Source organism: Halorubrum distributum JCM 13561 (assembly GCF_000337395.1).
GTDB classification, from domain to species: Archaea; Halobacteriota; Halobacteria; order Halobacteriales; family Haloferacaceae; genus Halorubrum; species Halorubrum distributum.
On the sequence record NZ_AOJF01000030.1, the window covers coordinates 112454 to 168268 of the forward strand.

Here is a 55815-nt window from a genome sequence, read left to right on the forward strand (position 1 = left end):
CGGGACCGGTCTCCGTGCCGGCCCACCGGAAGCTCACGAGCCCCTCCGCGCCGCCGAGGACGAGCTGCGGATACCCCCAGTCGCCGTCGACGAAGAAGAAGTCGGACTCGAATATCACCCACCGGTACGCGCCGAGGTTGTACGTCGACGGGTCCGGGAAGATGCCGCTCGTGTTGAACAGCCGTGACCCCTCCGCGAGCGACGCGGTCGTGATCCAGAACAGCGGGAACAGCAGCACGAGCACCATCGCGAGGCCGAACAGCGTCATCAGGACGCTTTTCGCAACGTCCCACGTGCTGCGTTTCCCCGTGCGGACGTCGTATATCGCCCGCTGGACCATCACGACGAACCGCTTGGGCGCGGTGACGAGCGCGACGAGCTTCGCGCGGACCATGCCGACCACGGAGGCGACCAGCGCGGTCGCGGACGCGGCCAGCCCGGCCGCGGAGTCTCGGGAGCTCATTCGTCACCCACCCCCTCGGCGAGGCCGCCGTAGCGCACGGCGGCGTACATGAACAGCCCGACGAACCCGATCCCGACGATCAAGATTGCGGCCGACAGGCCGAACTGGTTGAACGTGATCGCCTCGCGGTAGCCGTACACGATGATCAGCTCGTTCTGTCTCGACGGCCCTCCCTGGTTGAACACCCACGGGATCAGGAACTGCTGGAACGACGTCGCGGCCGTGAGGATCGACGCGAACAGCACCGGCCCCTTGATCGCGGGCAGCGTCACGGTGCGGAACCGCTGGAGCGCGCCCGCCCCGTCGACCATTGCCGCCTCGTGGAGCGACTTGGGCACGTCCTGAAGCGCGCTCACGATGATGATCACCATGAACGGGTACGCCAGCCACACCTCCGTGGTGACGTACGCGAAGAACGCCTCCCAGCGGCCGCTGAGGAACCCGATCGGCACGTCGAACAGCAGGGCCTGCGGGGCCGACAGCGACGACATGAACTCGTTGTACCGGCCAAGGATGGTGTTGAACACGCCGTAGCGCGCGTCGCTGAACATCCCGCGCCAGACGGTGATCGTGAAGATGCCGGGGAACCCCAGCGGGACGATCACCGCCGCGCGCATGTAGCGCTTGCCGGCGACCCGAACGTGGTTCAGCAGGAGGGCGATCCCCACGGCGAGGAACACCTTGACGACGAGCGAGACGGCGACGAACAGCCACGTCACACCCATCGACGTGCGGAACTGCGGGTCGCTGATCAGTTGGGCGTAGTTCGCCAGCCCGATCAGCTCGGCGCCGCCGCCGATCACCGACCCGGCGAACGTGGCGTCGGTGAGCGAGATATAGAAGAGATAGAAGATGGGGTACAGCATGAAACTCGAGAAGAGGATGACGCCGGGCGCGACGAGGAGCAGCCCCCAGTCGCGACTGGAGAACGGCAGCGCCGACCGGAGGCGCGCCAGTCCGCTCACGCCGGTTCCGGGTTGCGAAGAGGCCATCGCTCCGAGGAGTGCCTACAGCGCCTCCCGGATCTCGGAGGCGGCCTGATCGAGCGCGGCGTCGCTGTCCTGCTCGTCGTTGAAGACGCGCTCCAGCGCCTCCGTCACGGGCGTCCAGACGCTGTCCATGTCCGGATGCGTCGGGATCGGGACGCCGTGGTCGACCTGCCGGGCGAACGCCTGGACCTCCGAGGAGAGGTCGCCGTTGCCCACGACGTCGGCCAACACCGGGATGTACCCCTGTTCCTCGGCGTTGGTCTGGATGATCTCCTCGTTGGTGGTGTACCACTCGGCGAGGCCGGTCGCGGCGTCGACCGTGGACTGGTCCGCGTCGGCCAGCATCGACGAGAAGTAGAACAGCTGGATGCCCGAGTAGGTGCGCGGGTTGTTCCCGTCGACTGTCGGCAGCGTCGTGACGCCGAGGTTCTCGATCGAGTCTTGGAGGTTCCCGAGCTCCCACGGCCCGTTGATCGCGAACGGCGCGAGGCCGTCCGCGAACGCGACGATCTGCGACTCGTAGCCCGGGTCGGCCGGGACGTACTGCGACACCGTTTCGAGGGCGTCCATCCCGCGCTTACACGCGTCGCTGTCGACGCCGACTTCGAGGTTCTGCTCGTCGAAGATGTTCCCGCCGTACGCCTGGAGGAACCCGCTGACGAAGTACGGGTCGGTCACGGGGTACGAGAGGCCGTACTGGCCGTTCTCGGGGTCGTGGTGCTCCTCCATGACCGAGACCATCTCCTCTAAGGTCTCCGGCGGCTCGTCGACCATATCCTCGTTGTAGAACAGCGTGACGGTCTCGGAGGCGAACGGGAGCCCGTAGAGGCCGTCGTTGAACTGTGCCGCCTCGCGCGCGGCCTGCGTGTAGCTGTCGAGCGAGACGTCGACGTCGTCGCTCGCGTCGTAGAGGAACGGCGGGTCCTCGCGGACCGCGAACCGGCCGACCCAGTCGTGCGCCCAGATCCACGAGTCGGGGCCGTCGCCGGCCGGGATCGCGGTTTCGAGCTGCTGATCGAGCTCGCCGCCGGGCGCCTCCTTGTTGATCGTGTTGCCCGTCTCCGACTCGTACTGGTCGATGTAGTCGGTAATGGCCTCGTCCTCGGCGTCGGAGAGGTCCGTCCACAGCCGCGCGGAGCCGGAGTTCCCGCCGTCGGAGCCGTCGCTTCCGTCCGACCCGTCGGACCCGTCCGACCCGTCACTGCCGTCGCCGCCGTCGCCGCCGGTGCTGATACAGCCCGCGAGGCCCGCGAGCGCAGTCGTTCCCCCCATCGCCTTGAGCAGCGTTCTACGTTTCTCGTTCATGTGTCCAGAACAAATGATGAATTATATTTTCATACATTTAGTGTTTGGGGTACGTCCCGATCGATCCGGATCGATCCCTGTCGACTGTGACGATCGACGATCGACTCGATCGCCGGGAATGGCCAATATTTGAGAAGAGATTGTTCACCATATATCAGAAAAACAGCAAAGAACTCATATGCCAGCGGACCGGTCTTCAGGGAAATGGCACGCGTCACGCTCGACACGCTCCGGAAGGAGTTCGACCGAGGAACGATCGTCGCCGTCGACGACCTCGACTTGGAGATCGACGACGGCGAGTTCGTGACCGTGGTCGGGCCGTCGGGCTGCGGGAAGACGACCACGCTCCGGATGGTCGCGGGGCTCGAAGAGCCGACGTCCGGCACCGTCAGCTTCGACGACGAGGACGTCACCGACATCCACGCGAAGGAGCGTCCCGTCGCGATGGTGTTCCAGAACTACGCCTTATACCCGCACAAGACGGTCCGCGAGAACATGGCGTTCGGGCTCAAGATGAGCACCGACATGACGACCGAGGAGCGCCACGAGCGCGTCCGCGAGATGGCGGAGATGATGGGCATCGCGGACCTCCTCGACGACAAGCCCGACGAGCTCTCCGGCGGGCAGAAGCAGCGCGTCGCGCTCGGCCGCGCCATCGCGCGCGAGCCCGAGGTGTTCCTCTTCGACGAGCCGCTCTCGAACCTCGACGCGAAGCTCCGCACGGAGATGCGCGCGGAGATCCAGAAGCTCCAGAAGGAGTTCGGCGTCACCGCGATGTACGTCACCCACGACCAGGAGGAGGCGATGACGATGGGCGACCGCCTCGCCATCCTGAACGACGGCGAGCTCCAGCAGGTCGGCGCGCCCACCGAGGTGTACCAGAACCCCGTGAACAAGTTCGTCGCCGGCTTCATCGGCTCGCCGTCGATGAACTTCCTCGACGTCGACGTGGAGACGGACGGGACCTCGGCGACGATCCGCGACGAGTCCTCGGGGCTCGCGTTCACACTCAGCCGCGACTACGTCGCGGGCCACGACCTCGAAAGCGGTCCGTACACGCTCGGGATCCGCCCCGAGAACATCGGGATCGTCGAGGATCCGACCGGCGAGGAGACGCTGACCGCGACCGTCGAAGTCGTCGAGCCGATCGGCTCCGACAACTACGTCCACCTCGACGTGAACGACGACTTCCTCGCGCGGGCGCCCGCGAACGTCCAGCCCGAGGCGGGCGACGAGGTCGGCGTCGTCTTCGAGGAGACGGACCTCCACCTGTTCGACGTGGAGACCGGCGAGGACGTGTTCCTCACCGACGAGGAGATCGCGGCCGCGGTCGCTTAAGAAGAGTCGATTTTCGGAGCGGGCGTTGGCGTGTGAACCGATTGTTCGTACTTTCTCTCTGATTCGGAGAGTGCGAACGCTGCTACTCGATCGGAAACCGCTGTTACCGCGGAGAACGCCCCCAAATCCCAGTCGCTCACTTATAAATGGTTGCTGGCGGATCGGCGGCTGACACCGCCAAAGCCCCAGCCGCTCGCTTATAAATGACTGACCGCTGAACGGCGGCAAACTACTCCAAAGCCCCAGCCGCGAGGACTCGCGCGGCTCGCTGCGCTCCTCGCTCAGTCGCTGGCGCTCCTTCGCTGCGGTGCTTGCGTCGCCGTGCTTCGTCCTCGCAGCTGCCCCTTTGAGTCCCACCCGACCGCGACCGCACCTCTCACCTCCCCAGCCTCGTCGGGCGCGTCCATCGGGCTCCCTTCGGTCGCCCTCGGCGCGCCCGACTCCCTCGCGCGTGCTCCTCGCGCCCGCTGGGCGCTCGGAGGCACGCGCCACCGCAGTTTGGTTTATAAATGGCGTATTCGTTGGGCTAGTCCGTCTCGCGTCGCCGCGGTCGACAACGGCTTGAAGTGCGCGCTCGTCAGACGGAGCGTACGAATGGAGCCGCCAGACATCGAGCGGTTGGACGAGCGGACCGTCCAGCGGATCGCGGCCGGCGAGGTCGTCGAGCGGCCCGCGAGCGTCGTGAAGGAGCTGGTCGAGAACAGCCTCGACGCGGGCGCGAGCCGCGTGGCGGTGTCGGTCGAGTCGGGCGGCACCGAGGGGATCCGCGTCCGCGACGACGGCGTCGGGATCCCCGAAGACCAGCTGGAGGCGGCCGTCGCGGAGCACGCCACCTCGAAGATCGGCGACATCGAGGACCTCGACCGCGGCGTCGCCACGCTCGGCTTCCGCGGCGAGGCGCTGTACACCGTCGGCGCCGTCTCGCGACTGACGGTGCGCTCGCGCCCCCCGGACGCCGAGGCGGGCGCGGAGATCACCGTCGAGGGCGGCGAGGTCGGTGAGGTCCGCCCCGCCGGCTGTCCGGCGGGCACGACCGTCGAGGTCGACGACCTCTTTTATAACACGCCCGCTCGCGAGAAGTTCCTCAAGCGGACCGCCACCGAGTTCGACCACGTGAACACCGTGGTGACGAGCTACGCGCTGGCGAACCCCGACGTCGCGGTCTCGCTGGAACACGACGGCCGCGAGACGTTCGCCACCGAGGGGAACGGCGACCTCCGCTCGGCCGTCCTCGCCGTCTACGGCCGCGAGGTGGCCGAGTCGATGATCGACGTGGAGTGGACGCCCGAAGATGGACTGGGAGGCGAAGAGACCGACGCCCCCGTCAGGCGGGTCTCCGGGCTCGTCTCGCACCCCGAGACGGCGCGCTCGACCCGCGACTACCTCTCGACGTACGTCAACGGCCGGTACGTCACCGCGAGCGCGCTCCGCGAGGCGACGCTCGACGCCTACGGCGGCCAGCTGGCGCCCGACCGCTACCCGTTCGCCGTCCTCTTCGTCGAGGTCCCGGCCGGCGACGTCGACGTGAACGTCCACCCGCGCAAGCTGGAGGTCCGCTTCGACGAGGAGCCGGCGGTCCGCTCGGCCGTCGAGGACGCGGTCGAGTCGGCCCTGCTCGACCACGGCCTGATCCGCTCGACGGCGCCCCGCGGCCAGTCGGCGCCCGACGAGACCGCGGTCGACCCCGAGACCCCCGACGTCGAGGCCGTCGGGGGCGCGAACACCGGCCACGAGCGCGCCGCGCGCGAGGGGCGCGAGCACGCGAGCGCAGACGCCGAGGCCGACACTAACGCGGCCCAGACCGACCCCGACACCGACGACCCCGCGGCGCCGACCGAACTGGACCCCTCGGACGACGCGGCGTGGGCGGTCGACGACGTGGGCGGCGAGGACGGAACTGCGAACGGATCGACCGCCGGACAGACGGAGCGGGGACTCGGCGACGCGGCCGACGACGCCCGCCCCTCGCCGCGGAGCTGGCAGGACGACGCCGCGGGACGAGACCTCGAGCCGCCGACGGGGGGCGACGAGGCCCCGAGCGGAGCCGACGAGGCCGCGGAGACGGTGGCCGACGCGGTCGACCGCGACGCCGACGCCTCGGACGCGGACACGCCACCCCGAACGCCCGCAGTCGACGAAGGACCGGACCGCGGCGACGGGTCCGTCGAGGAGGACGCGTCGGTCGCGAGCGAGGACGCCACGCGCCCGACCGCCCGAACGCGCCCCGCGACCCGGCAGCGAACCCTCGACGGCGACGGGACGGAGAGCGAGCGCGGGTTCGACTCGCTGCCCTCGCTGCGGGTGCTCGGACAGCTCCACGAGACGTACGTGGTCGCGGAGGCGCCCGACGGACTCGTGCTGATCGACCAGCACGCGGCCGACGAGCGGGTGAACTACGAGCGGCTGAAGGCGGCGTTCGCGGACGGCGCGGACGCGCAGGCGCTCGCGGAGCCGGTCCGCATCGAGCTGACCGCGCGCGAGGCGGCGCTGTTCGAGGAGTTCGTCGACGACCTGTCTGAGATCGGGTTCCGGGCCGAGCGCGCGGGCGACCGCGAGGTCGCGGTGACGGCGGTCCCCGCGGTCTTCGACGCCGCGCTCGACCCCGACCTCCTGCGCGACGTGCTCTCCGCGCTGGTCGACGACGCCGCCGCGGGCGACGAGCCGGTCGCGGACGTCGTCGACGAGCTGCTCGCCGACCTCGCGTGTTACCCCTCCGTCACCGGGAACACCTCGCTGACCGAGGGGCGGGTCGTCGACCTCCTCGACCGGCTCGACGCCTGCGAGAACCCCTACGCCTGCCCACACGGGCGCCCGGTCGTCATTCGGCTCGACCGCGACGAGATCGGATCGCGGTTCGAGCGCGACTACCCCGGTCACGGGGGCCGGCGAGCGGAGTGAGTCGGCGGGGAAGGCCTCCCTCTCCGTCGACCGCAGAGAGGTACGTTTTAGGCGACTCCGGTGGACCCACGCGTATGGAACGCGTAGCGATCGTCGGCGCGTCGATGACCCAATTCGGGCAGCGCGACGCCTGGGTGCGGGAGCTGCTGGCGGAGGCGGGCGCGGCCGCGCTCGACGACGCCGGCGTCGACGGCGACGACCTCGATCACCTGTACGTCTCGAACATGGCCAGCGGCGAGTTCGAGGGCCAGACCGGCGTCCCGAACGCGCTCGCCCACGACCTCGCGGCCCAGCCGGCCTACACGGCCCGTATCGACCAGACCTCCTCGTCGGGCGGCGCCGGCGTGTACGCCGCGTGGCAGTCGGTCGCCTCCGGCGCGAGCGACCTCACGATGCTCGTCGGCGGCGAGAAGATGACCCACCGGACGACGTCGGAGGCGACCGACGTGATCGCGTCGCTCACGCACCCGGTCGAGTACAAGCAGGGCGTGACGCTCCCCTCGTTCGCGGGGCTCACCGCGCGGCTGTACCTCGACGAGTACGACGCGCCCCGCGAGAGCCTCGGGAAGGTCGCGGTGAAGAACCACAAGAACGGCGTGGACAACCCCCACGCGCAGTTCCAAAAAGAGGTGGACCTGGACACCGTCCTCGACTCGCCGATCGTCGCCGACCCGCTCCGGCTGTACGACTTCTGTCCGATCACGGACGGCTCCGCCGCGCTCGTGTTCTGCCCGGAGTCCGTCGCCGAGGAGTACGCGCCCGACGGCAGCTACGCCGTGATATCGGGCATCGGCGGCGCGACCGACACCCACGTCGTCCACGAGCGCGCGGACCCGACGACGATGGGCGGGGTCGTCGACTCCTCCGATATCGCCTACGAGATGGCCGGCATCGGCCCGGACGACGTCGACGTGGCGGAGCTCCACGACATGTTCACCATCCTCGAGTTCCTCCAGAGCGAGGACCTCGGCTTCTTCGAGAAGGGCGAGGGGTGGAAGGCGGTCGAGGAGGGCGTCACCGACCGCGACGGCGAGCTCCCGATCAACACCTCCGGCGGCCTCAAGTCGAAGGGCCACCCGCTCGGGGCGAGCGGCGTCGCGCAGGTGTACGAGATATTCAAGCAGGTCACCGGCGACGCCGGGCCGCGACAGGTCGAGGCCGACACGGGGCTCGCCTGCAACGTCGGCGGGTTCGGGAACTGCGTGACAACGGCGATTCTGGAGGGCAACCAATGAGCGAGAACACTCAGACGGACGAACCGACCTTCGAAGCGGCGGAGTACGCGGACGGGGCCGTCACGTACCCGCCCCACACCGTGAGCCCGAACGGCGCCGAGCGCGTCGGGACGGTCGACCTCCGGGAGTACGAAGGGGAGATCCTCACGTGGACGACCTCGACGGCGACGCCGCCGGGCGTCCGCGAGCCGAACACCCTCGCGATCGTCGAGTTCGACCTGGGCGACGAGTACGACGGCCCCGCGGTCCGCGCGCTCGGACAGATCGCCGAGCGCGAGGACGGCACCGGGGAGACCTTCGATGTCGACATCGGCGACCGCGTCGAACCGGTCTACGCCGACGAGCTCCGCGAGCCGGGCGCCGGGATCCGCGAACCGGAGAGCCAGGAGTGGGACGGGTTCCGGTTCCGGCCGCTCTGAGAGGCCGGCGAGGCCGAGCGCTCAGGCTGTCGCGGGCTGCTCTTCCAACGGGACCTCGGCGCACTCGATCTCGAACCTCGCGCCGCCCTCGTCGCTTTCCGAGACCGTGATCTGCCACCCGTGCGCCCTGACGATGTCCCTGACGATCGCGAGCCCGAACCCGGTCCCCTCGCGGTTGGTCGTGTACCCCTGTTCGAGCACTTGGCCGCGCTTGTCCTCGGGGATCCCCGTGCCGGTGTCCTCGACGTAGAACCCGAACGTCTCGGACAGCGGCCCGACCCGAACGGTCAGACCCGTCGTCTCGTTGTGTTCGACGCTGTTTCGATACAGGTTCTCGAAAACGTTGAGCAGCCGGTCTTTGTCTGCGTCGAGGGTGAGCGACGTGTCGCCGACGAGGTCGGCCTCGGCGGTGTCGACGTTCTGCCATGCCGTGCGAGAGATGTCCTCGAGCCGCACCTCGGTGGTCTCGGTGATCACCTCGCCCGACCGAGCCAGCGTGAGGGCGTCGCTGATGATCGCCTCCATCCGTTCGAGCTGCCGCTGAACCGTCTCGATGGAGTCTTCCTGCTCGCTTCCGGCGTCCGATGCGAGCATGTCGACATGACCGGTCGCGACGTTCAGCGGGTTTCGGAGGTCGTGCGAGACGATGCTGGCGAACTGATCGAGCCGCTCGTTCTGCCGCTCAAGCTTTCGCCTCTGCCGCTCTTTTTCGGTGACGTCGCGGGAGTTCAGCACGATGCCCTCCACGAATTGGTCTTTGAGCAGGTTCCGCGCCCGTACTTCGAGGACCCGCCACTCTCCGTCGGCGTGCCGGAACCGAACCCTGTAGGAGCTGGTGTAGCCGTACTCGGTGGCGTGGGCGGAGAGTTCGGCGCGGAGCTCGTCTTGGTCGTTGGGATGGACGTTCTCGATGACGTTCGCACCGATCAACGCCGTCGGGCCGTAGCCGAGAATCTCTTCAACCGACTGGCTGACGTGCGTGATGTCTCCGCTCTTGTCGATCACCGCGATGATGTCCGAAGACTGTTGGATGAGTCGTTCGAACCGCTTTTCGGTGATGTGTCGCGCTGTGACGTCGCGGTAGATCAACAGCGACCCGATCGTCGCTCCGCTCCGGTCGGTCAGCGTCGTTCGGTTGATGTCGAAGAATCGAAGCGACCCGTCGCGCTCGACGGTCACGTCCGAGTCGGCGTCGTCGGTGCTCTCGTGGAACGAGTCGTACAGCGGAACCACCTCGGCCGCCGGTCGGCCGACTGGCTCACCCACTCCCTCGCCGAGAAGTTCCATACCGGCCACGTTCACGTCGACGACGCGATCGTCGACGTCGACGACGTACACCGGGTCGACCATCTCGTCGACGAGGGTATGCCTCGCGACGGGAGCCAGGTCGAGGAAGCCGAATCCGAAGAGCGCGACGGCGAACACGACGCCGGTAACCGTGTTGGCGAACGCCGTCGGGTCGAAGGCCGACGACAGGTTACCGCTGTACAAGAGGAGGAAACTGCCGATAACCGGAATGATTCCGCCGGAGAGCATCAGCAGGACCTGCGTGCGGTATTGCCCGCCGCGCCTGATCCCGAAAACGAGCAGCAACGAGTACGTGGTGAGTATCAGGGTGTAGGTGTACGCCAGCGTCAACCAAAACAGCGGCCCGTTTGCCCGGTCGACGGCGGCCAGCGGAGCGGCGCTGCTGAACCCGCGAACGGTCCAGAGCAGGTCGTGTGCCGGTGCGGTCGCGACGAGTGCGAAGACGGCGGCCGGCCACGCGAGCAGGAGTGCCCAGCGGCGGCGAGTGAGGAGTGACTCCCGGCCGGTGTATATCAGTCCGAATCGGAGTTGGGTCGGCCCGAGTCCGAGGATCCCGGCGAATTTGACGACCGTCCCGACCTGATACAGCGAGAGCGTCGTGCTCCCGGCGCGGATTCCGGTGCCCAGCGAGTAGAGAGACACGCAGATCATCACCAGCGAGAACGCGACCGCGCCGCGCACCTCTCTGCGTCGGACCGCGACGGCGGCGATACCGAGGTTCAGCCCAGAGATGCCGAACAGGGCCCAAGAGACGATACCGGGTGATAACCACATACGAGGACGAATCCACACTCGACAGATAAACCTATGGACATATTTTCAGGCGTGGTAATAGGACTCGATCTGATGTGCGTTCGACTACCTCCGCAGGTCGAAATAATCGCCACACACAGCCAAGAACGGTGTTTCACCGCACACTCTCGCGGCTGTCGAAATCCGATTCGACGTTCTTGCCTCGTGAGAATCACCAAGATTCCCGGTGAAAGTACCGCCTATGCGCCTGTCGACGACGAGCGGGAGAGCGGGCCGAGGCAGCGCGTGCGAGCGACGAACGCGCACGTTATCGATCCGCCGCGGGCTAAGCGGGCCGTGGCCGACGGCGACGCCTCACACTCGTCGGTAGTCCCCGAGCCGCGTTCCGTCGAGCAGGTACGCGTCCCCGGACGGGAGCGCCGCCGGGAGGAACGGCGCGAGGAACGACTGCCCCTCGACGTTTACCCACGTCCCGCCGGAGCGTTCGTTGAACGCGGGGAAGACGACGAGTTCGGACGGATCTGGACCGTCCCCCTCGTTTCCGCCGTCCTCCACGAACGCCGCGGGATCGAGTACCCCACGGAGCCACGCGCGCTCGACGCGCGAGCCGCCGACCGCGTCCTCAAGTCGTACTTGGGGGTGCTCGTGGCCCATACACACCACGTCGGCGTCGAGGAGTGCGGGATCCGGCCACGTGTGGCCGTGGCAGACGGCGACGGAATCCCCGAGCACGCCGCCGCCCGCTCCGATCACGTCGAGGTCGTCCGCGAACGTCTCCGCGACGCCCGCGTCGTGGTTCCCCTCGACGAGCGTCATCGGGACGCGGTCGGTGACGGCGCGGATCAGCGTTTCCAGCTCCTCGCGCTCGTCGCCGTCGGGGGCGCCGATCCGGTGCGCGAGGTCGCCGAGGACGACGAGCCGGTCGGCGTCGGTCTCGGCAATCAGCCGGCAGAGGCGTTCGCGCCGCGCGTCGGCCCGGGAGTCCAGTTCGACGCCGCGCTCGTAGCGCAGGCCGACCTCGATGCCGGCGTGGACGTCCGCGACGAGCAGCGCGTGCTCGGCGCCGAGGTCCGCCACGGCCGCCGGCTCGCCGACGACCGGCTCGACGGTGACCGGCTCGCCCCGCGCCATCAGATCGGCTTGAGCAGCCCGTCGCCGGGCTCGTAACACTGCCCGCTCATCAGCGCGTCCTGGATGGCGTCCTCGACCGCGCCCGGCTCGACGCCGTGCTCGTCCGCGACGCGCTCGACGACCGCCTCGCGGGGCGCGCCGTCGCCGTCGTCGAGGTCGTCCATCGCCGCGACCGCCGCGGCCTCGAGGTCGACGTCCTCGGCGTCGGTGTCGGTATCGGTCTCCCCATCGTCGGCGGTCATGGAGTCCGCCTCGTCGCTTTCAGCACCGGGCGCGGCCGCCTCCTCCGCGGCCGCGGCGGGGTCCTCGGCCTCCTCGGCCAGCTCCTCCGGGTCGGGCACGTCGATGTCGGCCTCGCCGGGCTCGTCGACCTCGGTCCCGGTCGCGAAGTCGGTGCCGAACTCGGACTCGATCTCCTCGCGCTCCTCCTCGTCGAGCTGGTACATGTCGTCGGCGTCCGCGTCCGGATCGAGGTCCGCGGTCGCGTCCGCGTCGCCGTCGGCGTCGAACTCCGCGGATGCGTCTTCCCCGTCGCCGGCGTCGAAGTCACCGAGTCCGCCCTCGTCGGTCGCGGCGTCGCCCTCGTCGGTCGCGGCGTCGCCCTCGTCGGTCGCGGCGTTGCCCTCGTCGGTCGTCCCGGTGGAGTCGCTCGCATCGTCACCGAGCGGGTCTGAGTCGGCGGTCGGAGTCGACTCCGACTCGGTCGAGTCGTCGAGCGACGAGTCGGTATCGGTTGTCGACGGGTCGGAGCCCGTGGTCGAGTCGGAGCCCGTGGTCGGTTCCGACTCCGTGGTCGATTCCGACTCCGCGGTCGGTTCGGCATCGGTCTCCTCGGGGGACGCTTCCGGCTCGGAGCCGGCGTCCTCGCCCGCGACCTCCTTGCTTTCGGCCGTCGCGGACGGCTCGGCGATCGTCACGTCGGTTTCGGGGAGCGGCCCGATCGCGGTCGCGTCCCCCTCGTCGGGGGCGATCTCGAGGGCGCGGACCTCGTCGCGGTCGCCCGCGATCATCTCGAGGGCGTCGACCGCGAGCCGGCGGACCGCCTCGGCGTACGCCGCGGTCGTCCCGTAGTGGTCGAGCGCCTTCGGGATCCCGGCGGCCAGCGGGGCCGGGGCGCCCCCGGCCTCCAGCGCCGCGCGGAGGTCGTCGCCGCGCAGGTCGGCGTCGAGCGCCTTCGCGAACACCGCGAGCCGGTCGAGCGTCGCCTCCGCGGCGGAGACGACCCACCGGTCGCGGGTGTCGGCGTCGACCTCGTTGAGGCTCTCCGGGCGGACGGAGGTGAACACGCGGTCGGAGTCCTCGGGCTCGAAGGTGCGCGCCTTCCCGGTGAGCGCGACGAACGCCGGCGGCTCGGCGCGTTCGAGGAAGGTCTGCGCCTCCGGCTGGTACTGCCCGGCGTAGGTGACGAAGGCGCCCGAGGGATCGACGACGCGACCGCGGCGCGTCTCGTCGTTGACGCGCTCGACCTCGGTGAGCACGCCGGCGGTGAACAGGCGGTTCACGCGAGCGCCGGTCGGCGTGACGACGTAGTTCGGGGCGCGCTCCTCGTCGCTCTCGGAGTAGGAGAGGGACGCGTCGTCGAACTCGGCGGCGAACACCCGGTAGGCGACCTCCCGGGCGCCCGGCCCGTCGTCGCTCATTCGCCCACCTCCGCGAGCGCGGCGCGGGCGTGGTCGGCCGGGTCGTCGTCCGCGAGCTCGAACTCGACGGCGTCGAGGGTCGCGCCGTAGTCGTCGACCGAGAGGTTCCCGCGGACGCGGTAGGCGCGCCCGACGAGCGTGTCGGCGATGTCGTCGGCGACGACCTGCTTGTCCATCGCGTCCTTCGCGGCGGCGAGGGCGTCGTCGAGGCCGCCGCCGTACACCTCGGCGGTGAGCTCGTCGTCGAGGACGACCGTCACCGTGTCGGTACCGTCGTCGAGGATGGCCTTCACGCGCAGGTCGTCCTCGCCGTCCACGTCGCCGTGGCTCCGGCACTGGCCGTTCTGGACGACGCGGCCGCACTCCGGACAGCGCTCGATGAGCCCGGAGCCGTCCCGGACCTCCAGCACGTTCCCGACGACCTCGACGTCGAACATCCCGCCGGAGCCGACCGCGTCGGCGACCGAGAGGCGGGGGGCGTCCTCCGCGACCTCGACGGGGTCGGGGAGCGGCGTCACCGTCGAGAACTCGGTGAGGTTGATCGAGGGGACGCCGCGGAACTCCCGGACGTACACGTCCTCGATCCGGAGGTCTGCGCCGGCCTCGATCTCTGAGCGGGGCTGCCAGTCGGTGAAGGGGAGCTTCGCCGTCTCGTCGCCGACGACCCCTTCGAGGATCTCCGTCTCGCCGTCGCGCCCCGAGATGGTCTTCTCGTCGACCTCCAGCACGCGGACCTCCACGTTGCGGCCGCGGTCGCCGGCCGCGATGTCGACGAGGCTCCGGTCGCCGCCGACCTCGCGGTCGACCTCGACCTCCTCGTCGGCGATGGCGACCGTCGTCGAGTCGTTGAGGTTGAGCTCCGGCGCCCCCTCCCACTCGCGGACGCCGGCGTTGCCGATCGTCAGCGAGTCGCCCGGCTCGAAGCCGAAGTCCTGCCAGGCGGTGTAGGAGATGACGCCCGTCTCGTCGGCGATCTCTCCCTCGCGGATCGTCAGGTCGTCGCCCTGGTAGCGGATCGTGCGCGTCCCCTGCGTCAGCACGCGGACGGTGACCGTCACGCCGTCGTGGTCGGTCGTGATCTCGCCGACGTCGACCGCGTCGGGCGTGGGGGACGACCCGCCGCCACCGCCGCCGTGCTTCCGGCGGACGCTCTGTTTGGCCTCGTCGATCGGGACGCTGTACTCCAGTAGGTTCTCCAGGTCGGCTTTGACCTCCTCTTTGTCGACGCCGAGGTCGGAGGCGAGCTCCTCGGCATGGCTGTTGACGTCCATCGAAGCGAGGTTCGGCGCCGCCGCACAAAAGGATTCACCACCGACGGGGGGCCAGCGGCGAGATTCCCGTCGGCCCGCGGCGCAACTCCCGCCGCGCCGCCGGCACAGCTAAACCGCTCCCGGTCGCAGGGGCCCACATGGACGACACCGACATCGATGTCGACGCGCGGATCGCCGAGGACCGCACGGTCATCGACGTGACGGGCACGCGGGACGTCGCCGTCGTCGTGCGGTCGGAAGGCGGCGAGCGGATCTACCTCCCGCCCGAGGGGTTCGACGACCCGGTCTCCGGGTCGCCGTACACCTCGCCGTACCAGGGCGCCGGCGCGGGCGGCGAGGAGAGTCCGTACGGCGGCGCGACCGGCAGCACGCGCGGCGTGATGGAGACCGCGGACGGCTTCCGGGTCACGCACCCGGAGCCGGTGACGGAGTTCGACGTGTTCCGGGGCGCCGGGGACTGAACGGGGGAGAGGGAACGGCTGCGGGAGCTACGCGACGTCTTCGTACACGGCGAGCGTGTCCTCGGCGACGTCGCCCCACTCGCGGCGCTCGTACTGCGGCGGCTCCTCGCGGTCGAGCGCCTCGATGAGGCCGTCGACGATCGACTCGGAGTCCGTCTCGACCTCGACGAGGCAGCCGTCGGGGAGCACCTCGGCGACGCCGGACCGGGTCGCGACCACCTGCGTCCCCGCCTCGAGCGCCTCCGTGATCGTGATCCCGAACGGCTCCGCGTAGGAGGGCGAGACGAACGCGTCGGAGGCGGCGTAGTAGTCGCCCAGCTCGGCCTCGGGGACGTAGCCGGCGAACTCGACGCGGTCGTCGATGCCGAGCAGCTCCGCGAACCGCTTCAGCTGGTCGGTCTGGTGGCCCGACCCGCCGACGACGAGCGTCACGTCGCGGCCGCGCAGCTTCTTGGTCGCGTACAGGAGGTGGGAGATCCCCTTCTGGTCGGTGTGGCGGCCGACGAAGAACAGCATCTCGCCGTCGATGTCCAGGTCCGCGCGCACGTCCTTCCCGGAGAACTTCGGCGTCGAGAAGCCGTTGTACACGACCCGCGAGTCGGCGTCGTACAGCTCCCGGATGTCCTCGCGGACGATCTCGCTGACCGCGATGTTCGTGTCGGCGGCATTCGCGAGCCGGCGCTCGGTCTCGACCTCGCGGCTCGGCGGGTCGATGTTGCGGTCGCTCGCCAGCGAGTGGAACGAGGAGACCCACGTGGCGTCGGACTCGCGGGCGGCGGCGCGGCCGGGGCCGTACCCGAACCAGTCGTGCGTGTGGATCACGTCGTGGTCGGGCGCGAGTTCGACGAAGCGGTCGGAGAGCTGCCCGACGCGCGCCGCGACGTCGCCCTCCCCGGTCTCGACGGGTTCGAGCCCCGGCTCGTCGTCGGGCGCGAACTCCGCGGGCAACACCAGCGTCACGTCGACGCCGAGGTCGTCGCGCAGCCCGGTGAACAGTTCCCCTACGTGGACGTCGAGCCCGCCGGTGATGTTCGGCGGGAACCCCCACCCCAGCATGAGTACGCTCGGCGGCATACACCCCCGTTTCGGGAGTCGGCACTTAGGTATGCCCCTCGTGGCGTCCGGCGGAGCGAGGCGGAAGGGGGTGGAGGGGGTCGGAGAGAGTCGGGCGGAGAAGAGAGTGGAGGGGGTCGGAGAGAGTCGGGCGGAGAAGAGAGTGGAGGGGGTCGGAGAGAGCCGGGCGGAGAAGGGAGTGGAGGGGATCGGAGAGAGTCGGGCGGAGAAGGGAGTCGGACCGCGGTCGGACCGCGCCCGCGGTCAGGCCGCGCGGACCGCGTCGCGCAGCGCGTCGGTGCGCTCGGTGATGGAGCCGGCGGCGTCCGCGAGCACGTCGAGCGGGTCGCCCTCCTCGGCCTTGACGGTGAGGACGGGCTCGGTCTGGCCCCCGGACTGCTCGGGGTTCATGTCGTAGGTCGCGGCCGCGACGTCGTCCGACTCCAGCAGGGCGCCCTTCAGCACGTTCATGAACGTGTGGTCCTCGCCCGCGATCTCGATGTGGAGTTCCGTGTCGGTCTTCTCGATGACCCGCAGTTCCATACCCGAGAGGTCGGGCGAGCGGCGTTTCAAGCTTTCGTCTCCCGAATATCGACGGATGCGGACGGATCGCACGCGACCCGAAAGCGTATGTCGCCCGCTCCGGTGGCGGCCGTATGGAGATCCGACGGTTACCGACCGACGAGGACGCCCTCCGCCGCTACGCCGCCGAGCTGTGGCTTCCCTACCACCGCGACCTCGCGGCCGCTGTTGAGAGCCACGCGCCCGCCGACCGGCCCGACGAGGAGCTGATCGCCGCGGAGGCGGCGTTCCGGATCGACCTGCTCCGCGAGAACGCGGACCGCCGCCTGTGGGTCGTCGCGGTCGACCCGGAGGTCGGTCCGGGCGGCGTCGATTCCGAGACCGCCGATCCCGAGCGCCTCGACCCCGAGGAGCCCGCGCCCGCCGGCGCTCCCGACCCGGACCGCGACCTCGTCGCGTTCGTCTCGACGAGCGTCGACGAGTGTCCGGAGGTGTTCGATCGTCCGGACCGGCTCGTCGTCGGGGACATCTACGTGGACGAGTCGTACCGCGGGAGTGGGTTGGCGGACCGGTTGATCGAGCGCGCGGCGGCCGACGCGCGCGAGCAGGACTGCGGCGAACTCCGCCTCGACGTGGACGTCGACAACGAGCGCGCGGCGGCGTTCTACGAGAAACGGGGGTTCGAGCCGTACCGGGAGCAGCTGACGCGAGAGGTGGAGTGAGTGGACGGTTTATAAGTCGTTGTTCGCGGCTCGGCGTCGAACGCCTCCAACGTCTCAGCCGCTCGCCTATAAATGGATGCTGGCAGATCGACGACGAACACCGCCAAAGCCCCAGTCGCGAGGCGGGCCCACGCTCGCTGCGGTCCTCAGTCACTCGCTCCGCTCGTTCCTTGCGGTCCTTGCGTCGCCTGGGCCCGCCTCGCGACTGCCCCTTCGAGTCCCGCCCCGAACCGCACAGCACCGCAGCCTCACGCCTCCCCAGCCTCGTCGNCTCCCTCGCACGCGCTCCTCGCGCCTTTAAAAGGCGCTCGGAGGCGCGCGCCACCGCACAGCGGTCAGGAGTTGTACTTATAAATAGAGCCACCGACGGCGCCCCCGTTCACGACGACCTGCCCGCGCGCCGGCGCGGCCGCTACGCGGTCGATAAAACGCAAAACGGGCGCGTCGCTCGGACGAGTCGTTACTCGTCGGCGTCGACCGCGACTTCGTCGGCGTCGACGTCGACGGACGCCTCCTCCTCGGCGGCGACCTCGCGCGGCCTCGCTTCGAGGGTCAGCTTCTGGACCTCGACGCGGCGGAGCGGGTAGATCTCCTTCGCGTCGCCGTAGATGGCCGACGAGAGGTTCCCGTCGACGATCGCGTCGACGAACGCCTCGAAGGTCCGCTCCTCGGCGGCGGCGTGGACCTTGTCGATCATCACGCGGCGGATCGCCTTCTCCTGCGAGCGGTCCGCCTTCTTCGTCGTCAGCGCGACGGGCTGGACGCGGATCCGGTAGTCGTCCGTCGTCAGGACCGTGATCGACGCCTCGACCTTCGAGGCGCCGCGGCGGACGAGCGAGCGCAGGTAGTCCCGCGTCAGCTCGTACTTGATGAACTCGGTGTACGCCGAGTCGCTGCCGACGTCGGTGATCTTGAAGGTTAGCTTCGTGTTGTTCGCGTTGGAGTCGCCCGTCAGCTCGTCGAGCGTCGTCGTGATCGTACGGCCGACGACCTGCTGGGGCTCCTCGGCGAGGGTCTCGCCGAGCTCCTGTCGGTCGAACTGTTCGGGCGCCAGCACGGTGTACCAGCGCTTCTGTTCTCTGCTCTTGGATACGGATCGTTCGCTCATGTGTCGGGTTGTGTGTCGGTGTCGGTCGTCTGCGGTTCGTCTGTGGAGTCGAGGGTGTCGGTGGAGTCAGCGTCTGCGGCGAGATGCGACCGAGCGCGGTCGATCACGCGGTCGGCGACGCGCAGGTTCACGAGGTGGTCGTCCAGCGTCGACTGGAGTCCCCCCGTCGTCGGTCGCGCGACGGTACAGGCGACGACGTCGCCGTCGACGCGCGTGCGCATCGAGTCGGTCTCGTCCGGCCCGAGCGCGGCCGCGACTGTCGCGGCGTCGGCGTGCGTCGTCCGGACCGTCGCGGTCCGTTTCGCGTCGCCGGCGGTCGGCGCGGCGTCGTCGACCATCTCAGATCGCCTCCCTGAGCGCGGCCAGCGCCGCGGTGATGTCGCCGTCGTCGACCGAAACGTGACCTCGCATCGGCGTCCCCCAGCCGTCGCCGCCGACCTCGCCGGCGGCGGTCCGGCAGGCGTCGCCGAGTCCGACCGGGCCGGCGGCCGCGTCGCCCGCTGCGCGGCCACCGCCGGTCGCGGCGGCCACCAGCCGGCCCGCGCTCTCGTCGAGCGCGACCGCGACCGGCTCCGGCGACCGGAAGTCCCGGACGAGCCGGGCGACCGTCGGCAGGACCGCCTCCGAGGCGTCGACGCGGGCGACGACGCAGCCGTCGTACCGGCCGACGGTCGCGGCGTCGAGCGCGCGGTGAGCCGCCAGGCCGTGGCGGCGCCACGCGTCGAGCGCGGCCGTCCGGAGCGACGCGTCGGGGTCGCTCGCGAGCGCGAGCGCGACGCCCGTCCCGGGCGCCTCCCGGGCGAGCGCGTCGAGCACGTCGGCGTAGCCGCCGACCGTCTCGAACGGGCCGTCCGTCGCGTACGGGCGGAGCGCGCGCTCGACCGCCGAGGCCGCGCGCTCGCTCGCGTCGTCGCCGTCGACCGCGTCGACCGCGACCAGCGACGCGAGGCGTCGGTGATCGTCCGAGTCGGGGTCCGCCGGCAGTCCCAGCGGGGCGAGCGCGTCGCGCGCCGCCTCGGGGTCGCCGGAGTACCGCGTCGACGCGAGCGTCGAGGCCGCGAGGGCCTCGGCCCGCGAGGGCGCGGCCTCGGCGTCGTCGCCGCCCGAAACGGGAAGCGCGACGCCGGGGCGCCGCTCGACGCTGTCGGCCCGCTCCGCGGCGTCGAGCGCGTCCCCGGAGCCGTCGGCGCCCGGGATCGACCCGGCCGCGACGACGCCGGCGAGCGCGACCACGGGGTCGGGCTCGGCGCCGAGCGCGCGGGCGACCGCGAAGGCCGCCGTGCTGGCCGGCCGTCCCGTCCCGGGAATCGCGTGCGGGCCGCGGTCGACGCCGACGGCCACCGCGACGCCGTCGTCGACGTCGGCGGGGACCGGATCGGGGTCGACGCGCGCCTGGAACGGCGTGCCCGTCGCTCGGAGCGCTCGCGCGAGCAGCCCCGCGGCTGCCAGCGCGTCGCCGTCGTCGGTCGCGACGAGCCGGACGAACGGCGCGTCTGCGAGGACGCCGGCGAGCGCGTCGGGGGCGGGCGTGGCGGACGTCGCTTCGGTCATTGGTGGGGTCTCGTGGACCGCTGTCGCCGCGTCGGACGCTTACTCCTCGAGGTACTCGACGGCGTTCTCGTAGGTGTACGTGAACTCCTCGTCGATCTCGTCGCCGCGGTAGTAGTTCGCGAGGCGGCGGATCTTCGACTCCGTGTTCTGGAGCGCGCGCTTGTTCTGGTGGTCCTGCCCGTTCTCCTCCATGTGCTCGCGCAGGCGGATCGCCTGCGACATGAGGTTGCGGAGGTCTTCCGGGATGTCGGCGTCGGCGTCGTGTTCCTCGAGGATCTCGGTGATCTTCTTGTCGGTCGCCAGCTTCACGTCGGGGACCGGGACGCCCTTGACGCCCTCGTCGCGCAGCTTGAGGCCGATGACGCTGGGGTCGTGGCCCTGCTCCGCCAGTTCGACGACGCGGGACTCGATGTCCTCGGCGTCGACGTCGCTCCACTCCGGGGTCTCGTCCGTCGCCGGCTTGTCCGAACCGGACGAACCGCGACGGCGCGTGTGCATTCGTGCCATTGTCTGTCTGGTTGGAACGGCACAACCGCAACGTGACCGCGACTCCGCGCGGCGCGGCTACGAATCCCTCGCGGAGCGAGCGATCCGACCGGACGGGCCGCGCGAGCGGCCCGCCCGACCGCGACGCCGGAGGCGTCGGCGCACTGCTACATTCCCAAGCCGCGGGCGAAAGGGCCCCGGCGAGTCGGATCTGCAGCTGTGCTGTTCCCGTATTCGGAGTCGCCGTCCGGGTTCTTAAGCGTGTTCTTGTGGGTCGGAGCGGCGGAGGCGTCCTCGCTTCCGCCTCCGCTTCGTGCCGCTTGAGTGCGGATGTCGCTCCGCGCAAGCTCTCCGCGGAGGGGAGGTTTTACGTGGGTCGTCGGTATCGGGAGGGTTGTGAACGATCGATGACCGACACGACAGACGCGGCTCCGCCGGCGACCGACGGCGGGGACCCGCCCGACGGGAGCGAGTTCGGCGTCGGCGAGCAGAACAGCGACGGCCCGCGGATCGAGTTCCGCGGGGGGAAGTGGGCGAGCACGGTCCCGCTCGTCTTCTTCATCGCGTGGGCGATCTTCCAGAGCGGCGTCCTCGGCATCGGCGACACCAACGGGCTCGTTGTCGGCGCGCTGATCGGGACGACGCTCGGGATGTTCCTCGTGCGCGGCGACTGGAAGGCGTACGCCGACACCATCTTCGAGGGGATGACCCAGCGCGTGGCCGCGACCGCCATCGTCGCGTGGCTGTGGGCCGGGATGTTCGCCGAGACGCTCCAAGTCGGCGGCTTCGTCGAGGGGCTCATCTTCGCGGCCGACGCCCTGAACGTCGGCGCGGCGACGTTCCCCGCGGCCGCGTTCGTCCTCTGCGGCCTCCTCGCGACCGGCATCGGCACGGGCTACGGCGCGACCGTCGCGTTCGTCACCCTGTTCTTCCCGGCCGGCGTCCTCATCGGCGCGAACCCGGTGCTGCTGTTCGCCGCCATCCTGTCCGGCGCCGTGTTCGGCGACAACCTCGCGCCCGTCAGCGACACGACGATCGTGAGCGCGGTGACGCAGGACGCCGACATCGGCGGCGTCGTCGCCTCGCGGTTCAAGTACGCCATCGCGGCGGCGGTCCCGGCGCTCGCCGCGTACCTGATCGCCGGCTCCGTCATGTCCGGCGTGGAACTGGAGGGCGCCGTCGCGCTCCGCGAGTCCGCGAACGCGCTCGGCCTGGTCCACCTGCTCTCGATGGGGATCGTCATCCTCACCGCGGTCGCGGGCCGCCACATCGTCGAGGCGATCTCGTGGGGGCTGCTCGTGGCGGTCGTCTTCAACCTCCTCTTCGGGCTCTCGAGCGCGAGCGACATCGTCGTCTTCACCGTCACCGAGGCCGGGTCGCTCTCCGGGCTGCCGGTCGTCGAGGTCGGCGAGACCGCCGGCGTCGGCGGGAGCCTCTACTCCGGCGCGGTCGGCTTCTTCCCGCTGATCGTCCTCACGCTCCTGATCGTCGCGATGGCGCAGATCATGATCCGCGGCGGCGGCTTCGAGGCGATCCAGACGTTCCTCCTCGACCGCGTCGCGACGACGGTCCGCCGGGCGGAGCTGACGATGGTGCTCGGCACCGCGACAATCAACGGGATGATCACGATCAACACCGCGGCGGAGATCGCGATCGCCCCGTACGTCGCCCGCATCGGCGAGAAGTTCAACATCAACGGCTACCGTCGCGCGAACATTCTCGACGCCAACACCTCCGCGCTCGGCTACATCTTCCCGTGGGCGGGCGGCGTGCTCGTGGGGTACCAGGTGATGGTCGGCCCCGACGGGCTCGGCGCCGAGTACGGCCCCGAGATGGTCGTCAACCCGATCGAGGTCGTCCCGTACGTGTTCCACGGCTGGTTCCTCGTGGCGATATTCATCCTCGCCGCGGTCACCGGCTTCGGGCGGGAGTACATTCCCGACCGCGTCTCCGAGGAGGTGTCGCGCGCATGAGCGTTTTCGACAAGTTCCTCGCCGGCTGGTCGTTCCGGGGGTCGAGACCGGACTACGCGGCCGGCGACGTCCTCGAAGTGATGGTGACCGGCGAGGGGGACGGCGGCCACGTCGCCCGGATCGGCGACTCGACGCTGCGGATCGAGGGCGCGCCGGAAGACGCGATCAACACTCGGATCATCGTCGACGTGGAGTCGTGGGACGACTCGGCGCACACCGGCCGAGCGACCTACCGGAAGACGGTGGGCGAGAGCGCGTTCTGATCGGTACCCGAGGCGTCTTTTTTCGAGTTCGTCGATTCAGCCGCTCATTTATAAACAACCGCCGGTAGATCGGCGGCGAACACCGCCAAAGCCCCAGCCGTGAGGCGGGCGCACGCTCGTTGCGGTCCTCGGTCGGTCGCTCGTTTCACTCGCTCCCTCCCTGTGGTCCTTACGTCCCCTGCGCCCGCCTCACGGCTGCCCCTTTGAGTCCCACCCCGCCCCGCACAGCACCTCGCGCCTCCCCAGCCTCGCCGCTCGCGCTTAAAAGCGCTCGCGGCGTCCCTCGCGCGTGCTCCTCGCGGNGCGGCCGCCGATGGCGGCCGCTCGCAGGCACGCGCCACCGCAGTTATTGTTAAGCCCACGTCGCCACAGCGATGTTCAGCCGCCGGGAATCTCTTGGGACCCGCGCGGACCGGGGCGCTTTTTATGACCACGCTCGAAGCGGTGCGTGTGCTATCGGTCGAGCTACACGCGCACTCCGCGCTGTCGTACGACGGGCGCGACCCGGTCGAGCTCCTCTTGGAGCAGGCGGCCGCGGTCGGGCTCGACGCGCTCGCCGTCACCGACCACGACGAGATCGACGCCAGCATCGAGGCGGCCGAGAAGGCCCCCGACTACGGCCTCGTCGGCATCGTCGGCATGGAGGTGACCTCCGCGGTCGGCCACGTCCTCGCGTTCGGCATCGAGGAGCGTATCGAGAGCGGCCTCCCCTTCGACGAGACGCTCGACCGCATCCGCGATCAGGGCGGGATCGCGGTCGTCCCCCACCCCTTCCAGAAGTCCCGCCACGGCGTCGCCGCGCACATCAGCGACGAGCAGCTGGCGAGCGCCGACGCCCTCGAAGTGTACAACTCCCGGCTGTTCACCGGGCGCTCGAACCGCCAGGCCGAGAAGTTCGCCGTCCGCAACGGCCTCCCGATGACCGCCGGCAGCGACGCCCACATCTCCGAGATGGTCGGACAGGCGGTGACCGAGGTGGGCGCCGACGAGCGCTCCGCGGCCGCGATCCTCTCGGGCATCGCCGACGGCCGGACGAGCGTCGTCGGCAAGCGCACCCCGTGGCGGATCTCGCTCAAGCAGTTCGGCGGGGGGGCCAAGCGCCGCGCGCTCCGCACGCTCGACGCCCTCCGGTGAGCCCGATGGCGCCCGACGCCTCCTCCGAGGACCAGTCCTCCGACCTGCGCGGCGCCTCCCCGGACCGAGTCCGCGCCGCGCTCCGCGACGCCGACCCCCTCCCCGGCGGCCGCGGCTTCGCCGGCCTGCTGGCCGACCTGCCGAAGTGGAACTCGCCGGACCGCGACGCTCCGAACCGCGAGGGGGCGGCCCTCGTCCGCGGCGTCCTCGGCCGGCAGCCGCTGTTCGCCGAGGCCACCGCGCTCGACCCCGACACCGAGCGTCGGCCGACGGCCCCCGACGCGTGGGCCTTCGACCGGACCGACCTCAAGGATCCCGAACCGGTCCCGGCCGGAAGCGTCGTCTCGGCGACGGGGACCGAACGCGTCTGGCGCCTCCCCGATCCCGGTCCGGAACCGGACCGCGAGGCGGCGCTGTCGGCGGTCGACGACGCGGTGAGCGCAGCGCTCGACGACCTCGCGTCCTCACTCTCTCCGGCGAGTGCCGAGGGAACCGCTGACGGCGACCTCGCGGTCGCCTTCTCGGGCGGGGTCGACTCCGGGCTCGTCGCGGCCGCCGTCCCCGAGGCCCCCTGTTACGTCGCCGGCTTCGAGGGGAGTCACGACGTCGCCGCCGCGCGCGAGGCAGCGAGCGCGATGGAGCGCGACCTGCGGGTCGTCGAGATCACGCACGAGGACCTCAGGCGTGCCGTCCGCGCCGTCGCGGCCGCGACCGGTCGCCGGAACCCGATGGACGTCGCCATCGCGGTGCCGCTGTTCCTGACGGCCGAGGCGGCCGCCGCGGACGGGTTCGACCGGCTCGCGGTCGGGCAGGGCGCCGACGAGCTGTTCGGCGGGTACAGCAAGGTGGTCGACCCGGCGGCGGACCCTCGCGTCGAGGCCGACACCGTCCGCGGGGCGCGGACGGAGACCGTCCGCACGCTACCCGGTCAACTGGAGCGGGACGTCCTCGCGCTCCGCGCCGCCGGCGTCGAGCCCGCGACGCCGCTGCTCGACGACCGAGTCGTCGCCGCCGCGCTGGCGCTCCCCGACGACCTGCTCGTCGACGGCGACGAGCGGAAGGTCGCGCTCCGCCGGGTCGCGGCCGGGCGCGTGCCGGAATCGGTTCACGGCGCGGACAAGAAGGCGGTCCAGTACGGCACGTACGTCTCCCGCGAGCTCGACCGACTCGCGCGGCAGGCGGGCTACAAGCGGCGGATGGACGACCACGTCGGGAAGTACGTCGAGGCGCTGTGTAGCGAGGAAAAACCGGCCGGTGAGGGCCGGATCTGACCAAGTCGCCGCGCGGAGTACCAGTCCTGCGGCCGACGCCCGTTCGAGCGGGCGTCTACTGAAATATCGGCAGGAGAGGTATAAAATCCGGGCAGTAGCGACAAATATGACTCGATCGCGGCCGGGCAGAAAACGATCGTCCGCGGATGCGAGCGATTACTGCCGAATCTCCGCATCGGGAACCCGCTTTGCCGGAGAAATTTCACGTCTATCCGGGCGAAAACCGACGAGTTCGCGGGCTCGCGGGCGGTCGCTGCGTCAGCGGACCAGGTACGGCTCGTTGCCGGCGACGAACCGTCCGAGGTCGCTCTCGCGCCGGAAGTCGGTCGAGCGCAGCTCCCCGAGCGAGTCGACGAGCCGGTCGGCGTCGCCGTCGGTCCAGTCGGCGGGGTCCTTGATCGGAACGACGAGCCAGCCGGCGCCGAGCAGCTCCTCGCCGTGGAGCGCGTCCATGTCGATCTCGGTCTTCCGGGCCCGCGCGGTGTAGGTCTCGAGGACGTGTTCGGTCGCCCGCGCGCCCACCGGGAGCAGCACGTGGGCCGCGATGGCGCGGAGCTCGGCGTCGAAGAACCNATGTCGTCGTAGGCGCCCTCGTCCGGCGCCCCCTCGCTCTCGCACATGTGGAGATACGAGAGGAACGTCCGGTCGGTCCGGACGGGGTCGATCGCCGTCGGGTCGCCGTCGATCGCGACGCCGTCGGGCGCGACGCCGTCGGCGAGTCCCGCGATCAGTCCGGCCGCCGCGAGCGCCGACAGGAACGCGGGCGACCACGCCTCTCCGGTGAAGGGAACGCCCGACTCGGTCCCGCCGTGGACGCCGGGGTAGTCGCCGACGACGTGGAAGTCGGCGTTGGCGTCGCCGTAGCCGGGGACGAACGATGGGCAGTCGGGACGCATCCCGAAGGGGTTCCGGATCCGGTCCGTGACGTTCTTCACGCGACCGGGTAGGCGCTCACTCGGTTAAATCCCGTTCGGTCCGGCGCGGTGCGACCCACGCGCGGTCGGAGCCGGCGGGACAGTGCCGGGCGCGAAGCGCCGATGCGAGGCGCACGAACCGCCGTGAATTCTCATAAGTTACGGAGATAAACGGGGTCAAACCGGGCTGGGATACGCGTCGATCGGCGCGGGACGGGGGAAGTTTCAGGATCGTTAATTTATGACCGAAAACCGCAAGACTGCGACGGGGTAGACTCGGCGGCAGGCACGGAAGATATTTATATATCCCCGCGTTCGGGTGGAGCAGAAGTCCAATGTTCGACCGCATCCGAACCGCGGCCCTCTTCGGGCTGCACCAAGCGACCGTCGCCGTCGGGATCTCGCTGTTCCCGATGGCCGTCTTCGCGCGTCAGCGCCTCGGTATCAACGTCCCCGTCGGCCGGCTCGTCGAGACCACCACCGAGGCGTTCGAGACCGCCGCCGAGGAGTGACCGCGCCGCCGTAGCGACTCGTTTTGCCCAGCCGACCGAACGCCGAACCGACCCGGAGCGACAGTACCGTCGGTGACGCGGGCGCCCCGTCACCCGTCTTGGGCGCGCCCGTCCGGTCGCCGTCGACCGGTCGCGACCCGGCGACGGATAGGCCCGTCGGAACCGGTCGGCGGCCCCCGAAGGGTTGCCTTTATCAGCGCGCCGAGCCAACGAGCGTGTAATGCGAACACCGACTGGCGACCTCTCAGACGGCCCGGCGGCGGACCTCGGCCGCGACCAGCCCGTCTTCGGACCGGAGCTCGGCGAGTTCGAACACAGCGAGCGCCGCGCCGCGAAGGCGGAGGAGGACGGCGAGATGAAGACCGGCACCACGACCGTCGGCATCAAGGCCGACGACGGCGTCGTGATGGCGACCGACATGCGCGCCTCCCTCGGCGGCATGGTCTCCTCGAAGGACGTCCAGAAGGTCGAGGAGATCCACCCGCGCGGCGCCTTGACCATCGCGGGCTCCGTCTCGGCGGCCCAGAACCTCATCTCGACGCTCCGCGCCGAGACGAGCCTCTACGAGGCCCGCCGCGGAAAGGACATGTCGATGGAGGCGCTGTCGACCCTGACGGGGAACCTCCTCCGCTCCGGGGCGTTCTTCGTCGTCCAGCCGATCCTGGGCGGCGTCGACGACGAGGGCGCGCACATCTACTCCATCGACGCCCTCGGCGGCACGACCGAGGAGGAGTACACCGTCACCGGCTCCGGGTCGCAGTACGCGCTCGGTGTCCTCGAACAGGAGTACGACGACGACGTCACCATCGACGAGGCGAAGACCATCGCCGCGAAGGCGATCCAGTCCGCCGTCGAGCGCGACCTCGCCTCCGGCAACGGGATCAACGTCGCGGTCGTCACCGACGACGGCGTCGAGATCACCCGGTACAAGGAGTTCGACGACCTGCTGTAAGGCGGCCCGCCGACGAGGCGAGCTCGCCGACCGCTCTTCGCTGCGATTTTCGACGATAGTCCGCCCGCTACCGACGAGTCCGTTCGCCGGTCCGTTCCGAACGCTCGCCGCTCCGCTCCGAACTCACCGCCGAAGACCCGGCGGCGCGCGGATCCCGTCGCCCCAGTAGAACCGCGGGCCGAGCAGGAGGTAGCCGCACGAGAGGAACAGCAGCGCGAACGCGAACCCCTCGCCGATCCACGCCGGGAGCGCGCCCGTCGCCATGTGGCCCGCGGGGGTGAGGATCACGGCGGCCTGAACGACGCCCATCACGAGCGCGTCCTGCGCGTGGAGGTCGGGGTACGTGACCGTCGAGCCCATGAGCAGCGCGAACGCGGTCGTCGCTCCGACGAGGAGGAGGGGCGCGGTGTAGCCCGCGATGACGGCGGCCGCGAGCACCGTCGCCGCCAGCGTGGTCGGGACGCCCACCGTCTCGCGGGCGCCGTCCTCGTCGACCGTGTAGAGCCCGAGTCGGGCGACCGCGGCGGCGACGAACAGCGCGCCCGCGCCGACGCCGGCGCCGACGAGGACGGGGTCCGTCGCGAACGAGCGCCCGTCGCGGACGACGGCGGCCACGAGGAAGGCGGGCGCCACGCCGAACGAGGCGACGTCTGCCAGCGAGTCGAGGTAGGGGCCGGCGGGCGTCGACCCCCGGTGACGGGCGACGACGCCGTCGAGCCCGTCCGCGACCGCGGCGAGGAGCACGAGGCGGGCCGCGAGCGCGACGTCGACCGTCGCGGCGACGACGGCGAGGAAGCCGACGGCGGCGTTGGCCACGGTGACCGCGTCCGCGAGCCCGAGGCGCCGAGCGAACCGCAGAGGCATACCGTATCGGTCGACGAGCCGGGTTTTAGGGCTTGTTATCTCGTCGACGCGGGCGGGCGGTTCGCGTCGCGAGCGCGGTCTCGCCGGCGCGACCGGCCCCCGTCAGGGCACGTACCAGATGCCGCGTCCGAAGTCGAGCCACTCCCCGACCACGACGTGCGGCATCGCGATGACGCAGACGAAGATGGTGTAGAAGGCGACGGCGCCGGAGAGCAGCGACCCGCCGGCCAGCGGGTTCGGGGCGACGGTCCACAGGGCGGCCGCGACGGTCGCCGTCACCAGCGCGCCGACGACGAGGACGCCCCACGCGACGACGAGCGAGACCCCTTCCGTCCGGTCGGGCTGCTCCTGCTCGACCACCATGCTCCGCGCCGACTGGCGCAGCGAGTACCACAGCGGGAAGTAGAGCCCGATGGCGACGACGACGGGGACCAAGGCGAAGTAGGCGACGAGCAGCAGCGTCTCCGCGGCGTCGAGGAGCCACGACCGGCTCACGCCGCCGGTCGAGCGGAGGCTGGTGACGAGGCCGCCGCCGAGGTGCGTGACCACGCCGAGCCCGAAGACCGCGCCGAGCGCCGTGGTGAACGTCTCGGGGTTCGAGGCGGCCGGGCCGGCCAGCCGGCCGTCAAAGACGCCCAGCATGATGCCGGTGAAGCTGTAGTAGGTCTCGGTCCAGAAGACGGCGGGGATGATCATCACGGCCCCGCCGCGGATCAGGGCGGCGAGCGCCCGCTGCGGCTTGGTCGTGAGGTGCTCGGTGCCGACCAGCGCGTCCATCACGCGGAGGTCGCCGTGCCCGCCCTTCGCGACCGCCGTCCCGAACGCGAGCGCGAGCGCCGGCAGCGGCGCGACGACGAACAGCGCCACGAACGAGGCGACGAAGCCGAGGTATAAGCCGACGTACCGCGCGCCGAACGGGAGCCCCCGCCGGCGGAGGTTCGAGAAGTGTTCGTACCCCCCGTGCGGGAGGTTCAGCGCGACCATCCCGACGAGGTACGCGATCATCTGCGTCCGGAGCGACACGTCGGTGCCGGCCGCGGACAGGGCGCCGAACCCCACCGCGAGCAGGAGCAACGCCGCGCGGGACGCACCGATGGCCGTCCGTTCCGGTTCGCCGAGGAGTCGCCGCACCGGACTCGCCGTCGACGTCGACATGGGTGTCGTTAGGGGCGTTAGAGGGTTAGGGCCTCGTCGCCATTATTCGGTCTTTTATATCCTCGGCTCTGTCGGAACCCCCACTTTTCGGATAAATTTCGTCTGAAACGGTCGGTCACCGAAGAGTGTTTCCTGATCGGTTTCGGGAGTGAGTGTAGTACGTTGTGAGTGAGGCCATTTATAAGTGGAATTACGGTGTCCCTGTCGGCTGTTTATAAGTGAGACGCTACTGCGGCGAGTGCCTCCAAAGTCCCGCCTCGACGGCTGCCCATTTGAGTCCCGCCCCACCGGAAGACGTTCCTGCTCGCTCCCTTCGGTCGCCGTGCGGGCTGCGGCTTCCGTGCTCCCGCTCGCTTCGCTCGCGGGAACGCACAGCAACCGCACCTCACGCCTCCCCANGGTTCGCGCTCTCCGAGCGCTCACCGCGTCCCTCGCGGGCTGGCTCGCGGCCTCCGCTTCGCTCCGGCCGCTCGCAGGCGCGCCACCGCACCCCTTTTATAAGCGCTCGTCGCCGTCGCCCGTGGGTATTTAAATACCACATCGCGGCCGCCGATCTGCGATACTCACTCCCGCTATCGCTCGCCGGTACGTCTGCACTGACCAGCGCCAGTTCAGAACGCGTCACCTGTGAGGGTTCGACGGAGCCGCGTGTCCGTTCGGCGACGCGCTGAGCGGAGAGCGAGGGGTTCGGAACGGGCTCAGTACGTGTGGATCACTTCGCCGCAGCGCGTGCACTCGATCGTGTCCGACCGGAACAGCCGCTCCTTCTTTTCGGTGGGGCCGTTACACTCGGGGCAGACCCCGAGGTTCCGGCCGTCCGCGACCCGCGCGGACAGGTCGAGGAACTGGTTTTCGAGCTTGTCGATCTGTTCGGACTGCTCCTCGACGACCGACCGGAGCTCCTCGATCGTCTCGTCGCGCTCCTCGACCGCGGTGGACAGCTCCTCGATGCGCTGCTCGTACTCGTCGATCGCCTCGACGTCGATGGTGACGTCGTCGACCGCCTCCGTTTCGTCCTCTCGCTCCGCGGTGGTTTCTGTCGTCGACTCCGCCTCCGCTTCGGTGTCGTCGTCGGCCATACAGCATCACTGGGGCCCCAGGTTGATTACTTTCGGGCCGACAACGTATCCCCCGACGGGCAACGCGACGGGGGCAGCGACCACCGAGGGACCCCGACGGTCGACCGCCCGCGGACGCCGATACCTGACTGGGTTGGCATCGATCTGAATAGAGTATACGGTATATCATGAGGTGGGTATGGACCCGATAGCGCTACAGGCGGGATACGACCTGCTCGGGGACGGACGTCCCGAGACGCTTTGGTTGGGTATAGGCACGCTACTAATGCTCATCGGGACCTTCTACTTCATCGTCAAAGGATGGGGGGTCACCGACAAGGAGGCCCGTGAGTACTACTCGATTACGATCCTCGTGCCGGGGATCGCGTCGGCGGCGTACCTGTCGATGTTCTTCGGAATCGGCCTGACGGAAGTCACGGTCGCCGGAGAAGTGCTCGACATCTACTACGCGCGGTACGCGGACTGGCTGTTCACCACGCCGCTGCTGCTGCTCGACCTCGCGCTGCTGGCGAAGGTCGACCGCGTGAGCATCGGGACGCTCGTCGGCGTCGACGCGCTGATGATCGTCACCGGCCTCATCGGCGCGCTCTCGCACACGCCGCTCGCGCGGTACTCCTGGTGGCTGTTCAGCACGATCTGCATGATCGTCGTGCTGTACTTCCTCGCCACGAGCCTGCGCGCCGCGGCGAAGGAGCGCGGCCCCGAAGTCGCGAGCACGTTCAACACGCTGACCGCGTTGGTGCTCGTCCTCTGGACCGCGTACCCGATCCTCTGGATCATCGGTACTGAGGGAGCCGGCGTCGTCGGCCTCGGCATCGAGACCCTCCTGTTCATGGTTCTCGACGTGACCGCCAAGGTCGGCTTCGGCTTCATCCTGCTCCGCAGCCGCGCGATCCTCGGCGACACCGAGGCCCCGGAGCCCTCCGCGGGCGCTGAGGCCTCCGCCGCGGACTGATCGGCCGGCGGACTCGACGCGACCGAACAGCACGGTTCAACCGTTTCCACCGTTCATTTTTCGACATGACTGACACTCCCACCGAACAGCCGCCAGTGATGAATACCCGGTCCGTGGTCGGGCTGGCCGCGTGCGCCGTGATCGCTCTCGTCGGTATCTTCCTGATCCCGACGCTACAGGAGCCGAGCGGCGGACTGAACGTCCGGTTCTGGACGATGGCGGCCCTGGAGCTACTCGCCATGGGCGGCGTTGTCTACTTCGTCCTGAACCTCCACGAAGAGCCGGAGTAAGGCGAGGTTCGTCGGCCGGGGTGTCCGGGTCCCTGCCGGCCGCTCACTCCGCCGGCGAGTCGCGTCCCACTCGCTCGGCGTCCGCGCGCCCGTCGCTCGTCGACGGCGACGTCTCGGCCAAGGCGCGCTCGAAGTGGTCGCGCCCGACGGTCGGGTCGGCGGGCGGCCCGTCGTCGACGATGGCGTCCTCGATGGCGAGCAGCCCGGCCTCGCGGACCAAGGCCGCGAGGTCGCCGCCGCTGTACCCGGCCGTGCGGTCGGCGAGGGAGTCGAGGTCGACGCCCGACGCCACCGGCATGTCCTGGGCGTGGATCCGCAGGATATCGCGACGCGCCTCGCGGTCCGGGAGCGGCGTCTCGACCGCCTTCTCGATGCGACCGGGGCGCAACAGCGCCTCGTCGATGTTGTCCGGGCGGTTCGTCGCCGCGATCACCACCACGTCGGTGAGCGGCTCCAGCCCGTCGAGCTCGGTCAGCAGCTGCGACACCACGCGCTCGCCGGCGCCGGTGTCGTCGCCCCGGCGCTTCGGCGAGATGGCGTCGACCTCGTCGAAGAAGATCACCGCCGGCGCGTTCTCGCGCGCCGTCGCGAACAGGTCGCGCACGGCCTGCTCGCTCGCGCCGACGTACTTGTCGAGCAGCTCGGGCCCGTTCACCGGGATGAAGTTCGCGTCGCTGAGGCTCGCCGCCGCGCGGGCGAGCAGCGTCTTCCCGGTGCCGGGCGGCCCGTACAGGAGCACGCCGGAGGGCGGGTCGATCCCCAGCGCCGCGAAGCGGTCGGCGTACTCCAGCGGCCAGTACACCGCGCGCACCAGCTCGCGCTTGGCGTCGTCGAGGCCGCCGACCTCGTCCCAGCCGACCGCGGGGAACTCGACGGTGACCTCGCGGAGCCCGGTGGGCTCGACGTCGTCGAGCGCGGCCTCGAAGTCGGCCATCCGGATCGCGGTCCGGCCGTCGCGGCGGACCGCCCGCTCCAGGGCCGCGTCCACGAGGACGGCTAGGTCGGCGAACACGTAGCCGTTGAGCCGCCCGGCGACGCCCTCGAAGTCGACGTCCATCGCGAGCGGTGCGCCCTCGCAGAGGGCTTCGAGCGCGTCGCGTCGCTCGGCGGTCGTCAGGGGCTCGACCGCCATCTCGCGGTCGAACCGCCCGCCGCGGCGCAGCGCCGACGGCACGGCGTTCGGGTCCGTCGCCACGCCTATCACGACCGTTCGGTCCCCATCGCGGAGCTCGTCGACGGTCGAGCGGAGGCGGTCGGCGAGCGCGGAGCCCCCGCCGTCGTCGGCCCCGAGCGCCTCGAGGTCGTCGAGGAGGACCACGGTCGGCTCTCCGGCCGGGACGGCCTCGACGACGCGGTCGAGCCCGTCCGACTGGTCGCTCGCGCGCTCGCCCCGGAGCCGGGCCGCGGAGGTGCGGACGAGCGACGCGTCGGTCGCGGCCGCGACGGCCTCGACGAGCGTCGTCTTCCCCGACCCGCGCGGGCCGTGGAGGAGCAGCCCCAGCGTCGACGAGCCCGCGGACTCGAACGTCTCGGCCGCGTCGAACCGGGTCGCGACCGCGTCCCGGAGGCGCTCGAACGTCGCCGTCGGGACGAAGCCGTCGCCGGCGCCGGTCCCGCCGGGGCGCTCGGCCTCGACCGCCGGCGCCCCGTCGTCGGCCGCGACGGTGATCTCGGTCTCGTCGCCGACGACCGCCGGCGAGGTGGGGGCCACGTCCCGCACGTCGAACCGGAGCGTGAGCGCGCCGCCGAGGCGGGTGACCTCGACCTCGTCGCCGACGGCGACCGCGCGCCGATCGAGCCGGCGGCGGATCGCGTCCTCGCTCCGCTCCAGGTCGACCGACTGGCGGAGCCGCAGCGTGACCGAGGAGGCGACCGGGAGTGACGACGCCGCCACGGTCGCGGCGTCGCCCGGCTCGACCCCGGCCGTCCGCCGGAGCCGCTCGGGGAGGAAGACGGCCCGGGCCCCGCCGTCGACCGCGACGACCGGGGCGGCGACGCGCCGCGCGCCCTCGACGGTCACCGAATCGCCGAGGCCGATCCCGAGATCGGCGAGGACGGCCTCGGGGAGCCCCACGCGGTCGCCGGGAACGGACGTGGGGGGCTCCCGGACGGGGACGCGCACGCTCATGGTTCGTGGGCCCGCTCGCGGGATGGCTCCTCGGCGGCGATAGTCGACACCATGCGTCGATCTCACGCCCAGCGACCTCAAAGTACCCGGGCCTAACTGGACAGTCGCGCCCCGACGGCCCCCGCGGTCGGCCGGTCGGACGCCGAGGCTTCGGCCCCTCGGAACGTAGGCAACCGTTAACCCGTATGGGTGCGAACGGATGCCCATGGCGAACGCTCGAGCGCTCCTCGTCCATCCTGAGGAGGGGAGCGATCGGATCGAGACGGCGCTCGGGGCCGCGGGGTTCGACGTGACCCGCACGGACACCGCGGCGTCCGCGGTCGCAAAGGCAACGACCGGGGAGTACGACTGCGTCGTCAGCGAGTACGCGCTGGACGGCGACGACGGGGTGGCCCTCGCGACCGCGATCGAAGAGTCCGACGCCGGCGTGCCCGTCGTGATGTTCACGGAGACGGACGAGGAGGGGGTGCCGGAGGCCGCCTTCGAGAACGGCGTCGACAGGTTCCTCCAGAAGAACGGGTCGGCGTCGATCGATAAGCTCGTCTCCGACGTCTCGACGGTCTGTTCGGGAGTCCCGACCTCCGAGCCGCGACGGGACATCTCCGACCACGAGCCGTCGGCGGCGGACGTGACGCGGGCCGTCGAGGACGCGCCGATCGGGATCAGCATCAGCGACCCGGACCTCCCGGACTATCCCCTCGTGTACGTCAACAACGCCTGGGAGGAACACACGGGCTACCCGGTCGAGGAGGCGCTCGGCCGCAACCCGCGGTTCCTCCAGGGACCGGGGACGGACCCGGAGACCGTCGAGGAGATCGGGGACGCGATCGCGAACGAGGAGGAGGCGACCGTCGAGATACGGAACTACCGGCGCGACGGAACGCCCTTCTGGAACGAGCTGACGGTCGCGCCGATATACGACGAGGACGGCGACCTGGCCCACTACGTCGGCTTCCAGAACGACATCAGCGACCGAAAGGAGGCGGAGCGGCTCGCCGAGGAGCGCGCCGAGAAGCTCGCGACCGAGCGGCGCTCGCTCGACAGGGTCCTCGGTCGGGTGAACGGGCTCTTCAGCGACATCAGTCGCATCCTCGTCGAGAACCGGGACCCGAACGTCATCCCCGAGCGCGTCTGCGAGGTCGTCGCCGGCGAGCCGGGGTACGCAGGCGGTTGGATCGGCGAGGTGTCGTCGGCGACCGGGCGGCTCGAGATCCGCGCCGCGAAGGGCGTGGCGGTCGAGCCGGGCGCGGCGTTCGACGTCAGCGAGACGCCGCAGGAGGTACAGGAGGCGATCGAGAGCGAGGAGCTCCGGACCGGGTCGATAGAGGACGCGTCCGACGGCCCGCTCGAACCGAAGTCCGCGGGCGGTCGGCGGCTCCTCGTCGTGCCGCTCACCTACGGCGACCGCCAGTACGGCCTGTTGGGGATCTACGGCAGCGGCGCGGACGTGCTCGACCGCCGCGAGCGACGGGTGTGCGAGTCGGTCGGGAAGATGATCGCGAACGGACTCCACTCCATCGAGACGACGGAGATGCTCACGACCGACCGCGTCGTGGAGCTCGTCGTCGAGATACGGGACTCGACGGGGCCGCTCGCCCGGATCGCCGACGCGGTCGGCGGGAAGGTAGACCACCTCGGGACGACGCGGCTCGACGACGACGCGTGCGAGCTGTACTTCCACGCCGACGGCGAGGACCCGGACCTCGACGAGCTCGCCGCCCTCCCGCTGGTCGAGTCGATGCGGACCGTCTCGGAGACGAACGACGGCGTCAGCTTCGCCGTCACCGCCACCGAGTCGCCGCCGCTCACGCAGCTGGCCGACCACGGCGGCGTCGTCGCCGAGGCGACCGCCACGCCGGAGGGAGCGACCCTGACGATCGAGGCGCCGCCCGAGCACGACGTCCGGTCGATCCTCGACGTGTTCCGCGGCGAGTACGAGGGCGTCGAACTCCGGTCGCGCGTCGAACGGGAGAGCCGCGACCGCACCGTCGCGGAGTTCGCGGCCGCGGTCGACGAGCGGCTCACCGAGCGCCAGCGCGCCGCCCTGAAGACCGCCGAGCTGAACGGCTACTTCGAGTGGCCGCGACCGGTCGACGGCTCGGAGATCGCGGAGCAGATGGGGATCACCCGGCAGACGTTCCACCAGCACCTCCGCGCGGCCGAGCGCAAGCTGGTCGAGGCGTACGTCGACCCCCGATCAGGCGAATGAGCCGGAAGCGCGCCGCGACCTCGTGGGACGACGCGTGAGCGACGAGGAGCCGGAGCCGGGCGACGAACCGTCCGTCGCGGGAGCGGACCCGTTCGCCGCGAGCGACGCCGTCGTCGTCGCGGCCGATCCGGAGTCCGTGTTCGCGTTCCTCGACGACCCCGCGAACCACGCGGCGATCACGCCCGGGCTCACGGACGTGAGAGACGTCGAGCCGCTGGCGAACGGCGGGAAGCGACTTTCGTACACCTACCGGATGGCCGGGATCGGGATCGACGGGGAGATCGTCCAGACGGTCCACGAGCCGCCCGAGCGCCACGCGTTCGAGCTCCGCGGCCGGCTCACCGGCACCATCGACCTCCGGCTCGACCCCGTCGACGGCGGGACGAAGCTGACGTACGCCGCGACGTACGACCTGCCGGAGAACGCGCTCACGCGGGTCGGCGCGCCCGTGATCCGTCGGTTCAACGAGCGGCAGCTCCGGGCGGCGCTGGAGAACGTCGCCGCGGAGCTCGACGCGGGCGGGTGAGGACGTTCGACAGATCCGTCCGCAGGGGTCGCCAGCGCGACGAGCCGACCGGGAGACGGCGCACCGATTCGGGGGCGGGCGAACTATTAAGCGTGCGATGGCCTAAACGGGAGGCATGGATCCGATCACCCTCCAAGCCGGGCTCGGTCTCGGGCTCGTAAGCGTCGGCCTGCTCGCGCTCCTGCTCGTGGTCGTCACGCTCTGGCAGTCGTTCGAGATCGTCGACGCCTACGAGAAGAAGACGCTCACCGTCTTCGGCGAGTACCGCAAGCTGCTCGAACCGGGAATCAACCTCATCCCGCCGTTCGTCTCCCGCACGTACCCGTTCGACATGCGGACCCAGACGCTGGACGTCCCCCGCCAGGAGGCGATCACGCGGGACAACTCTCCCGTGACCGCCGACGCCGTCGTCTACATCAAGGTGATGGACGCGAAGAAGGCGTTCCTCGAGGTCGACGACTACAAGAAGGCCGTCTCGAACCTCGCGCAGACCACCCTCCGGGCCGTCCTCGGCGACATGGAGCTCGACGACACGCTGAACAAGCGGCAGGAGATCAACGCGAAGATCCGCAAGGAGCTCGACGAGCCCACCGACGAGTGGGGGATCCGCGTCGAGAGCGTCGAGGTCCGCGAGGTCAACCCCTCGAAGGACGTCCAGCAGGCGATGGAGCAGCAGACCTCCGCAGAGCGCCGCCGCCGCGCGATGATCCTCGAAGCGCAGGGGGAACGCCGCTCCGCCGTCGAGCAGGCCGAGGGTGACAAGCAGTCCAACATCATCCGCGCGCAGGGCGAAAAGCAGTCGCAGATCCTCGAGGCGCAGGGGGACGCCATCTCCACGGTCCTCCGCGCGCGCTCCGCGGAGTCGATGGGCGAGCGCGCCATCATCGAGCGCGGCATGGAGACCCTCGAGGAGATCGGCAAAGGCGAGTCGACCACCTTCGTCCTCCCGCAGGAGCTCACNATGGGCGAGCGCGCCATCATCGAGCGCGGCATGGAGACCCTCGAGGAGATCGGCAAAGGCGAGTCGACCACCTTCGTCCTCCCGCAGGAGCTCACGAGCCTGGTGGGGCGCTACGGCAAGGCCCTCTCCGGCTCCGACGTCCAGGAGATGGAGGGGCTCGACGGCAAGGAGTTCGACGACGACACCCGGAAGATGCTCGGGCTCGACGACATCGACGAGATCCTCGGCCAGATCGAGGAGTCCGCGGAGATGAACGTCGAGGAACTCGAGAAGGAGGCCGAGGCCGTGAAAGCGGGCGACGCCGGCGCGAGCATCAGGTCCGCGGACGAGGTCATCCAGGAGATGGACGACGAGGAGGCGCCCGCGGAAGTCGAGAAAGAGGAGTAGCTCGGCGCGAAACGCGTCCGTAGCCGCATTTTCCGACACGATTCGGCCGCGAGCGAAGTGTTTTTGTCGAGGCGCCGACTAATACGGCCGTGACAGAGGGGTTCGACGGTCAAAAGCGCGAGACGCTCCGGCGGTTCGCAGCGGTCGGAGCCGCCGCGCCGTTCGTCGGGACCGCGAGCGCAGACGACGGGACCGACGAGAACGAGACGCGGGAGGCGATCCGCGGCTACGTGCCGACGACCCCCGGCGCGCACTTCTCGAAGCTCCGCGACGACCTCCGCCTCGGCACCGGCGAGGCGCAGTACCACCTCCGGAAGCTGGAGGAGGCGGGCGCGATCGAGTCGGTGAAGGACGCCGACTACCGGCGCTTCTTCCCCGCCGGCCGGTTCGACGAGACGGACAAGCGGGCGCTCGGCTACCTCCGCCGGGAGACGCCCCGCGGGATGATCCTCGCGCTGCTGCGTGACCCCGACGCGACCGGCGCCGACCTCGCGAGCGCGCTCGGCGTCTCCCGGCCGACGATAAGCGCCGCGGCCGCCGACCTCGAAGCCGCCGGCCTCCTCGACCGGACCGACGGCTACGCGCTGACCGAGCCGGAGCGGCTGCTCACGCTCGTCGTCCGCTACGCCGACTCCTTCGACGCCGAGGCCGTCGTGTTCGCCGACGAGGCGGCGTCGCTGGTCGCGTACGACCCCTGACTCGACTCAGAGCGCGACGGCGACCGTCAGGCCGTGACCATCCACGTCGTCCCCGACGAGTAGCCCCACTTCTCGACGTCGACATCGGTGGCCGCGTCGGCGACGGCGCTCATGTTCGCGCCGACCTCCTTCGCCGAGAGCCCGAGGTCGTCGGCGATCAGCCGCGACTTGAAGTAGGTGCGGTCGGCCGCGTTCTCGCGGAGGTAGCGGAGGATACGCGCCTGTTTCGCGGAGAGACCGGTCGATTCGGCCGCGACCGCGTCCGGGTGGGCAGTGCTCATACGCTCACCACGTCACCACGCCGCATAAGGCGGTTGGTAGACCGGGTTAACACGCCGCAGTCTTGCGATTTTACGTGTCATCGGGGCCGTGAGTACCATCCCACGACCGCGTTTGGGTACGGCCTTCGAACCGCGGCGGCGCCGCACCGGTGCCGCCGCGCCGGAGTCAGTACAGTTCGGTGACGAACGGCCCGAGCGCACCGCTCACCCCGGCCGCGAGCGCCTCGGCGCGGTCGACGCGGCCGTTCGTGAGCGCGCCGGCCGCGCCGCCGCGCTCCGCGATCCCGTCGGTGTCGAGGAGGTCGTCCATCACCGGACCCAGTTCCTCGCCGTCGTCGATGCGGGCGGCGACGTCGGCCGGCAGCGCGAGGCTCGGGCCGGCCGCGCGGCCGACCCGGTCGCCGTCGGTCACCGCCGCCCACATGATCAGGTAGCGGCCGTCGGCGCCGTCGAACCCCGCGACGCCGCCCTCGACGCCGACGCCGAGGTCGTACGTCGCGCCGTCGTCCGGCGCGCCGGCGCCGCCTCTCGGTTCCGCGTCGAGGACGGCCGCCGCCCGGTTCTCGGCGCCCGCGATCGTCTCCGCGTGGCCCGTTGGCTGTTCGCTCACGCCAGAGTCGACGGGGACGGATTCGACCGCGACGCCGGTCGGGTCGCTCGGGAGGTCGTCGTCCGCCGCCGCTCCGAGGGCCAGTTCGACCGCGCGCCGCTTCACCGGGTTCCCGCTGCCGACGCCGACTCGCAGGGTCGTCATGTCCGGTCGTCGGCGTCGGGGACTGAAAACGCGTCGGGATGGAACAGGCGCGCCAGCCGCTCGACCCCCTCGAGGAGCGCGGGACTCGGCTGGTTGAGGAGGGAGTCGTCGATCACGTGGACGGGCGCGTCGACCCAGTCGCGCTCGCCGACCGTCGCGGGGTCGACCCGGTCGCCGTGGCCGCAGACGTGGACGACGACGCGGTCGGGGTCGGCCCGCTCGACCGCGGCGGGCTCGACCTCGCGGGAGCGCTCGCCGGCGTCGACGAACGGGTAGCGCCCGCCCGCGGCGCGGACGGCGTCGGGGACCCAGTTGCCGGCCGCCATCGGCGGGTCGGACCACTCCTCGCAGTAGACGGTCGGTCGGGGGCGGTCGGCGACGGCGTCGGCGACCCGGTCGAGTCGGCCGCGCGCGTCGGCGGCGAGCCGCTCGCCGGCCTCGGGGCGACCGACGTCCCTTCCCCGGGCCGCGAACCCGTCGACCGCGTCGTCGAGGGTCGCGGGCTCGCGGTGCGCGACGTCGAGGCCGTGCTCCCGGCAGGCGTCGGCGAGGTCCGACTGGAGCGCGTCGCTCGTGAGGACGACGTCGGGGTCCAGCTCGGCGACTCGGTCGAGGTCGGGGTTCAGCCAGCCGCCGACGACGGTCGGGGACTCCTCGCCGTGCGCGGACCCGGCGTTCGGCTCGTCGGCGAGGTCGCAGTGGGCGGTGACGCCGACGAGGCGGTCGGCCCCGCCGAGCGCGGCGACCGTCGCGGTCGCGCTCGGCGCGAGGGAGACGACGCGTGGCGCGGACATGACGTCCGATCCGGCCGCGACCGTGTCAACGGTTTCGGTCCCGGCGGCGCGCCGGTGGGGCGGGACCCGGAGACCGGCGAAAACACGTGATAGATCGTGTCCTTTCGTCGGGTTTCGAGCGACACGTTCCGGTCGTTTTAAGTTGTGTTCCGCCGAGGGTAAACCAAGATCGCTTCGGGCGGTTTGAGTTTCCCGGGGCAACCGAGCTATGAGTGAACGACTACACACACGGGGGAGTCGCTCCCGAACGGAGACGAACGAGGAGGAATCGGAGAGCACCGACGAGACGCTCAGCTGCCCGGAGTGCGGGGGTCACGTCATCAACGACGAGGAGCACGGCGAGACGGTCTGTAGCGACTGCGGGCTCGTCGTCGAGGCGGACTCGGTCGACCGCGGGCCGGAGTGGCGCGCGTTCGACTCCCGCGAGAAGGACGAGAAGAGCCGCGTCGGCGCCCCGACCACGAACACGATGCACGACAAGGGGCTCTCGACGAACATCGACTGGCGCGACAAGGACGCGTACGGCCGCTCGCTCGGCGCCCGCCAGCGCCAGAAGATGCAGCGGCTCCGCAAGTGGAACGAGCGGTTCCGAACCCGCGACTCCAAGGAGCGCAACCTGAAGCAGGCGCTCGGCGAGATCGACCGGATGGCCTCGGCGCAGGGGCTCCCGGACAACGTCCGCGAGACGGCCTCCGTCATCTACCGCCGCGCGCTCGACGAGGACCTGCTCCCCGGTCGCTCCATCGAGGGCGTCTCCACCTCCTGCGTGTACGCCGCCGCCCGGATGGCCGGCGTCCCGCGCAGCCTCGACGAGATCGCCGACGTGTCGCGCGTCGAGAAGGCCGAGATCGCGCGGACGTACCGCTACGTCGTCCGCGAGCTGAAGCTCGAAGTGAAGCCGGCCGACCCCGAGCAGTACGTCCCCCGGTTCGCCTCCGACCTGGAGCTCTCCGAGGAGTCCGAGATGCGCGCGAAGAGCCTCCTCCGCAACGCGAAGGAGAAGGGCGTTCACTCCGGCAAGTCGCCGGTGGGCCTCGCCGCGGCCGCCGTCTACGCCGCCGCGCTCCTCACCAACGAGAAGACGACGCAGGCCGCGGTCTCGGAGGTCGCCGACATCTCCGAGGTCACCATCCGCAACCGGTACCACGAGCTCCTCGAGGCCGAGGACGGCCTCGTCGCGTAACCCGCGCGCTTTTCGCCGACTCGTTTCGCTGACTCGTTCCGACCCCGCAAGCGGTTCCAACCCGACCAGCTAAGTCCCCGCCCGCGGAAGCCTCGCGTATGTTCGAGGAGTTCGTTCTCGCCGCGAGCACGGCCGACCTCACGGAGGAGCCGCGCGCCCGCGAGGACGCCGACGCCGTGGAGTTCCGGATGGACCTCGCGAGCGACCCGCTCGACCAGCTGGCGGGCTACGACGGCGAGCTCCCGCTGCTCGTCACGAACCGGGCGTCGTGGGAGGGCGGCGAGGCCGAGGGGCTCGGCCGCTACGACGCGCTCTCGACGGCGATCGGTACCGACGCGGTGGCCGCGGTCGACATCGAGCTCGCGGCGCTGCGCGGGACGCATCCGGACCCGGCCGAGGAGTCGCACGCGACCGCGCTGCGCGAGGCGGCCCGCGAGGCGGGAGTCGAGGTCGCCGCGTCCGTCCACGACTTCGAGTCGACGCCCGAGTCCGCCGCGCTCGTGGACCTGCTCGCCGACGCCGCGAGCGAGGGCGACGTGGGGAAGCTGGCGACGACCGCGACCGCGCCGGCCGACGCGCTCGCGATGATCGAGGCGACCCACGAGGCGACCGCCGCCGGCCACCGCGTCGCGACGATGTGCATGGGCGAGCCGGGGCGGCACACCCGCGCCGTCACGCCCGTGTACGGCTCGAAGATCGGCTACGCGCCGGTCGACCCCGCGAACGCGACCGCGCCGGGCCAGTATCCGCTCGCGACGCTCAGAGAGCTGATCGACGGGCTGAGAGAGGGCGGAGCGGACGGGTGATTATTTTAAATAAACTCGATGCGGTGGCGCGTGCCTCCGAGTGGCCGCCGAAGGTGGCCGCGAGGAGCACGCGCGAGGGACGCGGCGAGCGAGGGCGACCGAAGGGAGCCCCGAGCGAGGCGCGAGGCTGGGGAGGTGTGAGGCTGCGGTGCTGTGCGGGTCGGGACTCAAAGGGGCAGTCGCCGGCGGCGGAGCCGCCGGCTGCCCGTGGCGCGTAGCGCCACGCTGCCGCGAGGGCGAAGCACGGCGACGCAAGCACCGCAGGGAGCGAACGAAGTGAGCGACCGAGGAGCGCAGCGAGCCGCGCGAATCCTCGGGGCTGGGGCTTTGGCGGTGTCCGTCGTCGATCCGCAGTCGGCTATTTATAAGCGAGCGGCTGGGGCTTTAGCAGTGTTCGCCACCGATCCGCAGTCAAGTACTGCGTATAAATCGTCATCGAGGCCGCCGACCGCCTCGTCATAAACCACGTATCGAGCCAAACCGCTTTACGACCGCCCCCGTAACACACGTCAATGGCGACGTGCGACGTGTGTGGGGAGTACGAGAACCTCCCGTACCAGTGTAAGCGGTGCGGCCAGACGTTCTGTGCCGAACACCGACTGCCCGAGAACCACGACTGCCCGGGCCTCGCCGAGTGGGACGACCCCGGGGGCGTCTTCGACAGCGGGTTCGACGAGAGCGTCGAGGGCGGGGCGGGGAGCGGCACCGCCGATGCCCGGAGCGGCGCGTCCGCAGGCGTCGTCGGGCGAGTCAAGCGCCGGATAGACCGCGAAACCGGCACCGGCGGCGTCCTGGGGTACTTCCGCAACAACGCGACGTACGCCCTGCTGTTGGCGATGTGGGTCACCTTCGTCGCGCAGTTGGCGGTGCTGTACTTCGGCGGGCAGTCCCTTCACAACACGCTGTTCGTGCTCCAGTCGGACGAGCTCGCAAACGTGTGGACCTGGGTGACGTCCGTGTTCTCGCACTCTCCCGGACTGCTGTACCACATCATCGGCAACAGCATCGTCATCCTGTTCTTCGGCCCCCTCGTCGAGCGGGCGGTTGGGTCGAAGCGGTTCGTCGGGTTCTTCCTCCTCTCGGGGATCCTCGCCGGCCTCGGCCACGTCCTGTTCGCGATCGCGACCGGCGGGCCGCCGACCGGCGTCCTCGGCGCCAGCGGCGCGGGCTTCGCGATACTCGGCGTCCTCACCGTCTGGCGGCCGAACATGCAGGTCCTCCTCTTCTTCGTCATCCCGATGAAGATCAAGTACCTCACGTGGGGGATCGCGCTCGTCTCGGCGGTCCTCGTCGTCCAGAGCCTCCAGGCCGGCGGCGCCGGCAGCGCCGGCGGCATCGCGCACCTCGCGCACCTGATCGGCTTCGCGATCGGCCTCGCGTTCGGTAAGCGCAACGAGGGGCTCGCGCGCTCCGCGGGCGGGGCGGGCGGCGTCTCGATGGGGGGCGCGCGCGGCCCGCGCGGACCGGGCGGCCCCGGCGGCCCCGGCGGGCGGTTCTGATGGGCCCCGCGCGGCCCGACCTCCGGCCGGACCCGTCGCTGTCCCGCGCGGAGATGGAGGGTCTCCAGCGCGACATCGCGGCGGCCGCGACGTTCGAGGACGACCACGGGCTCGACCCGCCCGCCGTCGCGGTCGAGGAGGCGACCTCGCTCGCGGACGGCCTCCCGCCGGCGCGCGACGGCGCGCAGGAGCGGTTGGGCACCGGCGACGAGGGCAGCGCCGACACGACGCCCGATCCGGACGGTCCGACCGTCGTCGGCGTCGACCAGGCGTTCCTCACCGACCGCGACGGCGACCGCCCCGACGCCGCCGTCTCCGCCGCGGTCGCGTTCCGCGCCGGGACCGTGGTCGAGTACGCGAGCGCGACGACGCCGCTGTCGATCCCGTACGTTCCCGGCCTGCTCGCGTTTCGGGAGGGAGAGCCGATACTCGCCGCGCTCGACGCGCTCGACGCCGCCCCCGACCTGCTGGTGTGCGACGGCTCCGGTCGGATCCACTTCCGGGAGGCGGGGCTCGCGACCCACGTCGGCGTCCTCCGCGACGCCCCGAGCGTCGGCGTCGCGAAAAGTCTCCTCTGCGGCGAGCCCGACGAGTCGACGAGCGAGCGCCCGGAAGGCTGGCGGACGCCGGTCCGCGCCGACGACGCGGTGACGACCGCCGAGCCGGGGACCGTCATCGGCCACGCGTTCCAGTCGCGCCAGTACCCGAACAGCAAGCGGGTGAACCCGCTGTACGTCAGCCCGGGCCACCGCGTGTCGGCGGAGACCGCGGTCGAGTTCGTCGCGGCGCTTTGCGCGGGGTACAAGCTCCCCGAGCCGACGCGGCTCGCGGACGCGTACGCCGATACGGTGAAGCGGGACGCGGACTGAGACGCGGACGGCGGCGACGGGCGCGGGGGGCGTCGGCGCGGCGTCGCTTCCGTGCCACCGTTTGCCACGGGCAGGCGGTTTTTAGACGATCGACTGCGAACGCGAACGCATGGGAGACGACGACGCGGAAAGTCCGATGTCCGCCGAGGAGTTCCGGTCGCTGACCGACGGGTTGGTGCGACAGAGTTCGGGCGGGGGGACGACCGTCTACAAGAACGCGGCGGGCGTCGGCTGCCCGAACCCCGACTGCGACCGCGGCGTCTTCCAGACGCTGTTCGTCAGCGACCACGGCTGGCAGCAGATCGGCGCGACCCGCGACGGGATCGACCTCTGTCTGGTCAACACGGAATCGAAGCGGCTCGTCTTCATCCACGACGAGTAATCAGGCTGCGGGGACGATACCGGCCCCTCAGTCGTCCGCGACGGACCCGGCGTCGGGCTCGGCCGCGCAGCGGTTCGGCCCGAGTTCGAGTTCGATCGCCGCGGTCTCGTCGGGCGGCGACTCGACGCCGCGGTTGGCCGCGATCACCGACTCGTAGTTCGGCGGCTTCTCCGGGAGCGTCCGGGTGATCCGCTCGACGAAGTCGGCCGCGTCGAGGTCGAGGACGTCGATCTCGCGGCGCGCGTCCCCGACCGTCGCGAAGACGGGTTCGCCCGGGACGACGTCGCCGGTCGTCCCGTCGTTCGCGACCGCGAAGTGCCCGGGGCAGACGACGACGCCGTCCGGCTCGGCGAGCAGCGTGCCGTGGAGCGAGTCGTAGAGCCGGCGGGCCGCGCCCGCGGCGCCCTCGTCTGCGGCGCCGTCAACTTCGCCGTCGTCTCCGTTTCCGTCGCCGCCCGCCGAGAACTGGAGCTCCGTCCGTCCGACGCTGTCGGTGAACAGCGTGTCGCCCGTGAGGACCGCCGCGTCGCCGACGAGGTAGCTCGCGCCGTCGTCGGTGTGCCCGGGCGTCGCGAGCGCCTTCAGGTCGATCCCGCCGACGTCGAGCGTCTCGTTCCGGTCGATCGGCTCGAACGAGTACGCCACGTCGCGCTCGGCGGCCGCGGCGGGCAGGTAGTACGGCACGCCGAGCTCGTCCGCGAGGGCTCGCCCGCCAGAGAGGTGGTCGGCGTGGACGTGCGTGTCGAGGACGGCCGCGATCGACGCGTCGCGCTCGGCGGCCGCTTCGATCCACTCGTCGCCGTGTCTGGAGACGTCGATAGCGACCGCGACGCGGTCGGAGCCGTCGGACGCCGCGGGGACGCGGTCCGCCGTGCCCGCCTCGCGTCCGCCGACGACGAGGTACCCCAGACACCCCTTCGCGCGGCGCTGGATCTGGACGACGTCGAGCGGCGGGGCGTCGGCGGGCGCGTCGGGCAGCGGAACCTCGGTTCGGTCGTACACCGCGGACCAGCCGCGCATGCCGTCGGCGACGACGGTCACGTCGTCGTACCCGGCCGCGTCGAGTTCGGCGGCGAAGTCGTCGGAGGCCTTCCCCTTCGCACACAGCGTGATCACGGTGTCGTCGGGCGAGAGGCCGGTCTCGCGCTCGAAGTCGTCGACGTCGAACTCGTGGAACGGCTTGTAGAAGTAGTGGACGGCGTCCGCCACGCGCCACCCCGCGAAGCTCTCCTCGGGCCGCGTGTCGACGATGACGAACGAACGCTCGCCGCGGCGTCGCTCATCGATCCTGTCGCGGAACTCGTCGGCGGAGATCGTTTCGACCATACCGAAGTGTTGTTCCGCGCGATCAAAAGCGCTCGGTGGGTGGGAAGTACGAGGGAATCGGTAGCGGCGAGATCAACGCTGCGTGCTGGGACTCGCCGACGGATTGCAGATAAGTGAACAACGGCGCTGCGGCGAATGCCTCCGATTCCCCGGCCGCTCGTTTATAAATATCCGACTGCGGATCGACCGCTGACACCTCCAAAGCCTCAGCTGATCGCTTATAAATAATCGACTACGGACCGACTGCGGACACCTCCAAAGGCCCAGCCGCGAGGCGGACCCTTTGAGTCCCGCCCCGCACGGCACCGCAGCCTCACGCCTCCCCAACCTCGTCGGCGGTCCTCCGCTTCGCTCCGGACCGCCGACTCCCTCGCGCGTGCGACTCGCGCCCTTCGGGCGCTCATCGGCACGCGCCACCGCAACCGCAACAGATGCGGAATCCGTCGCGACCGCGATGGGTAGCTTTTATTCGGAGCGCCCGGCGAGCGGGCGTATGGTCGAGGCGTTCGCGGTCGCCAGCGGGAAGGGCGGCACGGGGAAGACGACGAGCACGCTCGCGCTCGGGATGGCGCTCGCGGCGGACCACGACGTGACGGTCGTCGACGCCGACACCGGCATGGCGAACCTCCTCTTTCACGCCGGGCTCGACGACGCGGCGGTCACCCTCCACGACCTGCTCGTCGAGGGCACCGCGACGGACGTGACCGAGGCCACCTACGACCGGTTCGGGCTCTCGGTCGTCCCCTGCGGCACCTCGCTGGCCGGCTTCGAGGCCGCGGAACCGGAGCGCCTCCGCGACGTTGTGGCGGAGCTCGCGCGCGACACCGACGTGCTCCTGCTCGACTCGCCGGCCGCGCTGGGGTCGAAGTCGGCCGTCCTGCCCGTTGTGCTCGCCGACCGCGTCGTGGTCGTCGTCGAGCCGACGATCCCGGCGCTCTCGGACGGCCTGAAGGTCCAGGAGTACGCGCGCTCGTACGGCACGGAGACGGCGGGCGTCCTGTTCAACAAGGTCCGCGACGAGGCCGACGACGTCGCCGCGCAGGCGGAGCGCCACTTCGGCGGCCCCGTCCTCGCGAACGTCCCCGAGAGCGACGACGTTCGGGCGGCGCGCCGAGCGGGGAAGCCCCTGCTCGCGCACGCGCCGGAAAGCGAGGCCGCCGCGCGCTACCGGCGGGCCGCCGACCGGCTCAACGTGCGCGACGGCGACGGCGACGCGGTCGCCGACCGATTCCGCAGCGCGGTCGTCCCCGACACGCCATGAGCGGGAGCCCGGAGAACGACGGCTCAGACGGCGACCGCCCGGACGGCGACAGCCCCGGCGGCGACCGCTCGGAGCCGGCCACCCTCACCATCCCGCGGGGGACGCTCCTCCGCTCGCGGGTGGTCTCCGACGTGGGGACGACGCTCTCGCGCGCGCTCGACCGCGGGCTCACCGGCTACGCGACGCTCGTCCCGCAGGAGACGCTGCTGCTCTCCGGCGAGGCCCGCGGCGTCATCACGTTCGACGACGGCGTGCCCGTGCTGGCGTACAACACCGTGACGGACAGCGGGGGCCCGGACGCGCTCGCGGAGCTGGCAGTGCCCGGCCCCTACCGCGTCGAGCTGTACGCCGTCGACGCGACCGGGCTTGCGGCGGCCCACGAGGAGGAGGCGCTGCGGGTCGCGCCCGACGCGGCCGCGACCGAGCTGGCCGACGACGCCGACCTCGCCGACCGGACCCGCGACGCGGCGCCCGACGAGCGGCTTCGGGCGGCCGACGACGAGGACGACGCCGTCGCCGCCTTCCTCGCCGACGACGACCGGATCGACGCGATCCGCGAGCAGGCGCGGTCGGAGGCCCGCGACCGCGCCGCCGAGTGGGGGCTCGACGACGCGCTCGACGATCCGGAGGAGATGGCGGAAAGCGACGCCCCCGACGAGCCGGGTGGATTGGGAGAGCGCGACGCCGGCGGCGCCGGCGACGGCTGACCGACCGAACGGTTATCTCGACGCGGGCCCTCCGATCGGTATCACCGTCCTCCGACTCCTGCGGCTGACGACGCCCGCCGACTTCGCGGCCTGGTACGCCGCCGGCCGCGCGTACACGACCGGCGTCGCCGAGGGGATGGGCTTTTCCGGCGTCGACGCCCTCGACGACGACCGGACCGCGCGTCGGCTCCGAACGGCCCCCGACGAGCTGACGCCCGCCGAGGCGCGCTCGGTCGCGGCGACGCTGCTCGCTGACGGCGCGTTCTCGGAGCCGTACTGCGAGTGGCTGCCGACCTGGTACGAGCTCGCGCTGATCGCGCCGGTCCGCTACGGCGACTGGCGGCTGCGGCGGGTCGCCGGCGCGGTCGCCGAGCGCGCGTCCGCGACCGCGACCGCGCCGCGGTTCTCGCGCCCGACGGACGTCCGAATCGACGGCGCCCCGGCGCTGTCGCGGGTCTCCGGCTTCCGCGAGCGGTTCCTCCTCGCGGACTCGCTGCTCCACCTGGAGTGGTTCGACCACGTCGCCGCCGCCGACGGGATCGAGGTGCCCGACGGCCTCGTCGCGCGGACCCGCGAGGAGTCGCTGTCCTACTACGGCGGGGAGCGCGACCGCCTCTCGCCCGAAGTCCGGCGGTTCCAGCGACACCTGTTCGCCGACGACCGCTGGGTCAGCCGGGTCGACGAGGCGTACGGCCTCGACAGCGCCCTGTTCGGGCTCTGGGAGCGGCTGCTCCGAGACGAGCGGCGGCGGCTCGGCGGCGACTGATCGGGGACGGCGGTCGACCGACTCGCGGTTCGAGCCGACGGCGTTGAACTGCTACAGCTTCCGTAACAAGTTACGGACCCTAATCACGAAACGGGAGGTAAGTATAGACGGATCACTCCATTACTGCGTTGTACGAACCACGTTTCGGTTCGCTGTCCCCGACCTTCGGCCCTCGTTTTCGCTCGCGGTCGCAGGGTTCCCGACCCGGTTCCTTTCGCCTCGTTCAACTTCCGTCTGCCGCGGACGAACACAACTCGGCGGCGAGTAATCTTTTATTCATCGTTACGGCTGTCGGAAGCTTCATACGTCGGCTCGCGGATCCTCCGGATACACGAATGGCAGTACTCTTGCTGGAGGACGTCGACGCCGACGACGTCGGGACCGTCGGCGGAAAGGCCGCGTCGCTCGGCGAACTCATCGGTGCGGGGCTCCCGGTTCCGCCGGGGTTCGCCGTCACCGCGGGCACGTACCGCACGTTCATCGAGGAGGCCGGAATCGACGACGAGCTGTTCGACGCCGTCGACGTCGACCCGGAGGACTCCGCCGCGCTCCGGGAGGCCGAGGCGCGCGCGGAGGAGCTCATCCTCGACACCCCGTTCCCCGAGGAGGTGCGTGAGGAGATCCTCGAACAGTATCGGGCGATGGCCGAGGACGGCGAGGAGGCGTTCGTCGCGGTGCGCTCGTCCGCCACGGCCGAGGACCTGCCCGACTCCTCGTTCGCCGGCCAGCAGGAGACGTTCCTCAACGTCCGCGAGGACGACCTCCTCCGGCGCGTGAAGGAGTGCTGGGCTTCGCTTTTCACCCAGCGCGCGATCTACTACCGACAGCAGCGGGGGTTCCCGCACTCCGAGGTCGACATCGCGGTCGTCGTCCAGCGGATGGTCGACGCCGACAAGTCCGGCGTGATGTTCACCAGCCACCCCTCGACAGGCGAGCCGCAGGTCACCATCGAGGCAGCGTGGGGGCTCGGCGAGGCGGTCGTCTCCGGCACCGTCTCCCCCGATAACTACGTGTACGACCGCGAGCGCGGCGAGGTCGACCAGGTCACCGTCGCGGACAAGAAGGTGGAGATGGTGAAAGACGAAGAGACCGGCGAGACGGTCCAGCTCGACGTCGACGAGGACCGCCGGAACGAGCGGGTGCTCTCGGACGCGGATATCGGCGACCTCGTCGAGCTCGGCGAGCTGGTCGAGGACCACTACGGCGCTCCCCAAGACGTCGAGTGGGCGATCTACGACGGCGAGATATACATGCTCCAGTCGCGCCCCATCACGACGATCCAGGAGGACGCCGGCGACGAGGCGGACGGGGACGCGGGCGGAACCGGCGGCGAGACGCCGAGAAAGTCCACCGTCGGGGACGCGGCGTCCGGCCAGCCCGGCGCGGCCAACGGCGGATCAGCCGACTCGGACGCGGACGTCCTCGTCGACGGGCTCGGCGCCAGTCCGGGGGTCGTCTCCGGGGCGGTCCGGATCGTCCACAAGCTCGACCACCTCGATCAGGTCCAAGAGGGCGACGTGATGGTGACGGAGATGACGATGCCGGACATGGTCCCGGCGATGAAGCGCGCCGCCGGCATCGTCACCGACGAGGGGGGGATGACGAGCCACGCGGCGATCATCTCCCGCGAGCTCGGCGTCCCCGCGGTCGTCGGGACCGGCAACGGGACCCGCGTCCTCGAAGACGGGCAGCAGGTCACGCTCGACGGCGACAAGGGGACGATCCGCGCGGGCGAGTCCGCGTCGGCCGAGCCCGGCGAGGAGTTCGAACCGGTGGAGGCCGCGCGCCCGGAGACCCCCGTCAAGCCGATGACGGCGACGGAGGTGAAGGTGAACGTCTCGATCCCCGAGGCGGCCGAGCGCGCCGCGGCGACGGGCGCCGACGGCGTCGGGCTGCTCCGGATCGAACACATGGTGCTGTCGCTCGGGAAGACGCCCGAGAAGTACATCGCCGACCACGGCGCCCGGGCGTACCAGGACGAGCTGATCGAGGGCGTCCGCCGCGTCGCCGACGAGTTCTACCCCCGACCGGTCCGGGTGCGCACCATCGACGCGCCGACCGACGAGTTCCGCGAGCTGGAGGGCGGGGAGGGCGAACCCGCCGAGCACAACCCGATGCTCGGCTGGCGCGGGATCCGCCGGAGCCTCGACAAGCCGGAGCCGTTCCGCCAGGAGCTGGCCGCGTTCGCGCGGCTCTACGACATGGGCTACGACAACCTCGAGGTGATGTTCCCCCTGGTTAACGACGCGGCCGACGTCGAGGGGATCACCGGCCACATGCGCGAGGCCGGGATCGACCCCGAGACGCACCGCTGGGGCGTGATGATCGAGACGCCCGCCAGCGCGCTCCAGATCGAGGAGCTCGCCGAGGCCGGCATCGACTTCGCCTCCTTCGGCACCAACGACCTCACGCAGTACACGCTCGCGGTCGACCGCAACAACGAGCACGTCGCCGACCGGTTCGACGAGCTCCACCCGGCCGTGCTGCGGCTCATCGGGGACACGATCGAGACGTGCCGCGAGCTCGGCGTCGACACGAGCATCTGCGGGCAGGCCGGCTCGAAGCCCGAGATGGTCGAGTTCCTCGTCGAGAAGGGGGTCTCCTCCATCTCCGCGAACATCGACGCGGTCCGAGACGTGCAACACGAGGTCAAGCGGACCGAACAGCGCCTGTTGCTCGACTCGGTCCGCTGAGGCCGCTCGCGGTCAGTTTCTCGACGCACCCGAGAGCGGAACCGGTAAGAGCCGCCCCCGACAACAGCGGGGCAGATGCGACAGCCGGAACCGGAGCCGCAGTCGTTCGACCGGGTGCTCTCCTCGATGTGTACCGAGCCGCACCCGGACGCCCGCGCGGCCGCCGAGCGGTTCCTCGCGACGAACCCCGGCGACCCCGCGACGTACGAGGCGGTGGCGGACCTCGAGGCGCGCGCGGTCGAGGGGCTCGCGACGCTCGCGGCCCACCCGGACCCGGAGACCGCCGCGGGGTACGTCACCTCCGGCGGCACCGAGGCGAACGTCCAGGCGGTGCGGTCGGCGCGGAACCGACACGAGGGGAGCGACGCCGAGAACGGCGAGCGCGACGTCAACGTCGTCGCGCCGGCCAGCGCACACTTCTCGTTCCACAAGGCGGCGGAGCTTCTGGGCGTCGAGCTCCGGACGGTCCCCCTCGACGGCGACTACCGCGCCGCCCCCGACGCCGTCGCGGCCGCGGTCGACGAGGGGACGGCGCTCGTCGTCGGCGTCGCCGGCAGCACCGAGTACGGTCGGGTCGACCCGATCCCCGAGCTGGCGTCGATCGCCGAGGAGGCGGGAGCGCGGTTCCACGTCGACGCCGCGTGGGGCGGGTTCGTCCTCCCCTTCACCGACCACGCGTGGGCGTTCGCCGACGCGCCGGTCGACACGCTGACGATCGACCCCCACAAGTTCGGGCAGGCGCCGGTCCCGGCGGGGGGACTGTTGGCCCGCGAGGACGCCGCGCTCGACGCGCTCGCGGTCGAGACCCCCTACCTGGAGACGCGGTCGCAGGCGACGCTGACCGGGACCCGGAGCGGCGCCGGAGTCGCGGGCGCCGTCGCGGCGATGGACGCGCTGTGGCCCGACGGCTACCGCGAGGCGGCCGAGCGCGCGGCCGAGAACGCCGAGTGGCTCGCAGAGGGGCTCGCCGACCGCGGGTACGACGTCGTCGAGCCCGAACTTCCGCTCGTCGCGGCCGACGTGCCCGAGTCGGAGTTCCAGGCGCTCCGCGACGCCGGCTGGAAGGTGTCGCGGACCGGAACCGGAGAGCTCCGCGTGGTGTGTATGCCGCACGTGACGCGGGCGGCGCTGCGGGCGTTCCTCGACGATGTCGACGGGATCCGGCGGTAGGCCCTTTTTAAATACTCGACCGCGGTGGCGACTGTTCCTTATAAATGTGTCACGCGGTGGCGCGTGCCGACGAGCGCCCGCAGGGCGCGAGTCGCACGCGCGAGGGAGTCGGGCGCGACGAGGGCGACCGAAGGGAGCCCGAAGACGCGCCCGACGAGGCTGGGGAGGCGTGAGGCGCGGTTGCGGTGCTGTCGGGGGAGGGACTCAAAGGGGCAGCCGCGAGGACGCCGTAGGAGACGCAAGGACCGCAGGGAGCGAGCGAAGCGAGCGACTGAGGACCGCAGCGAGCGTACGGCGTCCTCGCGGCTGGGGCTTTGTGGGCCTTCTCCGCCGTTCGAGAGGCAGCCACGTACAGTCGAGCGGCCGGGGCTTTGGCGGTGTTCGTCGCCAACCTACTGTCAACTACTTATAAATGAGCGGCCGGGAGTTCAGAGAAGTCCGCCGCAGGGCCACAGACCATTTATAAACAATCACTGGCACCGAGCGACCCGTGATCCCGCGTTCGGATCAACATATTCACTACGGGTCACCACGAACCGGCCTGTATGAGTTCGGACGACGTCTCTCGGCGCGCGTTCATGCGGACGGCCGGCGGTGCGGCGGCCGCCGCCGGCGCGGCGACGGCGACGGCGGGGACGGCGGCTGCACAGGAAGTGGAACCCGACTGGCCGAGCGCCACCAAGGGCAACGTCGGGTCGTACACCGACGCCCGCGGCCAGGACTCGGTGACCATCTCGGTCGGCGCCGGCGACCAGGGGCTCGCGTTCGATCCGACCCTCGTGTGGGTCGACGAGGGGACGACGATCACCTGGGAGTGGACCGGGAACGGCGGCAACCACAACGTCCAGACGGTCGACGGCGGCGGCCCGGCCAGCCTCGACAGCGGCGACCCCGTCGGCGAGGAGGGTGCCACCTACGAGTACGAGACGTCGAGCGAGGACGCCGGCATCACCCACTACCACTGCGTGCCCCACACCGCGGTCGGCATGCACGCCGGCCTCGCCGTCGGCGAGGACATCGCCACCGTCGAGGTCGGCGGCGGCGGGTCGGACGCGGTGTTCGTCCCGGACGCCGCCCGCGCGCTCGGCATCGCGACGTTCATCGCGATGGTGAGCACGCTGGGGCTGGCGTTCGTCTTCATGAAGTACGGCGGCACGATCACCCGGCAGGACCAGGCGTAACCCTCCGGCCTGTTTTCGCCCGGGACATCGGCGAGCACCCCCAGAGCGGACCGAGTGACACGCCGCCCGAAGAGCTTTTCAGTCGCCGCCCGACGTCAGCCCGTGTTCCGCGATGGCGTCGACCGCCCGCCGTCGGACCGGTTTCACAGGCGGCGCAGCGACCTCGTGGTCACGCACCGCGACCTGGGGATGTGGTTCGGCGATGTCGAGCCGGACGAGCTCTCGCTGGTGGGGACGCACGGCGGCATCAGTCCGGCGGAGATGCTGGTCCCGTTCGGGGCGGCCCGCCTCTCGGCGCTCGCCTGACGCGTCCCGTCCGGCGCGGGACGCGCGCGTCTCACTCGTCGCCGACGAGATCCTCGTACAGCGCGACGTAGCGGTCGATCACGGCCTCGTGGTCGAAGGAGGCGAACTCGCGGTCGATCGACCGCCGCTCCAAGTCGCCGACGGCGACGAACTCGTCGGCCAGCTCGGCCGGGCTCGTCACGAGCCGCCCGCGTTCGCGCCCCTCGACGAGCTCGTGGGCGCTGGAGTCCGCCTGGTACTCGACGAGCGCGACGCAGCCGCACGCGACCGCCCACAGCAGGTCGGTCGCGAACGTCTCCCACGTCGCCGTCGCGACCGCGACGTGCGTTCCCTTGAATATCGGAATCCGCTCTTCGGTCGGGAGGTCGCCGAGGAACTCGACCCGGTCGTCGATCCGGAGGTCGCTCGCGGTCGACTCGATCCGGCCGCGCTCGGGGCCGTCGCCGATCACCGCCGCGGTCCAGTCGCGGCCGCGCAGCTCGGCGAGTCCGAGGAGGAACGTCTCGACGTTGGCGTGGCGGTCGAGCCGCCGCGAGTACACCGCGTCGAACCGGTCGTCGACGCCCGCGGCCTCGACGGCGTCGAAGTCGATGCTCTCGGGGAGCACGCGCACGTCGTCGCCGTCGGCGCCGTGTTCGCGGACGCGCGTCTTGGTGGTCCGAGAGGGGGTCGCCACCGCGTCCGCGCGGCGCGCGAGCGGCCGGTACCAGCGGCGGGCGTCGGCCGGGTGGTCGCGCCACCAGTCGACGACGACGGGCGCCCGCGAGAGCGACCCCGCGACCGTGGCGGCGAGCGCGGGCGTCGGCGGGCTGTTGACCGCGTGGACGACGTCGGGCCCGACGCGCCGGAGCGCGGCCGGGAGCTTCGCGGCGAACGCGACCGGCGCGGGCTCGACGGTGACCGACCGGTACTC

The 55815-nt window shown here is 70.9% G+C and carries 52 protein-coding genes and 1 pseudogene (2 of these 53 only partly in view); 30 read left to right on the plus strand and 23 right to left on the minus strand.

The annotated features are described in order from the left end of the window. The 3 genes in view from C470_RS05345 to C470_RS05355 are tightly spaced (at most 15 nt apart) and all read right to left on the minus strand, a layout consistent with a single transcriptional unit that may run on beyond the window. Nucleotides 1–463, minus strand: the 5' end (the start) of a protein-coding gene (locus C470_RS05345) for a sugar ABC transporter permease (protein WP_008365775.1). 641 nt of this gene lie to the left of the window's left edge; 463 of the gene's 1104 nt are visible here — the first part of the coding sequence; it begins with the start codon at nucleotides 461–463; the stop codon falls past the left edge of the window. Continuing rightward, complete coding sequence (locus C470_RS05350; protein WP_049897637.1) at nucleotides 460–1455, minus strand: carbohydrate ABC transporter permease; 996 nt, start codon at nucleotides 1453–1455, stop codon at nucleotides 460–462. The genes C470_RS05345 and C470_RS05350 overlap by 4 nt, the downstream gene beginning before the upstream one ends. A 15-nt stretch (nucleotides 1456–1470) precedes the next feature. Next, nucleotides 1471–2757 carry an extracellular solute-binding protein gene (locus C470_RS05355; RefSeq protein ID WP_239638564.1) on the minus strand — a complete coding sequence of 429 codons (1287 nt, stop codon included), beginning with the start codon at nucleotides 2755–2757 and terminating at the stop codon, nucleotides 1471–1473. A gap of 204 nt (nucleotides 2758–2961) precedes the next feature. On the opposite strand from C470_RS05355, the gene C470_RS05360 reads away from it, so the two are divergent. The 4 genes from C470_RS05360 (at nucleotide 2962) to C470_RS05375 (ending at nucleotide 8647) form a co-directional block, all read left to right on the plus strand. Continuing rightward, nucleotides 2962–4095, plus strand: a complete 1134-nt coding sequence (locus C470_RS05360) for an ABC transporter ATP-binding protein (protein ID WP_007346099.1) — start codon at nucleotides 2962–2964, stop codon at nucleotides 4093–4095. Nucleotides 4096–4689: 594 nt separating this feature from the next. Continuing rightward, the gene (gene mutL / locus C470_RS05365) at nucleotides 4690–6993 is read left to right on the plus strand and encodes a DNA mismatch repair endonuclease MutL (RefSeq protein ID WP_008365778.1); all 2304 of its coding nucleotides are present in this window, start codon (nucleotides 4690–4692) and stop codon (nucleotides 6991–6993) included. A gap of 74 nt (nucleotides 6994–7067) precedes the next feature. Continuing rightward, nucleotides 7068–8228, plus strand: a complete 1161-nt coding sequence (locus C470_RS05370) for a thiolase family protein (protein WP_008365780.1) — start codon at nucleotides 7068–7070, stop codon at nucleotides 8226–8228. Continuing rightward, a complete protein-coding gene (locus tag C470_RS05375) occupies nucleotides 8225–8647 on the plus strand; it encodes a Zn-ribbon domain-containing OB-fold protein (protein ID WP_008365782.1) in 423 nt (140 codons plus the stop codon). The genes C470_RS05370 and C470_RS05375 overlap by 4 nt, the downstream gene beginning before the upstream one ends. Nucleotides 8648–8668: 21 nt before the next feature. Here C470_RS05375 and C470_RS05380 read toward each other — a convergent pair whose 3' ends face one another. The 4 genes from C470_RS05380 to C470_RS05395 all read right to left on the minus strand — a co-directional run bounded on the left by C470_RS05380 (nucleotide 8669) and on the right by C470_RS05395 (nucleotide 14750). After that, on the minus strand, nucleotides 8669–10729 hold the full coding sequence (locus tag C470_RS05380) for a histidine kinase N-terminal 7TM domain-containing protein (protein ID WP_008365785.1): 2061 nt from the start codon (nucleotides 10727–10729) through the stop codon (nucleotides 8669–8671). Nucleotides 10730–11062: 333 nt separating this feature from the next. Beyond that, nucleotides 11063–11839 (minus strand): metallophosphoesterase, encoded by a 777-nt coding sequence (locus C470_RS05385; protein WP_008365786.1) that lies wholly within the window; start codon nucleotides 11837–11839, stop codon nucleotides 11063–11065. Continuing rightward, nucleotides 11839–13479, minus strand: a complete 1641-nt coding sequence (locus C470_RS05390; RefSeq protein WP_008365788.1) for a hypothetical protein — start codon at nucleotides 13477–13479, stop codon at nucleotides 11839–11841. Before C470_RS05390 ends, C470_RS05385 begins: the two co-directional genes overlap by 1 nt. After that, nucleotides 13476–14750 carry a Single-stranded DNA binding protein gene (locus tag C470_RS05395; protein WP_004596450.1) on the minus strand — a complete coding sequence of 425 codons (1275 nt, stop codon included), beginning with the start codon at nucleotides 14748–14750 and terminating at the stop codon, nucleotides 13476–13478. The genes C470_RS05390 and C470_RS05395 overlap by 4 nt, the downstream gene beginning before the upstream one ends. Nucleotides 14751–14887: 137 nt before the next feature. Here C470_RS05395 and C470_RS05400 point away from each other — a divergent pair, with 137 nt between their 5' ends. Then, nucleotides 14888–15211 carry a DUF7510 family protein gene (locus tag C470_RS05400; protein ID WP_007346091.1) on the plus strand — a complete coding sequence of 108 codons (324 nt, stop codon included), beginning with the start codon at nucleotides 14888–14890 and terminating at the stop codon, nucleotides 15209–15211. Between the two features lie 27 nt (nucleotides 15212–15238). Here C470_RS05400 and C470_RS05405 read toward each other — a convergent pair whose 3' ends face one another. Together C470_RS05405 and C470_RS05410 are read right to left on the minus strand one after the other, a co-directional pair. Next, nucleotides 15239–16267, minus strand: coding sequence for a glycosyltransferase family 4 protein (locus C470_RS05405; protein ID WP_008365790.1), 1029 nt, complete (start codon nucleotides 16265–16267; stop codon nucleotides 15239–15241). A 261-nt stretch (nucleotides 16268–16528) separates the two neighbouring features. Beyond that, nucleotides 16529–16807 carry a DNA-directed RNA polymerase subunit L gene (locus C470_RS05410; RefSeq protein ID WP_004596453.1) on the minus strand — a complete coding sequence of 93 codons (279 nt, stop codon included), beginning with the start codon at nucleotides 16805–16807 and terminating at the stop codon, nucleotides 16529–16531. A gap of 113 nt (nucleotides 16808–16920) precedes the next feature. Here C470_RS05410 and C470_RS05415 point away from each other — a divergent pair, with 113 nt between their 5' ends. After that, nucleotides 16921–17508 (plus strand): GNAT family N-acetyltransferase, encoded by a 588-nt coding sequence (locus tag C470_RS05415; protein ID WP_008365792.1) that lies wholly within the window; start codon nucleotides 16921–16923, stop codon nucleotides 17506–17508. A 460-nt stretch (nucleotides 17509–17968) separates the two neighbouring features. Here the strand turns inward: C470_RS05415 and C470_RS05420 are convergent, their stop codons facing one another. From C470_RS05420 to C470_RS05435, 4 genes are read right to left on the minus strand one after another with little or no spacing between them, the layout of a single operon-like run. After that, nucleotides 17969–18616 carry a 30S ribosomal protein S3ae gene (locus C470_RS05420; RefSeq protein ID WP_007346088.1) on the minus strand — a complete coding sequence of 216 codons (648 nt, stop codon included), beginning with the start codon at nucleotides 18614–18616 and terminating at the stop codon, nucleotides 17969–17971. Continuing rightward, nucleotides 18613–18954 (minus strand): KEOPS complex subunit Pcc1, encoded by a 342-nt coding sequence (locus tag C470_RS05425; RefSeq protein ID WP_008365795.1) that lies wholly within the window; start codon nucleotides 18952–18954, stop codon nucleotides 18613–18615. The genes C470_RS05420 and C470_RS05425 overlap by 4 nt, the downstream gene beginning before the upstream one ends. Nucleotide 18955: 1 nt before the next feature. Then, the gene (locus C470_RS05430; protein ID WP_008365797.1) at nucleotides 18956–20167 is read right to left on the minus strand and encodes a hypothetical protein; all 1212 of its coding nucleotides are present in this window, start codon (nucleotides 20165–20167) and stop codon (nucleotides 18956–18958) included. A 39-nt stretch (nucleotides 20168–20206) separates the two neighbouring features. Beyond that, the gene (locus tag C470_RS05435) at nucleotides 20207–20674 is read right to left on the minus strand and encodes a 30S ribosomal protein S15 (protein ID WP_004596458.1); all 468 of its coding nucleotides are present in this window, start codon (nucleotides 20672–20674) and stop codon (nucleotides 20207–20209) included. A gap of 386 nt (nucleotides 20675–21060) precedes the next feature. Between C470_RS05435 and C470_RS05440 the strand changes: the two genes are divergently transcribed. The 4 genes from C470_RS05440 (at nucleotide 21061) to C470_RS05455 (ending at nucleotide 25294) form a co-directional block, all read left to right on the plus strand. After that, nucleotides 21061–22626 carry a Na+/H+ antiporter NhaC family protein gene (locus tag C470_RS05440; protein WP_008365799.1) on the plus strand — a complete coding sequence of 522 codons (1566 nt, stop codon included), beginning with the start codon at nucleotides 21061–21063 and terminating at the stop codon, nucleotides 22624–22626. Beyond that, complete coding sequence (locus C470_RS05445; RefSeq protein WP_004596460.1) at nucleotides 22623–22889, plus strand: DUF7513 family protein; 267 nt, start codon at nucleotides 22623–22625, stop codon at nucleotides 22887–22889. Before C470_RS05440 ends, C470_RS05445 begins: the two co-directional genes overlap by 4 nt. A 450-nt stretch (nucleotides 22890–23339) precedes the next feature. Beyond that, nucleotides 23340–24023 carry a PHP domain-containing protein gene (locus C470_RS05450; protein ID WP_008365801.1) on the plus strand — a complete coding sequence of 228 codons (684 nt, stop codon included), beginning with the start codon at nucleotides 23340–23342 and terminating at the stop codon, nucleotides 24021–24023. Nucleotides 24024–24028: 5 nt separating this feature from the next. Then, nucleotides 24029–25294 (plus strand): asparagine synthase C-terminal domain-containing protein, encoded by a 1266-nt coding sequence (locus C470_RS05455; RefSeq protein ID WP_008365803.1) that lies wholly within the window; start codon nucleotides 24029–24031, stop codon nucleotides 25292–25294. Nucleotides 25295–25552: 258 nt separating this feature from the next. Here the strand turns inward: C470_RS05455 and C470_RS05460 are convergent. Further along, nucleotides 25553–26229: pseudogene (locus C470_RS05460) on the minus strand (uracil-DNA glycosylase family protein). A 314-nt stretch (nucleotides 26230–26543) separates the two neighbouring features. Between C470_RS05460 and C470_RS16030 the strand changes: the two are divergent. Together C470_RS16030 and psmB are read left to right on the plus strand one after the other, a co-directional pair. Further along, nucleotides 26544–26720 carry a hypothetical protein gene (locus C470_RS16030; protein WP_007346081.1) on the plus strand — a complete coding sequence of 59 codons (177 nt, stop codon included), beginning with the start codon at nucleotides 26544–26546 and terminating at the stop codon, nucleotides 26718–26720. Nucleotides 26721–26940: 220 nt separating this feature from the next. Further along, nucleotides 26941–27672 carry an archaeal proteasome endopeptidase complex subunit beta gene (gene psmB, locus C470_RS05465; protein ID WP_004596468.1) on the plus strand — a complete coding sequence of 244 codons (732 nt, stop codon included), beginning with the start codon at nucleotides 26941–26943 and terminating at the stop codon, nucleotides 27670–27672. 123 nt (nucleotides 27673–27795) lie between these two features. On the opposite strand, the gene C470_RS05470 is transcribed toward psmB, so the two are convergent. The 3 genes from C470_RS05470 to C470_RS05480 form a co-directional block, all read right to left on the minus strand. Further along, a complete protein-coding gene (locus C470_RS05470) occupies nucleotides 27796–28536 on the minus strand; it encodes a protein sorting system archaetidylserine synthase (RefSeq protein WP_007346080.1) in 741 nt (246 codons plus the stop codon). A gap of 102 nt (nucleotides 28537–28638) precedes the next feature. Beyond that, nucleotides 28639–29691, minus strand: coding sequence for a Brp/Blh family beta-carotene 15,15'-dioxygenase (locus C470_RS05475; protein WP_008365810.1), 1053 nt, complete (start codon nucleotides 29689–29691; stop codon nucleotides 28639–28641). Nucleotides 29692–30389: 698 nt separating this feature from the next. Then, nucleotides 30390–30770, minus strand: coding sequence for a SlyX family protein (locus C470_RS05480; RefSeq protein ID WP_004596472.1), 381 nt, complete (start codon nucleotides 30768–30770; stop codon nucleotides 30390–30392). Between the two features lie 178 nt (nucleotides 30771–30948). Here C470_RS05480 and C470_RS05485 point away from each other — a divergent pair, with 178 nt between their 5' ends. Together C470_RS05485 and C470_RS05490 are read left to right on the plus strand one after the other, a co-directional pair. Continuing rightward, the gene (locus tag C470_RS05485) at nucleotides 30949–31725 is read left to right on the plus strand and encodes a bacteriorhodopsin (RefSeq protein ID WP_080505974.1); all 777 of its coding nucleotides are present in this window, start codon (nucleotides 30949–30951) and stop codon (nucleotides 31723–31725) included. A 65-nt stretch (nucleotides 31726–31790) separates the two neighbouring features. Beyond that, nucleotides 31791–32015, plus strand: a complete 225-nt coding sequence (locus C470_RS05490) for a hypothetical protein (protein ID WP_004596476.1) — start codon at nucleotides 31791–31793, stop codon at nucleotides 32013–32015. A 43-nt stretch (nucleotides 32016–32058) separates the two neighbouring features. Here the strand turns inward: C470_RS05490 and C470_RS05495 are convergent, their stop codons facing one another. Continuing rightward, nucleotides 32059–34143, minus strand: a complete 2085-nt coding sequence (locus C470_RS05495; protein ID WP_008365813.1) for an AAA family ATPase — start codon at nucleotides 34141–34143, stop codon at nucleotides 32059–32061. Between the two features lie 205 nt (nucleotides 34144–34348). Between C470_RS05495 and C470_RS05500 the strand changes: the two genes are divergently transcribed. The 4 genes from C470_RS05500 to C470_RS05515 all read left to right on the plus strand — a co-directional run bounded on the left by C470_RS05500 (nucleotide 34349) and on the right by C470_RS05515 (nucleotide 38924). Then, entirely contained in the window at nucleotides 34349–36352 is a 2004-nt protein-coding gene (locus C470_RS05500; RefSeq protein ID WP_008365815.1) for a bacterio-opsin activator domain-containing protein, read from the plus strand. A gap of 34 nt (nucleotides 36353–36386) precedes the next feature. Further along, nucleotides 36387–36878 (plus strand): SRPBCC family protein, encoded by a 492-nt coding sequence (locus C470_RS05505; protein WP_004596481.1) that lies wholly within the window; start codon nucleotides 36387–36389, stop codon nucleotides 36876–36878. A 115-nt stretch (nucleotides 36879–36993) separates the two neighbouring features. Next, entirely contained in the window at nucleotides 36994–38226 is a 1233-nt protein-coding gene (locus C470_RS05510; protein ID WP_008365817.1) for an SPFH domain-containing protein, read from the plus strand. A gap of 89 nt (nucleotides 38227–38315) precedes the next feature. Next, complete coding sequence (locus tag C470_RS05515; RefSeq protein WP_008365819.1) at nucleotides 38316–38924, plus strand: winged helix-turn-helix transcriptional regulator; 609 nt, start codon at nucleotides 38316–38318, stop codon at nucleotides 38922–38924. 26 nt (nucleotides 38925–38950) lie between these two features. Here C470_RS05515 and C470_RS05520 read toward each other — a convergent pair whose 3' ends face one another. The 3 genes from C470_RS05520 to C470_RS05530 form a co-directional block, all read right to left on the minus strand. Continuing rightward, nucleotides 38951–39205, minus strand: coding sequence for a DUF7123 family protein (locus tag C470_RS05520; RefSeq protein ID WP_004596485.1), 255 nt, complete (start codon nucleotides 39203–39205; stop codon nucleotides 38951–38953). A 166-nt stretch (nucleotides 39206–39371) separates the two neighbouring features. Continuing rightward, entirely contained in the window at nucleotides 39372–39959 is a 588-nt protein-coding gene (locus tag C470_RS05525) for a DUF84 family protein (protein ID WP_008365821.1), read from the minus strand. Beyond that, nucleotides 39956–40753: a cobalamin-binding protein gene (locus C470_RS05530; protein ID WP_008365823.1), complete on the minus strand. Its 798-nt coding sequence runs from the start codon at nucleotides 40751–40753 to the stop codon at nucleotides 39956–39958. The genes C470_RS05525 and C470_RS05530 overlap by 4 nt, the downstream gene beginning before the upstream one ends. A gap of 208 nt (nucleotides 40754–40961) precedes the next feature. On the opposite strand from C470_RS05530, the gene C470_RS05535 reads away from it, so the two are divergent. The 5 genes from C470_RS05535 to C470_RS05555 all read left to right on the plus strand — a co-directional run bounded on the left by C470_RS05535 (nucleotide 40962) and on the right by C470_RS05555 (nucleotide 45492). Then, nucleotides 40962–41936, plus strand: coding sequence for a transcription initiation factor IIB (locus C470_RS05535; protein ID WP_004596489.1), 975 nt, complete (start codon nucleotides 40962–40964; stop codon nucleotides 41934–41936). A gap of 98 nt (nucleotides 41937–42034) precedes the next feature. Then, nucleotides 42035–42742, plus strand: coding sequence for a type I 3-dehydroquinate dehydratase (locus tag C470_RS05540; protein WP_008365825.1), 708 nt, complete (start codon nucleotides 42035–42037; stop codon nucleotides 42740–42742). Nucleotides 42743–43254: 512 nt separating this feature from the next. Next, nucleotides 43255–44241, plus strand: coding sequence for a rhomboid family intramembrane serine protease (locus C470_RS05545; RefSeq protein ID WP_007344802.1), 987 nt, complete (start codon nucleotides 43255–43257; stop codon nucleotides 44239–44241). Next, nucleotides 44241–45110, plus strand: coding sequence for an endonuclease V (locus C470_RS05550; protein WP_008365827.1), 870 nt, complete (start codon nucleotides 44241–44243; stop codon nucleotides 45108–45110). Before C470_RS05545 ends, C470_RS05550 begins: the two co-directional genes overlap by 1 nt. A 109-nt stretch (nucleotides 45111–45219) precedes the next feature. Then, entirely contained in the window at nucleotides 45220–45492 is a 273-nt protein-coding gene (locus tag C470_RS05555) for a DUF7385 family protein (RefSeq protein WP_004596496.1), read from the plus strand. Nucleotides 45493–45519: 27 nt separating this feature from the next. Here C470_RS05555 and C470_RS05560 read toward each other — a convergent pair whose 3' ends face one another. After that, nucleotides 45520–46818 carry an MBL fold metallo-hydrolase gene (locus tag C470_RS05560; RefSeq protein WP_008365829.1) on the minus strand — a complete coding sequence of 433 codons (1299 nt, stop codon included), beginning with the start codon at nucleotides 46816–46818 and terminating at the stop codon, nucleotides 45520–45522. A 493-nt stretch (nucleotides 46819–47311) separates the two neighbouring features. Between C470_RS05560 and C470_RS05565 the strand changes: the two genes are divergently transcribed. The 7 genes from C470_RS05565 to C470_RS05595 all read left to right on the plus strand — a co-directional run bounded on the left by C470_RS05565 (nucleotide 47312) and on the right by C470_RS05595 (nucleotide 54902). Beyond that, nucleotides 47312–48079, plus strand: a complete 768-nt coding sequence (locus tag C470_RS05565) for a nucleotide-binding protein (RefSeq protein WP_008365831.1) — start codon at nucleotides 47312–47314, stop codon at nucleotides 48077–48079. Beyond that, the gene (locus tag C470_RS05570) at nucleotides 48076–48786 is read left to right on the plus strand and encodes a hypothetical protein (RefSeq protein WP_008365833.1); all 711 of its coding nucleotides are present in this window, start codon (nucleotides 48076–48078) and stop codon (nucleotides 48784–48786) included. The genes C470_RS05565 and C470_RS05570 overlap by 4 nt, the downstream gene beginning before the upstream one ends. A 136-nt stretch (nucleotides 48787–48922) precedes the next feature. Then, nucleotides 48923–49552, plus strand: coding sequence for a hypothetical protein (locus tag C470_RS05575; protein WP_049908607.1), 630 nt, complete (start codon nucleotides 48923–48925; stop codon nucleotides 49550–49552). Between the two features lie 335 nt (nucleotides 49553–49887). Further along, nucleotides 49888–52245 (plus strand): phosphoenolpyruvate synthase, encoded by a 2358-nt coding sequence (gene ppsA / locus C470_RS05580; RefSeq protein WP_049902274.1) that lies wholly within the window; start codon nucleotides 49888–49890, stop codon nucleotides 52243–52245. A 75-nt stretch (nucleotides 52246–52320) separates the two neighbouring features. Next, nucleotides 52321–53415, plus strand: a complete 1095-nt coding sequence (mfnA, locus tag C470_RS05585) for a tyrosine decarboxylase MfnA (protein ID WP_004596502.1) — start codon at nucleotides 52321–52323, stop codon at nucleotides 53413–53415. 545 nt (nucleotides 53416–53960) lie between these two features. Next, a complete protein-coding gene (locus tag C470_RS05590) occupies nucleotides 53961–54596 on the plus strand; it encodes a halocyanin domain-containing protein (protein WP_004596503.1) in 636 nt (211 codons plus the stop codon). A 102-nt stretch (nucleotides 54597–54698) separates the two neighbouring features. After that, nucleotides 54699–54902: a hypothetical protein gene (locus C470_RS05595; RefSeq protein WP_008365836.1), complete on the plus strand. Its 204-nt coding sequence runs from the start codon at nucleotides 54699–54701 to the stop codon at nucleotides 54900–54902. 31 nt (nucleotides 54903–54933) lie between these two features. Here the strand turns inward: C470_RS05595 and C470_RS05600 are convergent, their stop codons facing one another. Continuing rightward, nucleotides 54934–55815: the 3' portion of a glycosyltransferase family 4 protein gene (locus C470_RS05600; RefSeq protein WP_004596505.1), read on the minus strand. It continues 168 nt past the right edge of the window; only the last 882 of its 1050 coding nucleotides appear in the window; the start codon falls outside the window, past its right edge — the gene reads right to left on this strand; the stop codon is at nucleotides 54934–54936.

Bases quoted from the DNA above. Each gene is read 5' to 3' on its own strand.
- C470_RS05350 (WP_049897637.1), bottom strand. From the start codon at position 1,455: ATGGCCTCTTCGCAACCCGGAACCGGCGTGAGCGGACTGGCGCGCCTC.
- C470_RS05355 (WP_239638564.1), bottom strand. From the start codon at position 2,757: ATGAACGAGAAACGTAGAACGCTGCTCAAGGCGATGGGGGGAACGACT.
- C470_RS05360 (WP_007346099.1), top strand. From the start codon at position 2,962: ATGGCACGCGTCACGCTCGACACGCTCCGGAAGGAGTTCGACCGAGGA.
- mutL (WP_008365778.1), top strand. From the start codon at position 4,690: ATGGAGCCGCCAGACATCGAGCGGTTGGACGAGCGGACCGTCCAGCGG.
- C470_RS05370 (WP_008365780.1), top strand. From the start codon at position 7,068: ATGGAACGCGTAGCGATCGTCGGCGCGTCGATGACCCAATTCGGGCAG.
- C470_RS05375 (WP_008365782.1), top strand. From the start codon at position 8,225: ATGAGCGAGAACACTCAGACGGACGAACCGACCTTCGAAGCGGCGGAG.
- C470_RS05380 (WP_008365785.1), bottom strand. From the start codon at position 10,729: ATGTGGTTATCACCCGGTATCGTCTCTTGGGCCCTGTTCGGCATCTCT.
- C470_RS05385 (WP_008365786.1), bottom strand. From the start codon at position 11,839: ATGGCGCGGGGCGAGCCGGTCACCGTCGAGCCGGTCGTCGGCGAGCCG.
- C470_RS05390 (WP_008365788.1), bottom strand. From the start codon at position 13,479: ATGAGCGACGACGGGCCGGGCGCCCGGGAGGTCGCCTACCGGGTGTTC.
- C470_RS05395 (WP_004596450.1), bottom strand. From the start codon at position 14,750: ATGGACGTCAACAGCCATGCCGAGGAGCTCGCCTCCGACCTCGGCGTC.
- C470_RS05400 (WP_007346091.1), top strand. From the start codon at position 14,888: ATGGACGACACCGACATCGATGTCGACGCGCGGATCGCCGAGGACCGC.
- C470_RS05405 (WP_008365790.1), bottom strand. From the start codon at position 16,267: ATGCTGGGGTGGGGGTTCCCGCCGAACATCACCGGCGGGCTCGACGTC.
- C470_RS05410 (WP_004596453.1), bottom strand. From the start codon at position 16,807: ATGGAACTGCGGGTCATCGAGAAGACCGACACGGAACTCCACATCGAG.
- C470_RS05415 (WP_008365792.1), top strand. From the start codon at position 16,921: ATGGAGATCCGACGGTTACCGACCGACGAGGACGCCCTCCGCCGCTAC.
- C470_RS05420 (WP_007346088.1), bottom strand. From the start codon at position 18,616: ATGAGCGAACGATCCGTATCCAAGAGCAGAGAACAGAAGCGCTGGTAC.
- C470_RS05425 (WP_008365795.1), bottom strand. From the start codon at position 18,954: ATGGTCGACGACGCCGCGCCGACCGCCGGCGACGCGAAACGGACCGCG.
- C470_RS05430 (WP_008365797.1), bottom strand. From the start codon at position 20,167: ATGACCGAAGCGACGTCCGCCACGCCCGCCCCCGACGCGCTCGCCGGC.
- C470_RS05435 (WP_004596458.1), bottom strand. From the start codon at position 20,674: ATGGCACGAATGCACACGCGCCGTCGCGGTTCGTCCGGTTCGGACAAG.
- C470_RS05440 (WP_008365799.1), top strand. From the start codon at position 21,061: ATGACCGACACGACAGACGCGGCTCCGCCGGCGACCGACGGCGGGGAC.
- C470_RS05445 (WP_004596460.1), top strand. From the start codon at position 22,623: ATGAGCGTTTTCGACAAGTTCCTCGCCGGCTGGTCGTTCCGGGGGTCG.
- C470_RS05455 (WP_008365803.1), top strand. From the start codon at position 24,029: ATGGCGCCCGACGCCTCCTCCGAGGACCAGTCCTCCGACCTGCGCGGC.
- C470_RS16030 (WP_007346081.1), top strand. From the start codon at position 26,544: ATGTTCGACCGCATCCGAACCGCGGCCCTCTTCGGGCTGCACCAAGCG.
- psmB (WP_004596468.1), top strand. From the start codon at position 26,941: ATGCGAACACCGACTGGCGACCTCTCAGACGGCCCGGCGGCGGACCTC.
- C470_RS05470 (WP_007346080.1), bottom strand. From the start codon at position 28,536: ATGCCTCTGCGGTTCGCTCGGCGCCTCGGGCTCGCGGACGCGGTCACC.
- C470_RS05475 (WP_008365810.1), bottom strand. From the start codon at position 29,691: ATGTCGACGTCGACGGCGAGTCCGGTGCGGCGACTCCTCGGCGAACCG.
- C470_RS05480 (WP_004596472.1), bottom strand. From the start codon at position 30,770: ATGGCCGACGACGACACCGAAGCGGAGGCGGAGTCGACGACAGAAACC.
- C470_RS05485 (WP_080505974.1), top strand. From the start codon at position 30,949: ATGGACCCGATAGCGCTACAGGCGGGATACGACCTGCTCGGGGACGGA.
- C470_RS05490 (WP_004596476.1), top strand. From the start codon at position 31,791: ATGACTGACACTCCCACCGAACAGCCGCCAGTGATGAATACCCGGTCC.
- C470_RS05495 (WP_008365813.1), bottom strand. From the start codon at position 34,143: ATGAGCGTGCGCGTCCCCGTCCGGGAGCCCCCCACGTCCGTTCCCGGC.
- C470_RS05500 (WP_008365815.1), top strand. From the start codon at position 34,349: ATGGCGAACGCTCGAGCGCTCCTCGTCCATCCTGAGGAGGGGAGCGAT.
- C470_RS05520 (WP_004596485.1), bottom strand. From the start codon at position 39,205: ATGAGCACTGCCCACCCGGACGCGGTCGCGGCCGAATCGACCGGTCTC.
- C470_RS05525 (WP_008365821.1), bottom strand. From the start codon at position 39,959: ATGACGACCCTGCGAGTCGGCGTCGGCAGCGGGAACCCGGTGAAGCGG.
- C470_RS05530 (WP_008365823.1), bottom strand. From the start codon at position 40,753: ATGTCCGCGCCACGCGTCGTCTCCCTCGCGCCGAGCGCGACCGCGACG.
- C470_RS05535 (WP_004596489.1), top strand. From the start codon at position 40,962: ATGAGTGAACGACTACACACACGGGGGAGTCGCTCCCGAACGGAGACG.
- C470_RS05540 (WP_008365825.1), top strand. From the start codon at position 42,035: ATGTTCGAGGAGTTCGTTCTCGCCGCGAGCACGGCCGACCTCACGGAG.
- C470_RS05545 (WP_007344802.1), top strand. From the start codon at position 43,255: ATGGCGACGTGCGACGTGTGTGGGGAGTACGAGAACCTCCCGTACCAG.
- C470_RS05550 (WP_008365827.1), top strand. From the start codon at position 44,241: ATGGGCCCCGCGCGGCCCGACCTCCGGCCGGACCCGTCGCTGTCCCGC.
- C470_RS05555 (WP_004596496.1), top strand. From the start codon at position 45,220: ATGGGAGACGACGACGCGGAAAGTCCGATGTCCGCCGAGGAGTTCCGG.
- C470_RS05560 (WP_008365829.1), bottom strand. From the start codon at position 46,818: ATGGTCGAAACGATCTCCGCCGACGAGTTCCGCGACAGGATCGATGAG.
- C470_RS05565 (WP_008365831.1), top strand. From the start codon at position 47,312: ATGGTCGAGGCGTTCGCGGTCGCCAGCGGGAAGGGCGGCACGGGGAAG.
- C470_RS05570 (WP_008365833.1), top strand. From the start codon at position 48,076: ATGAGCGGGAGCCCGGAGAACGACGGCTCAGACGGCGACCGCCCGGAC.
- C470_RS05575 (WP_049908607.1), top strand. From the start codon at position 48,923: ATGGGCTTTTCCGGCGTCGACGCCCTCGACGACGACCGGACCGCGCGT.
- ppsA (WP_049902274.1), top strand. From the start codon at position 49,888: ATGGCAGTACTCTTGCTGGAGGACGTCGACGCCGACGACGTCGGGACC.
- mfnA (WP_004596502.1), top strand. From the start codon at position 52,321: ATGCGACAGCCGGAACCGGAGCCGCAGTCGTTCGACCGGGTGCTCTCC.
- C470_RS05590 (WP_004596503.1), top strand. From the start codon at position 53,961: ATGAGTTCGGACGACGTCTCTCGGCGCGCGTTCATGCGGACGGCCGGC.